The 57,671-nt window shown below is 41.7% G+C and carries 54 protein-coding genes, 6 tRNA genes and 3 pseudogenes (1 of these 63 running past the window's edge); 54 read left to right on the forward strand and 9 right to left on the reverse strand.

Going from position 1 to position 57,671, the window contains the following annotated elements:
* The first annotated feature begins 53 nt into the window (after window positions 1–53).
* The 6 genes from QM870_RS07630 (at window position 54) to QM870_RS07655 (ending at window position 569) form a co-directional block, all read left to right on the forward strand.
* Window positions 54–126, forward strand: a tRNA-Phe gene (locus tag QM870_RS07630).
* Between the two features lie 15 nt (window positions 127–141).
* Window positions 142–222 (forward strand) — tRNA-Tyr (locus QM870_RS07635).
* Between the two features lie 6 nt (window positions 223–228).
* Window positions 229–299, forward strand: a tRNA-Trp gene (locus QM870_RS07640).
* Between the two features lie 12 nt (window positions 300–311).
* Window positions 312–384 (forward strand) — tRNA-His (locus QM870_RS07645).
* A 19-nt stretch (window positions 385–403) separates the two neighbouring features.
* Window positions 404–475 (forward strand) — tRNA-Gln (locus QM870_RS07650).
* Window positions 476–485: 10 nt separating this feature from the next.
* Window positions 486–569 (forward strand) — tRNA-Leu (locus QM870_RS07655).
* 74 nt (window positions 570–643) lie between these two features.
* On the opposite strand, the gene QM870_RS07660 is transcribed toward QM870_RS07655, so the two are convergent.
* From QM870_RS07660 to QM870_RS07680, 5 genes and pseudogenes are all read right to left on the reverse strand, one after another.
* A complete protein-coding gene (locus QM870_RS07660; protein ID WP_414369253.1) occupies window positions 644–1,777 on the reverse strand; it encodes a tyrosine-type recombinase/integrase in 1,134 nt (377 codons plus the stop codon).
* A gap of 3 nt (window positions 1,778–1,780) precedes the next feature.
* Window positions 1,781–1,975, reverse strand: a complete 195-nt coding sequence (locus QM870_RS07665) for a DUF3173 domain-containing protein (RefSeq protein ID WP_000598356.1) — start codon at window positions 1,973–1,975, stop codon at window positions 1,781–1,783.
* Between the two features lie 59 nt (window positions 1,976–2,034).
* On the reverse strand, window positions 2,035–2,421 hold the full coding sequence (locus QM870_RS07670; RefSeq protein WP_001096844.1) for a hypothetical protein: 387 nt from the start codon (window positions 2,419–2,421) through the stop codon (window positions 2,035–2,037).
* Window positions 2,422–2,423: 2 nt separating this feature from the next.
* Complete coding sequence (locus tag QM870_RS07675) at window positions 2,424–3,620, reverse strand: replication initiation factor domain-containing protein (RefSeq protein ID WP_414369254.1); 1,197 nt, start codon at window positions 3,618–3,620, stop codon at window positions 2,424–2,426.
* A gap of 40 nt (window positions 3,621–3,660) precedes the next feature.
* Window positions 3,661–4,135, reverse strand: a pseudogene (locus QM870_RS07680) (hypothetical protein).
* Window positions 4,136–4,454: 319 nt separating this feature from the next.
* Between QM870_RS07680 and QM870_RS07685 the strand changes: the two are divergent.
* The 14 genes and pseudogenes from QM870_RS07685 (at window position 4,455) to QM870_RS07750 (ending at window position 13,555) form a co-directional block, all read left to right on the forward strand.
* Window positions 4,455–4,907 (forward strand): helix-turn-helix domain-containing protein, encoded by a 453-nt coding sequence (locus tag QM870_RS07685; RefSeq protein WP_123160771.1) that lies wholly within the window; start codon window positions 4,455–4,457, stop codon window positions 4,905–4,907.
* A 288-nt stretch (window positions 4,908–5,195) separates the two neighbouring features.
* Window positions 5,196–5,831, forward strand: coding sequence for a DJ-1/PfpI family protein (locus QM870_RS07690; protein WP_123160772.1), 636 nt, complete (start codon window positions 5,196–5,198; stop codon window positions 5,829–5,831).
* Window position 5,832: 1 nt separating this feature from the next.
* A complete protein-coding gene (locus tag QM870_RS07695) occupies window positions 5,833–6,357 on the forward strand; it encodes a DUF1697 domain-containing protein (protein WP_123160773.1) in 525 nt (174 codons plus the stop codon).
* A gap of 80 nt (window positions 6,358–6,437) precedes the next feature.
* Window positions 6,438–6,512 (forward strand): annotated as a pseudogene (locus QM870_RS07700) (HD domain-containing protein); the annotation flags it as partial.
* 74 nt (window positions 6,513–6,586) lie between these two features.
* A complete protein-coding gene (locus QM870_RS07705; protein ID WP_414369255.1) occupies window positions 6,587–7,207 on the forward strand; it encodes a tetratricopeptide repeat protein in 621 nt (206 codons plus the stop codon).
* A gap of 163 nt (window positions 7,208–7,370) precedes the next feature.
* Window positions 7,371–7,679 carry a DUF6442 family protein gene (locus QM870_RS07710; protein ID WP_070505303.1) on the forward strand — a complete coding sequence of 103 codons (309 nt, stop codon included), beginning with the start codon at window positions 7,371–7,373 and terminating at the stop codon, window positions 7,677–7,679.
* 6 nt (window positions 7,680–7,685) lie between these two features.
* Window positions 7,686–7,892 carry a helix-turn-helix transcriptional regulator gene (locus tag QM870_RS07715; protein WP_195311670.1) on the forward strand — a complete coding sequence of 69 codons (207 nt, stop codon included), beginning with the start codon at window positions 7,686–7,688 and terminating at the stop codon, window positions 7,890–7,892.
* A gap of 31 nt (window positions 7,893–7,923) precedes the next feature.
* The gene (locus tag QM870_RS07720) at window positions 7,924–8,079 is read left to right on the forward strand and encodes a DUF4177 domain-containing protein (RefSeq protein WP_186823059.1); all 156 of its coding nucleotides are present in this window, start codon (window positions 7,924–7,926) and stop codon (window positions 8,077–8,079) included.
* Window positions 8,080–8,952: 873 nt separating this feature from the next.
* Window positions 8,953–9,063: pseudogene (locus QM870_RS07725) on the forward strand (IS30 family transposase); the annotation flags it as partial.
* A 336-nt stretch (window positions 9,064–9,399) separates the two neighbouring features.
* Window positions 9,400–9,837: a zinc-dependent MarR family transcriptional regulator gene (locus tag QM870_RS07730; protein ID WP_003004547.1), complete on the forward strand. Its 438-nt coding sequence runs from the start codon at window positions 9,400–9,402 to the stop codon at window positions 9,835–9,837.
* 1 nt (window position 9,838) lies between these two features.
* Window positions 9,839–10,543 carry a metal ABC transporter ATP-binding protein gene (locus tag QM870_RS07735; protein ID WP_003013743.1) on the forward strand — a complete coding sequence of 235 codons (705 nt, stop codon included), beginning with the start codon at window positions 9,839–9,841 and terminating at the stop codon, window positions 10,541–10,543.
* Window positions 10,536–11,339 (forward strand): metal ABC transporter permease, encoded by an 804-nt coding sequence (locus QM870_RS07740; protein ID WP_003009676.1) that lies wholly within the window; start codon window positions 10,536–10,538, stop codon window positions 11,337–11,339. The genes QM870_RS07735 and QM870_RS07740 overlap by 8 nt, the downstream gene beginning before the upstream one ends.
* 2 nt (window positions 11,340–11,341) lie before the next feature.
* Window positions 11,342–12,847, forward strand: coding sequence for a zinc ABC transporter substrate-binding protein AdcA (locus tag QM870_RS07745; protein ID WP_118096029.1), 1,506 nt, complete (start codon window positions 11,342–11,344; stop codon window positions 12,845–12,847).
* A gap of 138 nt (window positions 12,848–12,985) precedes the next feature.
* Window positions 12,986–13,555 carry a DUF6287 domain-containing protein gene (locus QM870_RS07750; protein WP_023919723.1) on the forward strand — a complete coding sequence of 190 codons (570 nt, stop codon included), beginning with the start codon at window positions 12,986–12,988 and terminating at the stop codon, window positions 13,553–13,555.
* A gap of 190 nt (window positions 13,556–13,745) precedes the next feature.
* Here the strand turns inward: QM870_RS07750 and QM870_RS07755 are convergent, their stop codons facing one another.
* Window positions 13,746–15,821, reverse strand: a complete 2,076-nt coding sequence (locus QM870_RS07755) for a GH92 family glycosyl hydrolase (RefSeq protein WP_371608618.1) — start codon at window positions 15,819–15,821, stop codon at window positions 13,746–13,748.
* A 215-nt stretch (window positions 15,822–16,036) separates the two neighbouring features.
* Between QM870_RS07755 and QM870_RS07760 the strand changes: the two genes are divergently transcribed.
* From QM870_RS07760 to QM870_RS07815, 12 genes are all read left to right on the forward strand, one after another.
* Window positions 16,037–17,317, forward strand: coding sequence for a glycoside hydrolase family 125 protein (locus tag QM870_RS07760; RefSeq protein WP_023919687.1), 1,281 nt, complete (start codon window positions 16,037–16,039; stop codon window positions 17,315–17,317).
* A gap of 76 nt (window positions 17,318–17,393) precedes the next feature.
* Window positions 17,394–20,039 carry an alpha-mannosidase gene (locus QM870_RS07765; protein WP_023919685.1) on the forward strand — a complete coding sequence of 882 codons (2,646 nt, stop codon included), beginning with the start codon at window positions 17,394–17,396 and terminating at the stop codon, window positions 20,037–20,039.
* A 90-nt stretch (window positions 20,040–20,129) separates the two neighbouring features.
* Complete coding sequence (locus QM870_RS07770; RefSeq protein WP_023919683.1) at window positions 20,130–20,999, forward strand: ROK family protein; 870 nt, start codon at window positions 20,130–20,132, stop codon at window positions 20,997–20,999.
* Window positions 20,993–22,873, forward strand: coding sequence for a beta-N-acetylhexosaminidase (locus QM870_RS07775; RefSeq protein ID WP_269795854.1), 1,881 nt, complete (start codon window positions 20,993–20,995; stop codon window positions 22,871–22,873). The genes QM870_RS07770 and QM870_RS07775 overlap by 7 nt, the downstream gene beginning before the upstream one ends.
* A gap of 227 nt (window positions 22,874–23,100) precedes the next feature.
* A complete protein-coding gene (locus QM870_RS07780; RefSeq protein WP_003009701.1) occupies window positions 23,101–24,030 on the forward strand; it encodes an ABC transporter permease in 930 nt (309 codons plus the stop codon).
* A 13-nt stretch (window positions 24,031–24,043) separates the two neighbouring features.
* Complete coding sequence (locus tag QM870_RS07785) at window positions 24,044–24,976, forward strand: carbohydrate ABC transporter permease (protein ID WP_003004100.1); 933 nt, start codon at window positions 24,044–24,046, stop codon at window positions 24,974–24,976.
* A gap of 79 nt (window positions 24,977–25,055) precedes the next feature.
* Window positions 25,056–26,537 (forward strand): ABC transporter substrate-binding protein, encoded by a 1,482-nt coding sequence (locus tag QM870_RS07790; RefSeq protein WP_024055443.1) that lies wholly within the window; start codon window positions 25,056–25,058, stop codon window positions 26,535–26,537.
* 171 nt (window positions 26,538–26,708) lie between these two features.
* On the forward strand, window positions 26,709–27,320 hold the full coding sequence (locus QM870_RS07795; RefSeq protein ID WP_023919676.1) for a YesL family protein: 612 nt from the start codon (window positions 26,709–26,711) through the stop codon (window positions 27,318–27,320).
* A gap of 2 nt (window positions 27,321–27,322) precedes the next feature.
* A complete protein-coding gene (locus QM870_RS07800; RefSeq protein ID WP_414369256.1) occupies window positions 27,323–28,969 on the forward strand; it encodes a sensor histidine kinase in 1,647 nt (548 codons plus the stop codon).
* A 10-nt stretch (window positions 28,970–28,979) separates the two neighbouring features.
* On the forward strand, window positions 28,980–30,284 hold the full coding sequence (locus QM870_RS07805; protein ID WP_414325137.1) for a response regulator transcription factor: 1,305 nt from the start codon (window positions 28,980–28,982) through the stop codon (window positions 30,282–30,284).
* Between the two features lie 197 nt (window positions 30,285–30,481).
* Window positions 30,482–31,075 (forward strand): TetR/AcrR family transcriptional regulator, encoded by a 594-nt coding sequence (locus QM870_RS07810; RefSeq protein ID WP_414369257.1) that lies wholly within the window; start codon window positions 30,482–30,484, stop codon window positions 31,073–31,075.
* Complete coding sequence (locus tag QM870_RS07815) at window positions 31,075–31,638, forward strand: NAD(P)H-dependent oxidoreductase (RefSeq protein WP_155168041.1); 564 nt, start codon at window positions 31,075–31,077, stop codon at window positions 31,636–31,638. Before QM870_RS07810 ends, QM870_RS07815 begins: the two co-directional genes overlap by 1 nt.
* An 84-nt stretch (window positions 31,639–31,722) precedes the next feature.
* Here QM870_RS07815 and QM870_RS07820 read toward each other — a convergent pair whose 3' ends face one another.
* Window positions 31,723–32,577: a putative RNA methyltransferase gene (locus QM870_RS07820; protein WP_155199245.1), complete on the reverse strand. Its 855-nt coding sequence runs from the start codon at window positions 32,575–32,577 to the stop codon at window positions 31,723–31,725.
* A gap of 107 nt (window positions 32,578–32,684) precedes the next feature.
* Window positions 32,685–33,002 (reverse strand): YciI family protein, encoded by a 318-nt coding sequence (locus tag QM870_RS07825; protein ID WP_150905134.1) that lies wholly within the window; start codon window positions 33,000–33,002, stop codon window positions 32,685–32,687.
* 87 nt (window positions 33,003–33,089) lie between these two features.
* On the opposite strand from QM870_RS07825, the gene QM870_RS07830 reads away from it, so the two are divergent.
* The 5 genes from QM870_RS07830 to QM870_RS07850 all read left to right on the forward strand — a co-directional run bounded on the left by QM870_RS07830 (window position 33,090) and on the right by QM870_RS07850 (window position 36,137).
* The gene (locus QM870_RS07830) at window positions 33,090–33,407 is read left to right on the forward strand and encodes a winged helix-turn-helix transcriptional regulator (protein ID WP_150905136.1); all 318 of its coding nucleotides are present in this window, start codon (window positions 33,090–33,092) and stop codon (window positions 33,405–33,407) included.
* Window positions 33,408–33,531: 124 nt separating this feature from the next.
* Entirely contained in the window at window positions 33,532–34,398 is an 867-nt protein-coding gene (locus QM870_RS07835) for an ABC transporter ATP-binding protein (RefSeq protein ID WP_201088996.1), read from the forward strand.
* Window positions 34,398–35,240, forward strand: coding sequence for an ABC transporter permease (locus tag QM870_RS07840; protein ID WP_150905138.1), 843 nt, complete (start codon window positions 34,398–34,400; stop codon window positions 35,238–35,240). Before QM870_RS07835 ends, QM870_RS07840 begins: the two co-directional genes overlap by 1 nt.
* A gap of 18 nt (window positions 35,241–35,258) precedes the next feature.
* On the forward strand, window positions 35,259–35,714 hold the full coding sequence (locus tag QM870_RS07845) for a LytTR family DNA-binding domain-containing protein (RefSeq protein ID WP_049523750.1): 456 nt from the start codon (window positions 35,259–35,261) through the stop codon (window positions 35,712–35,714).
* Window positions 35,715–35,723: 9 nt separating this feature from the next.
* Window positions 35,724–36,137 carry a DUF3021 domain-containing protein gene (locus QM870_RS07850; protein ID WP_049472884.1) on the forward strand — a complete coding sequence of 138 codons (414 nt, stop codon included), beginning with the start codon at window positions 35,724–35,726 and terminating at the stop codon, window positions 36,135–36,137.
* Window positions 36,138–36,199: 62 nt separating this feature from the next.
* Here QM870_RS07850 and tyrS read toward each other — a convergent pair whose 3' ends face one another.
* Window positions 36,200–37,456 (reverse strand): tyrosine--tRNA ligase, encoded by a 1,257-nt coding sequence (gene tyrS, locus QM870_RS07855; RefSeq protein ID WP_003004779.1) that lies wholly within the window; start codon window positions 37,454–37,456, stop codon window positions 36,200–36,202.
* A gap of 182 nt (window positions 37,457–37,638) precedes the next feature.
* Here tyrS and pbp1b point away from each other — a divergent pair, with 182 nt between their 5' ends.
* The 17 genes from pbp1b to QM870_RS07940 form a co-directional block, all read left to right on the forward strand.
* Window positions 37,639–40,095, forward strand: coding sequence for a penicillin-binding protein PBP1B (gene pbp1b / locus QM870_RS07860; protein ID WP_414369258.1), 2,457 nt, complete (start codon window positions 37,639–37,641; stop codon window positions 40,093–40,095).
* A 351-nt stretch (window positions 40,096–40,446) separates the two neighbouring features.
* Complete coding sequence (gene rpoB / locus QM870_RS07865) at window positions 40,447–44,016, forward strand: DNA-directed RNA polymerase subunit beta (protein WP_023919659.1); 3,570 nt, start codon at window positions 40,447–40,449, stop codon at window positions 44,014–44,016.
* A gap of 159 nt (window positions 44,017–44,175) precedes the next feature.
* The gene (rpoC, locus tag QM870_RS07870; RefSeq protein ID WP_023919658.1) at window positions 44,176–47,829 is read left to right on the forward strand and encodes a DNA-directed RNA polymerase subunit beta'; all 3,654 of its coding nucleotides are present in this window, start codon (window positions 44,176–44,178) and stop codon (window positions 47,827–47,829) included.
* 322 nt (window positions 47,830–48,151) lie between these two features.
* The gene (wecB, locus tag QM870_RS07875) at window positions 48,152–49,306 is read left to right on the forward strand and encodes a non-hydrolyzing UDP-N-acetylglucosamine 2-epimerase (RefSeq protein WP_155168049.1); all 1,155 of its coding nucleotides are present in this window, start codon (window positions 48,152–48,154) and stop codon (window positions 49,304–49,306) included.
* On the forward strand, window positions 49,307–50,095 hold the full coding sequence (locus QM870_RS07880; RefSeq protein WP_155200263.1) for an MMPL family transporter: 789 nt from the start codon (window positions 49,307–49,309) through the stop codon (window positions 50,093–50,095). It begins immediately after the preceding gene.
* 9 nt (window positions 50,096–50,104) lie between these two features.
* Window positions 50,105–50,245, forward strand: a complete 141-nt coding sequence (locus tag QM870_RS07885) for a hypothetical protein (protein WP_003004308.1) — start codon at window positions 50,105–50,107, stop codon at window positions 50,243–50,245.
* A complete protein-coding gene (locus tag QM870_RS07890; protein ID WP_155200262.1) occupies window positions 50,238–51,548 on the forward strand; it encodes a glycosyltransferase family 2 protein in 1,311 nt (436 codons plus the stop codon). The genes QM870_RS07885 and QM870_RS07890 overlap by 8 nt, the downstream gene beginning before the upstream one ends.
* Window positions 51,549–51,556: 8 nt before the next feature.
* The gene (locus QM870_RS07895) at window positions 51,557–52,660 is read left to right on the forward strand and encodes a glycosyl hydrolase family 8 (RefSeq protein ID WP_049472876.1); all 1,104 of its coding nucleotides are present in this window, start codon (window positions 51,557–51,559) and stop codon (window positions 52,658–52,660) included.
* Window positions 52,661–52,881: 221 nt separating this feature from the next.
* Window positions 52,882–53,271, forward strand: a complete 390-nt coding sequence (locus QM870_RS07900) for a DUF1033 family protein (protein ID WP_247920117.1) — start codon at window positions 52,882–52,884, stop codon at window positions 53,269–53,271.
* Between the two features lie 87 nt (window positions 53,272–53,358).
* Window positions 53,359–54,300, forward strand: coding sequence for a competence type IV pilus ATPase ComGA (comGA, locus tag QM870_RS07905; RefSeq protein WP_195189955.1), 942 nt, complete (start codon window positions 53,359–53,361; stop codon window positions 54,298–54,300).
* On the forward strand, window positions 54,233–55,264 hold the full coding sequence (gene comGB, locus QM870_RS07910) for a competence type IV pilus assembly protein ComGB (RefSeq protein WP_195189961.1): 1,032 nt from the start codon (window positions 54,233–54,235) through the stop codon (window positions 55,262–55,264). Before comGA ends, comGB begins: the two co-directional genes overlap by 68 nt.
* Window positions 55,261–55,578: a competence type IV pilus major pilin ComGC gene (gene comGC, locus QM870_RS07915; protein WP_049489153.1), complete on the forward strand. Its 318-nt coding sequence runs from the start codon at window positions 55,261–55,263 to the stop codon at window positions 55,576–55,578. Before comGB ends, comGC begins: the two co-directional genes overlap by 4 nt.
* Entirely contained in the window at window positions 55,568–55,972 is a 405-nt protein-coding gene (gene comGD / locus QM870_RS07920; protein WP_049483607.1) for a competence type IV pilus minor pilin ComGD, read from the forward strand. Before comGC ends, comGD begins: the two co-directional genes overlap by 11 nt.
* Window positions 55,938–56,225, forward strand: a complete 288-nt coding sequence (gene comGE, locus QM870_RS07925; protein ID WP_003004353.1) for a competence type IV pilus minor pilin ComGE — start codon at window positions 55,938–55,940, stop codon at window positions 56,223–56,225. Before comGD ends, comGE begins: the two co-directional genes overlap by 35 nt.
* The gene (gene comGF / locus QM870_RS07930) at window positions 56,215–56,667 is read left to right on the forward strand and encodes a competence type IV pilus minor pilin ComGF (RefSeq protein ID WP_061455749.1); all 453 of its coding nucleotides are present in this window, start codon (window positions 56,215–56,217) and stop codon (window positions 56,665–56,667) included. Before comGE ends, comGF begins: the two co-directional genes overlap by 11 nt.
* Entirely contained in the window at window positions 56,654–57,091 is a 438-nt protein-coding gene (gene comGG, locus QM870_RS07935; RefSeq protein ID WP_303470668.1) for a competence type IV pilus minor pilin ComGG, read from the forward strand. The genes comGF and comGG overlap by 14 nt, the downstream gene beginning before the upstream one ends.
* A gap of 30 nt (window positions 57,092–57,121) precedes the next feature.
* Window positions 57,122–57,671, forward strand: partial view of a class I SAM-dependent methyltransferase gene (locus QM870_RS07940; RefSeq protein WP_302692103.1) — the 5' portion only. It continues 404 nt past the right edge of the window; the window shows 550 of its 954 coding nt (coding positions 1–550); the start codon lies at window positions 57,122–57,124; its stop codon lies off the right edge, out of view.

The following is a 57,671-nucleotide window of genomic DNA, read 5'->3' on the forward strand; positions in this document are numbered from 1 at the left end:
TCGTCGGGCTCATAACCCGAAGGTCGTAGGTTCAAATCCTGCTCCCGCAATTTGGCTCGGTAGCTCAGTTGGTAGAGCAATGGATTGAAGCTCCATGTGTCGGCGGTTCGATTCCGTCTCGCGCCATCAATTCAATAATCAGGAAGGGTAGCGAAGAGGCTAAACGCGGCGGACTGTAAATCCGCTCCTTCGGGTTCGGGGGTTCGAATCCCTCCCCTTCCATCCTTTACGGGCATAGTTTAAAGGTAGAACTAAGGTCTCCAAAACCTTCAGTGTGGGTTCAATTCCTACTGCCCGTGTTAATAATTATGGCGGGTGTGGTGAAGTGGTTAACACACCAGATTGTGGCTCTGGCATGCGTGGGTTCGATCCCCATCACTCGCCTATTTATTAATATTATTATTGGGGTATAGCCAAGCGGTAAGGCAAGGGACTTTGACTCCCTCATGCGTTGGTTCGAATCCAGCTACCCCAGTTAAATTTATGCCGGCGTGGCGGAATTGGCAGACGCGCTGGACTCAAAATCCAGTGTCCGCAAGGACGTGCCGGTTCGACCCCGGCCGCCGGTATAGTAATAAAGACAAGGTTTTCGGACCTTGTCTTTTTTTTATCTGTTTTTGTTGAGTTACCAATTTTTTCCATTTTAAAATAAATCGTCAAGTTTATTAGCCAATGTTTTCTGTTTGCTAGGGTACAAATGAGAATAAGTATCAATCGTTGTTGTAATAGATGCGTGTCCTAACCTTTCTTTGACAACAAGGTAATCTTCTCCTTGATTTATTAGTAACGATGCATGAGAGTGTCTCAGATCATGAATTCTTATTTTCTTTAAATCTTTATCTCTTTCTAGTATTTGCTTAAACTTTTTATCAATCATATTTTTTGTAATTGATATTGGTGTACTCTGTATTATTTGTAGTTCGTCTGTATTTTTCGTAAATTCCTCAAGTTTTTCTTTTTGTTTTACTTTCCAATCTTTTAGCATTACTGCTAATTTCTGATTTATTGTTATATTTCTAGTTCCTGATCGTGTTTTTGTTGTATTAATGTAGCTTGTATTATTTACAAAGTATACCGTTTTAGTAACGTAAATCGTATTTGTTAAAAGATTTATATCATTCCAGTTCAATGCGAGGATTTCTCCCATTCTCATTCCAGTAAAGAAAGCAATTACGAAAAACAGGTTATAGCTTATTTCATCATCTCGAATAAGTCCTCTAAATCTCGTGAATTCTTCTATACTCCAAAATTTAATATCAGGCTTCCTAATTGGTAATTTTCTCAGATTCTTAACTGGGTTTTTATCAATGAGAGATTTTCTTATACCAGTATCAAAAATTTTTTTGAGTAGAATTATAACCTTATTAATTGTATTATAGCTTAAAACTTCATTTTCATTTTGTTTTTTAGTTTTTGTTTTTAGGTATTCACGAAATTCGAATATATGGTCATACGTTAATTTATTTAAATTTGTATTTTTAAAATAAGGCTTAATATGACGCTCATAATTGTTTCTTTGTGTACTTGTATAGCTTATTTTTCTGCCATTTTTCAGATCATCTTCTTCAAGTAAGTCGAATAACATATCTGTTGTTACTACAAAGTCAAATTGTTTTTCTTTTAATTCTACAACTCTAATATGTTGTTCAAGTTCTAGGGCTTCCTTTTTAGATTTTAATCCTTTACGAATAATACGTATTCTTTTTTGTGTGACTGGGTGGAAACCGTTAGAAACATCAACGGTCCATTTACCACTTTTAGTTTTACGAATAGTCATTCATTATGCTTCTTTCTGGAGTTCAATTCCTAGTAGTTCTTCAGCAACACTAGCTGGAATTGTACCAATCCGTTTGTTATCGTAGATATTAAAACCACGATTTACTAATAGTAATTTGCCAGTATGGATAATCTTTCTTGCAGTTCCTGGAGCAAATCCAAGTTCGATAAGGTCATCTTTCGTTACGGTTTTAATCATGTGCTCTCCTTTTCTAATTAGATTTAGTAAGGGGAGGATTAACTCCCCTTGTCTAATACTTATTTTTGTTTTACATCTACTAAATGGATAGCATCCGCCTTGTAATACATTGTCGAACTAATCATAGTAGCTTGTAAATTGTCAAATGTAACTGGTACTTGATCCATTGCCTGAATATAGTCATTATCGACTAAAGCTTCTGGATTGTCTACTGAGACTTGGGTTGATTTCTTTTTGAATTGTCCATCCTTGATTGTTACATTGTATTTCCAACCAATGATTTTATCGGTATTAAAACGTCTTTCGCTACCATCTCGGTTTTTGATAATTTCTCCGTTTGCATCTGCTCGGACTTCCGTTTCAAATTTTGGAATAACTTCATCCAATTCAAATTTTGTTCCAATGTTATTAAAATTCCAGTCATTTTGTGAAAGCATTTTTGCCATAATTAATTTCTCCTTTTGATATTTTCTTTGATTATAGGGATCAAATCTTCTCTTTTAAAGAGAATTGCCCTTTCTATTAATCCACTTGCTAAATCTGGTGGATATTCCATATTGTTGAGAGCGAGATAGTTAACCTTCTCATACTCATGCAGTAAGTTATTGTCGTATAGAAACTTATATGCTTTTAGAATAGCTCCAGAACCTTTATAGGTAAACCATTCTAATTTTTGTTCTAGTTCTGTTTTTGGTTTTGAAATAATGATAGAGACAGGTTTTGAGTGACCTAAAAACTTTTCCCAAGATCTCAAAGGTTTTGAGAAATGACTATCACTATAGAACCTCACTTTTTCTTTGAGATATCCCTTGGTAAAGTTGAGAAGGTCTATTTCTGAATGCAACCATTCTTGAATGAAGTAGTGAGCTTTTTCTTTTCTAAGTTCTAACTCAGTTCTTATCCAATTTTCTATATACCGTTTGCTGATACCGAGCTTCTCAGCTCGTTCTAAGCGCTTATCGTAAATTCTAAGTCTTTCATCATCGTTTGGTTTTCTTAAATATAAGGTCTGACCGATCGTTTCATCTCCGTAGGTATTGTAGTAGGTGCTTTTTCCATATATAAAGCGTTTCTTCTGACAGATCTTTAGAAGTTGATTAGGAGTGAAATAGGGTGTTTCATTAAAATCATCTATTGCAATATCAATTCGTCTGATTGAGAAACGATTGTAATTGTAGTAGAGGTTGTCCAGAAACTGTCTTTCGGATAGACTATTTGGATCTAATACCATATCTCTATAGAATTCAAGTGCCTGTCCTGACATGACAAGCATGTAGGACGACTCTTTCGATCCATAGTAGATACGGATATTCCCATAATGAAGCTGGCTATCATAGTTATAGTATTTAAGGCTCCCCTTATTCTCAATAAATAGGTCAAAGTCAAGAAATAGGATATCTTCGATTATTTCTTTTGGCGAAAATTCAGTCTTATCAAACTGAATTTGAATCCAGTCAAATACAGAACGTAAATGCTCATTTTTTGCCATAGATTTTGATTCAACTTTTTGCCTAATTTTGCCACCCTTGAAATCTCCAAAACCCTTGGTAATACTGAATTCTTTCGATGGCACACCTAACTTGCAGAGGGTGGTGTTACTACACACCCTATCGGTCAAAAATGGTCCGTCCGCATATACGCTCATTTTCGGCTTTCTGCCTCATGGCTCAGCCGAAAACTCGCTATTAGCCGAACCTATTTTTTTGACCTCTTGTTAACAAACCCTAGTAAGCCGGTTTGCATCGACTCTTCAATATCTTGGATTTTCTTTTTTAGGTTGCTATTCTCAATTTTTATCAGTCGCATTTCTCGCTTAAATTCCTGTTTTAGGGCGCTCAGTTCATCGTAGAGCTCATCTATTACTTGGTTTAGGGATTCATGCTCATTGTCTGCTAGACTCCCAAATACGGCTTGTATCGCCTCTTTTAGACCTATTTCAAGTTTTAGTTTAGCTAACTTTTGAAATTGTCTAAGGTCTTCGTCTGTAAAGTCATAGGCAACTGTATAACTTAATTGATGAGTTCTGGGATTTCTACTGATAGGAACTTTAATTTTCTTAAATTCCTTGCCACTTATTTCTTTAATCAGTTGAATCCAATTTTTAAGAGTAGAGGTAGAGTTTAGGCCAGAAATTTGATTGACTAACTCTTTATTGGTCATCTTTTTGTGAAACCTCCGAAATTTTCTTGTGCAACTGAAGAGTTTTCTGTGGTATAATTGTTACATAATATGTTTTGATCTTGGAACGAACGGCACATTTGTTTCAAGATTTTTTATTTTGTCGAATCTTACCTCCTTTATTAAAATTTTTTAAATCGACTACTAGTTACATACGCTTTTACCTCCTTTTATGCTATAATATTCTCAATGGAATATTTAATCTTAAAATAAATATTCCTTATGGAATAATTCTATTTTATACCGTTTAGAATATTTTGTCAAGCTAAAATATACAGAATCGAATATTAAAGAGGATACAATGTTTAATAATATTTCTTTTGGAGATCGTCTTAAGGAACTGAGAAAGAGTAAGAAGTTAACACAGGTACAAGTTTCTGAGATGATTGATGTACAACAAGGTACTTATTCTCGTTGGGAAAACGGAACTCTAGAGCCTAATTTAGAAGCTGTTGTCAAATTAGCAAAGTTATTTGATACCACGACAGATTATTTATTAGGAAAAACGATTTACAGTACTCTAGATGTTGTTCCACATCCAATCACTAGAATTGATTTGAAGAAGTTAAAAGAGTTTAATAAAACTGAATTAGATGATCTGAAATTTGCAATTGTCATGAATGGGATTAAAAACCATTCTACTTTACCTAAGTATTTGGATGAGCTAGTCTCTGAAAATAATTTAGATGAAGAGGAGCAAGAAATATTGCATACCCTTTTTAAAGAGGTTTATGATTATTTTAATGCAGATTGATGATTTGTTTTTAGTTTCTAAATTCATTCTAGATGTTGCTACTATTTGTCATTGTCCTTCACTCTGCTTTTAAACGAGACACAGTGGTATTGAGGACAAATAGTTGAAATGTTGCAGAAGTTGATAACATAAATACAAACCTACGGTGAGCCTCCGTAGGTTGTTCAATGTCTAAAAATCGCTATTTTACTGATGAAGTAAAAAATATTGGTATTACAGCGAAACATAAAATATGATACAATAAAAACAATTAATAGTTTGAACATTTATCAAAGAGGAGTAAGTATTATGAAAAATATTTATATGTATGTTCAAGATACTATGGCCGATTGGGAACACGGCTATTTGATGCATGCACTAAGTTTACAGGCTATGTTAGGAGAACCTAAAGTAAAATTATTAACGGTTTCTAAAGGGAAAAAGTCTATAAAAACTGCTGGAGGAATGACAATTGTTCCAGATTTTAATCTATATGATATAGATACTGCAAATACAGATGCTCTATTGCTTATCGGAGGAGATAGTTGGTTGAACAATGAGCAAGATGACGTTTTAGAACTTGCCTCTAAACTATTACAAGAAAATATCTTAGTTGGAGCTATCTGTGGAGCTACTTTGGGATTAGCCGAAAAAGGAATTTTAGATAATCGATATCATACAAGTAATGCTTCATTCTTTTTAAGCCAGATGAGCCAACATTATCAAGGACATGGTTATTATAAAGATGAGATTGCAGTTCAAGACGGAAATCTTATTACTGCGAGTTCAGCCGGTTCTTTATTATGGGCTAAGTTTATTGTCGAGGAGTTGGGACTGTATTCAAAAACTACAGTCGAGGCATGGTTTAATTATTTTTCAACGGGAGATCCTCAATATTATGGCGAAATGATGAACTCTCTAGAAAAAGATGCATTGGAAAGTTAATATGAAAAAGATTATTTTCCTTCGTGGAGTAACACCAACTGGTACCAATAGAATTCCCAAAATGTCTTATTTAGTAGAAATCCTAACAGAAGTTGGTTTTTTAAATGTTCAAACATATATTCAGAGTGGGAATATACTGTTAGAATCAGAGTTATCTGACGAAGAAATCAGAAAGTTAGTTCATGATACGATTTTGGATAAAATTGGAGCTGATTTATCAATAATTATCAAAGAAATTAATCAATTAGAGATTGCTATTCAAGAAAACCCATTTGATAATACTTATGATAGTTCTCGTATTCATCTAGTTTTTACTAACGAAGAGATTCCCGAAAGTACTCTAACAGAACTTAGTAGAGAGAATTTTGGAGATGAAGAGTTCTATGGTGGTCACGAGTGTTGTTACCTATATTTACCACGTGATGCTCGAAAAAAACGTTTAAACACTAATTATCTTGAAAAGAAATTTGGAATTCGGATGACTATGCGAAAATTGAGTGTAGTTAACCGACTTTCAAAGTTTTAATCAGACAGAATCAGATAAAATTATATTATAAAAGTGGAAAAGCAAAAATTGATGACTATGAGATGATAAGGACAAGAACGATGATAGAAGAACGAATCCATGCTACAAAGCAGTATGTTAAAGCTTTATTTGCTGATCGAGCGGATGGCCATGATTAGGTAGAGATTAGTATATTCTTGTTGAATAATTTTATTTAATGAAGGTTGTTTATAGTTGAAAGGGGAAATAGATGGTCTCTAAAATTGATACAGCTTGGGACTTGTTTCTGGAGGGAAAAACATCAGAAGCTAAAAAGTTGGTTGAACAAGATTTTTCTATTGATACCTGTACAGATTTTAGCCTTTTAAATCTGATGGGATATTTATTGTTGGCAGAAAAAGACTATATTTCATGTACTCATATCTTTGAGAAATATATTTTATTAGCTCAACAAAATGAAAATAAAGAACATGAACATATTGGCTTACATCAATTAGCGATGATCTACAGAGATCAGGGGAATTTTCATAAGGCTTTAAAACTCATTGAAGATGAAAAGAAGATAGTTGAAGAGCATTTTCCAAATGATAATCTAAAGAAAGCTATAAATAACTACGAACAAGGCTATGTGAGATTTAAATTAAACAACCTTCATGAAGCTCTTACATTCATGAATCTGTCATTGGAACAATCTTTAGAGACTGATGACGTGATTTGTCAAGCTTGTGGCTATAGAGGGTTAGGTGAAATTTATTTAGCCTTGAAAGATACGGAATTATCCAATAGACATTTCAAACGAGCTATAGAACTTTTCGAAAGTGTTGGAGAGTTTGAAGGGATAAAGGAAATTGAGGAATTGATGAATGAATGATTGGACAGAGAAGGGAAATGACTCTGTGAGGTATGATGACCCAGCAACGCAGGAGGACTTAGATAAGTTCTAGAACTGCAAAGAAAATTTTGCAAATAGTATTGACAAGTAAACTTGGCAATGTTAGAATGTATGTAAAGAAAACTTGGCAGGAGGCTCAAAGATGAATAAAGAACAAATTCTGAAAATAGCTCGAGAAGAAAAAGAAGATGAAGGTAAAATTGCTGAAGCAAATAAGGGAAGAATTATAGGTGAAGTGACTTTTCTTGTTGTATTTGGTTTTATCTACATACTCAACTGGATCAAAGGGGTCGATAATGATTTATTGACAGCATTATTGTTTGCATATTTATCTGGCGAAAATATGTCAAGGTATTTTTTTCAAAAGAAGCGAATCTATATATTCTCGTATATTGCTACACTTTTAATCACGGTCATCTATTTATTTCTTTATATTAAAGGACTTAAGTGATTGCTTATGCAGGAAAAATTAGAATTAAAAAACAATATTAAGGAAGTACGAAAACAAAAGCAGCTGTCTCAAGCTGCATTAGCTGAAATGGTAGGTGTTTCTCGGAATACAATTAGTTCTATTGAAACGGGACAGTTTAATCCTACTGCTAAACTTGCACTTATCTTGTGCATTGCATTGGATAAGAAATTTGAAGAATTATTTTATTTTTAGTTAAAGGTAAATGATAAGGAGAAAAAACAGAATGTATGAATATAAGGTAGAAACATATATGGTGAAGGAAGCTGAAAGAAAAATAAACGATTTAGCTAAGGAAGGTTGGAGAGTTATTGCTGTTACACCAAATAATGGTGTAGGTGTAGGTCTTGTGGTAACCTATGAAAGATCATGCATTGAATAAAGGAAAACAAAACTGAAAATGTATTGCAATTAGTTATACATAGTGGCACAATATCCTTAGAAAGGAGGTGCTCACTATGGCAATTACAAAAAGTGCAAATGTTACAGCACGAATACAACCAGAAATTAAAGAACAGCAGAAGCAATTTTAAGCAAACTGGGTATTCCTGTATCAGTATTTATTGATATGACTTACAGACAGGTCATCATGCATGACGGAATTCCATTCTCGCTTGATATCCCTATGATAAGGTCCAAGTAATAGGCGTGATATATGGTCGAAGAGATCAGGTTGCACAACTTACAAAGTTAGACAGAGAATAATACAAATATAATATCTTAAGCATCAATCAGAAATGGTTGGTGCTTTCTTTATGCTCGGAGAAATCCGGGCTTTTATTTTGCACATTTTAGGAAGGTGACCGCTAGTGGCAAACAGAATAAAGGGCATCACTGTAGAAATTAGCGGTGATACCACCAAACTACAGAATGCCTTAAAAGGAGTCAATGGGCAGATTAGAAATACGCAGTCCGCCCATGGGACAATGTGAGACTAGAGGTCAAGAAGGTACCCTGGGGCATAGCTGTCGTAGAGTAAGGAGTTTACGACGAAATAATAAGGTAACAGCGAACCGCTGAGTGTGTAGCTTTGTTGGTAAAAACGTAAATATTTTTGAGCGAAAGGTATTATGAAGTCACTGGAAACAGTGGCTTTTTGATATTAGTAGGGATGTATTATAGTAACCAATCAAGTTGAGATAGTTGCTTTGATACTAATACATTTTATTTTAATAATGAAGTTTATTACTATAGACACTTGATAGATATGTAAACTAACTACGATACCTCTAATTTTTAACGGACTATAGTTTAATTTGTTTTTTCTGTACTTGATAAGCGAAATCGAATCCCAAGGAAGTCCTTGAACTACCAAACTCCGTATCAAGTTTTTCTGAGTCAGGTGAAATTGTCTAGCTTAATTTGACAAATGAGATAACTAAGAAATAAGATTATCGACTCACTATTTATGGAAGTAGTTATTTAAGAGAGAGATGAGTTACTAAAAAGGTACTAAATTCTGAAAAAAGTCCCCTTTTTGTGAAAACCAAAAGTTCCAAAAGTCTATTAAATCAATACCCTGCTACTTAAAAAATGCAAGAATGGAACTCAAAATCCAGTGTCCGCAAGGACGTGCCGGTTCGACCCCGGCCGCCGGTATAGATTATAAAGGAGTTTTACTCCTTTTTTTGTTTTAATTTTTTCTTTTTTGTGATATAATTAACCGGTAAAGTTTCATTTAGTGAATTAGAAGGAGTCAATTTTGTCTGAAGTTGCAAATAAAATCGATCGATTTTTAAATTCTATTTTATTGTTATCAGAAAATCAGCATGAGATTTTAGTTGGTTCTTGTACAAGTGGTGTTTCATTAACTAACACTCAGGAACATATTTTGATGCTGGTTGCTGATGAAGCTCTAACCAATTCTGTCTTAGCTAAGAAATTGAATGTCAGTCAGGCGGCTATCACGAAGGCCGTGAAGCCCTTATTAAGTCAGGGCATGCTGGAGACTTATCGAGATGAAAATGATGCTCGGGTTCTCTATTATCGCTTAACTGAGATTGGTAAGCCTATTGCATTAGAGCATCAGCACCACCATCAGCATACTCTTCACACTTATGAGGATGTTTTGTCGAAGTTTACAAAGAATGAGCAAGGGGTCATTTCGCGGTTTTTAGATCTATTGGAAGAGGAGTTATAGTTTGAGGTATATTACGGTTTCGAATTTATCGTTTTATTATGATCGGGAACCGGTTTTAGAAGGGATCAATTACTACTTAGATAGTGGGGAGTTTGTGACTTTGACCGGTGAAAATGGTGCTGCTAAGTCAACCTTGATTAAGGCTAGTCTTGGGATTTTACAGCCCAAGGTGGGGACAGTTGAGATTTCAAAGACGAATGTTAAGGGAAAGAAGTTAAGGATTGCTTATTTGCCACAACAGATTGCTAGTTTTAATGCTGGATTTCCAAGTACGGTCTATGAATTTGTGAAGTCAGGTCGGTATCCTCGTAAAGGCTGGTTTCGAAAGTTGAATGAGCACGATGAAAAACATATTCTGAAGAGTTTAGAATCTGTTGGGATGCTGGAGTTCAAGGATCGGGCGATTGGTTCTTTGTCTGGTGGTCAGAAACAGCGGGCCGTCATTGCTCGGATGTTTGCTTCTGATCCGGATATCTTTGTTTTAGATGAACCGACAACAGGGATGGATGCGACGACAAAGAGTGATTTTTATGAGTTGATGCATCACAGTGCGCATCACCATCAAAAATCTGTTTTGATGATTACGCACGATCCAGAAGAGGTTAACCAATTTGCGGATCGGAATATTCATTTGGTTCGTGACCAGAGCTCTCCTTGGAGATGTTTTAACGTCCATGATACAGAAGGGGAGGGTGACCATGCTTGATTTATTCCAGTATGATTTTATGCAGCGGGCCTTGTTGGCTATGGTTGCCATGAGTCTTTTTTCTCCTGTGTTAGGGATTTTCTTGATTTTGAGACGGCAGAGTCTGATGAGTGATACGCTGAGTCACGTCTCTCTTGCGGGTGTCGCTTTTGGACTTTTTCTTGGGATCTCTCCGACGCTCTCGACTATGATCATTGTCATTATTGCTGCGGTCTTTCTTGAGTATTTGCGGACCTTATTTAAGGACTTTATGGAGATCGGGACGGCAATTTTAATGTCCACTGGTCTTGCCCTAGCTTTAGTACTGATGCGTGGTGGTGGGAAAAGCTCGATGAGCTTGGATCAGTATTTGTTTGGTTCTACCCTAACCATTACGGATGAACAGGTGATCGCCTTGTTTGTGATTGCTTTCGTTGTATTAGTGTTGACGGCCTTATTCTTGCGTCCTATGTATATTTTGACTTTTGATGAAGATACGGCCTTCGTAGATGGCCTTCCGGTCCGGACCATGTCCATTTTATTTAATGTGGTGACAGGGGTTGCTATCGCCTTAATGATTCCTGCAGCAGGATCGTTATTGGTTTCAACTATCATGGTCTTACCGGCTAGTATTGCGCTGAAATTAGGGAAGAACTTCCGTGGGGTCATGCTGATTGCGGTCATCATTGGCTTTATCGGGATGTTTAGTGGGTTGATTTTGTCTTATATTGCAGATACACCGGCGAGTGCCAGCATCACGCTTTTGTTTGTGGCACTGTTCTTGCTTGTGAATCTTGGATCACGTTTGAGGAAGTAAATATGAAATTTAAAAAAATAGGTTTAATGTTGTTGGTGGCTTTTGCCCTTATCTTGACTGCTTGTGGTAAAAGTCAGAGTCAAAATGGAAAATTAAAAGTGATGACCACTTTTTATCCTGTTTATGATTTTACAAAAAATATTGTCGGAGATGAAGGAACGGTAGACCTGCTCATTGGAGCGGGATCAGAGCCTCATGAATATGAATTGTCTGCTAAGGGGCGGGCTATGATTCAAGATTCGGATGTTTTCGTCTATGAAAATGAAAATATGGAAACGTGGGTTCCAAATCTTTTGAAATCAATGAAGGATAAGAAAACCAAAGTGATCGATGCTACCAAGGGCATGGTCTTGCTTCCTGGATTGGAAGAGGAACATGAACACGAAGGTGGCGAAGAACACCATCATGAATATGATCCTCACCTTTGGCTCTCTCCACATCGTGCCATGAAGATGGTAGAGTCGATTCGTGATCAATTGGTGGCAGCTTATCCAGATAAGAAAAAGACGTTTGAGAAAAATGCCCAAGCCTATCTAAAGAAATTACAGGCCTTGGATCAAGCTTATCAGGATGGCTTGAAAGATGCGAAACAAAAGAATTTTGTAACCCAACACGCGGCTTTCCGTTACTTGGCCTTGGATTATGGCTTAAACCAGGTGGCCATTTCAGGGATTTCACCTGATAGCGAGCCTTCTGCTGCACGATTGCGTGAATTGACAGAGTATATCAAGAAAAATGAGATCAAGGTCATTTACTTTGAGGAAAATGCTTCTAAGTCCTTGGCGAAAACCTTGTCTTCTGAAGCTGGTGTTGAGTTGGCTGTCTTAAATCCTTTGGAAAGCCTGACGGATCAAGAAATGAAAGATGGCGAAGACTACGTGTCTGTTATGAAGGAGAATCTGAAGGCGCTAGAGAAAACAACGTCACAAGCTGGTAAGGATATTCAACCGGAACATGAGGAAGACGCTAAGACAGTTCAAAAGGGCTATTTCGAGGATAGTCAAGTGAAGGATCGTAGTTTGGCAAATTATGCGGGTGATTGGAAATCGGTTTATCCATACTTGCAAGATGGAACTTTGGATCAGGTATTTGATTATAAGGCAAAATTAAATCCAACTATGACGGCTGCTGAGTATAAGGAATATTATACCAAGGGTTACCAAACAGATATTGATCGGATTAAGATTGATAAGGATTCAATGGAGTTTTATCAAAAAGGATCTTCTAAGAAATATACCTATAAATACGTAGGTAAGCACATTTTGACTTATAAGAAGGGGAATCGTGGTGTTCGTTATCTCTTTGAAGCCAAGGAGAGCGATGCGGGAGACTTCAAATATGTTCAATTTAGTGACCATGAAATTACTCCGGTAAAGGCAGCCCACTTCCACATTTTCCATGGAGGAAAGAGTCAAGAAGCGCTTTATGATGAGTTGGAAAATTGGCCAACGTATTATCCTTCGAACTTATCTGGTTTAGAAGTAGCACAGGAAATGCTGGCTCATTGAGAGCTGTATCAAAAGAGAGACTAGGACTGATTATCCCGGTCTCTTTTTGATTAAAAATGGGGAGTGAAGCTTGTCAAATGCTTGAAAATACGTTACAATGAAAGGGCTTTAAATTAAAAAATGTATGGGGAATTTTAAATGAAAAAAGTTGGTGCAATTCTTGTGAGTCTTCTCAGCGTGGTCCTGTTGGTAGCTTGTTCGCAACAGGGAGCGAGTAAAAAATCAACCGCTTCTTCTAGTCAAACGAATGCCTCTTCTGAAGTCAAAAAGACGGCTGCTTCTAGTTCGGAAGTGAAGGAGAAAGAAAAAAAAGAAGAGAAAAAAGAAGAGAAAAAAGAAGTGAAGAAAATGGATCTTGAAGCTATTGCCAATGGAGACTACAGCAGTATTGCTGGTGTCTGGCAAGATGATAAAGGAAATAAGCTGGTCTTTAACGACAAAGGGTTGGTCTCACAAGAGTTAGAGGGCTATGGAGCTTCTTTGACAGATTATGGAACAGCATCAGAAGGCATTTATGGTGGTCGTGATGGAGGCTTCTTGTTGGAGTATATTCCTGCAGGAGTGACCATTGGTGATCAGGTCGATGATCAAGGACAAGTCGTCTTTAAAGATACATCAGATGCCTCTAAAAACCGCTTATGGTCTGGTGTTGGTATCGCTAGTTTTGGGGAACAAGGCTCGATCTACTATCATGTAGGAGATGAATAACAGAAAAAAGAGGCTGGGACAAAAGTCCTAGCCTCTCAATTATTTTTAGATTGTCGAGCAAGACGCAGTGGTTGAGTGGGCTCTACTACGCTGATTTCATCAGCTTTTACAGCCCTACTCAACTGTGCGGAGGTGGGACGACGAAATCGAATTCTAACGAATGACCGATTTCTGTCCCACTTTCTTTTTCTTATGCATGTGGGGGGAGCCATGAAAGGTCAAACTGGAGCAATTGGGCTTCAAGGAGATCTTGATGGGAAATCTCTTGTTTCTCTTTGCCATCTAATAGGGCTTTTTGGATGAAATAGGCGCCTGCAGTGTGTGAGTTGGCGCAAATCTTGAGCTCTTGCTTGGGAAGATGGAGAAGGACTTCTTTAAAGAGAGGGAGTCCCAGATCATAGATTGGTTTTCCTGGACAGGTTGGATAGAGTCCAAGGGCTGACCAGATGTACCAAGCAGATAGGCTACCATTGTCCTCATCACCTGGATAGGCTTGGAAATCTTGATGGAAAGCTTGGGAGCGGATCTGGTGGATCAGGAGATTAGTGTATTCGGGATGAAGACTGTAACGGAAGAGGTAGGGAATGTGAAAGCTGGGTTGATTGGAGATGGCGATCTGCCCAAATGGAGCTTGGGCCATTTCACTCATTTCATGGATTTCATAGCCATATCCTCTTACATCAAATTGAGGTCTTTGATTGGCCAGATCCAGCAGTCGTTGGGTGAAGGCTTTTTTACCGCCCATTAGCTCTATCAGGCCGGAGAGGTCGTGTAAGGCTCCAAAAGTAGCCTGGGTGGCAGAGCATTCTGCATAATCTCCTCCCCAGCTAGTAGGAGAGAAGGGTTCTTTAAAGTTTCCATTGGTGGATCGTGCTCTCATAAAGCCTGTTTGGGTATCATACAATGTTCGGTAGGAGAGGCTGGAAGTAGCATACTGAGTAGCCGTTTCTGTCTGACCCAATTGCTTGGCAACGGTAGCAATGCAAAAATCACTATAGGCATAATCGAGGCTATGGCTCACACTTTCGTGAAAATCATCGGGTAGGTAGCCAAGGGCCTTGTAGCTTTCATTACCATGGCGACCAAAATGTTGAGTGGGGTCTGTTTTTTGAGCCGTCTGGAGCATGGCTGTCAGGATGTTTTCATGTAGGTCTGGTGCGATCCCTTTTGTGACAGCATCCGCAAAGACGCCATCGATGAGGGTGCCTGGCATCATCCCTCGTTCATCTGGGGCCAACCATTTTGGTAGAAAACCAGTATCCTTGTAAGTGTTTAAAAATCCTTCGAGAAAGTGACGGTAGTAATCGGGGTAGCCAAGGCTAAAGAGCGGAAAAGAGGTCCGAAAGAGGTCCCAAAATCCGATATTCGTATAAGCTTTTCCTGATTTGATTTCATTATGGGTGACATCCAGGTGCCAGTCATTTCCCTCAGTATCCGTTTCATAAAAAGTTTGAGGGAAAAGGAGGAGTCTGTAAAGGCAATGGTCGAAAAAGGCTTGGTCACGCCCTCCGGTATCCTTCACTTCAATTCGTTTTAGCAGCTGATTCCATTGATCGGTTGCTTCTTTTTTAGCTTCCTCTAGGGAAGGGTTGGGAAGATGGCTGTGAGCCATGTCTTGGGACAGATAAGAAGTTCCTAATTGGACGGTCACTTCATTGCTAGAAAAGGTGAGAAAAAGATCTTGATCGATATGAGTGACGTTCTCGATCGGCTGGCTAAATTGCCACTGGAGAAAGAAAGAGTAGAAAGTATCTGCGGTATGGGCCTGATCCAGAATGTGGAAGTGGCAGGTTTGGTCTGTCAGAGTCAAGTCCTCTAGTTCCTTTGCTGCATGAAAGCAGAGTGTTAGCTTTTCTGGTGCTCGAAAGCGCATGACAGCCCCGTAGCGACTTGGAACCAGCTCGCTTTGAATCTGATAACGTTCCGAAAAAATACGAAGGTAGTGGGGCTGGAAAAGAGCTTCTTTCATTGAATAACTGCTTTGGCGACGGAAGAGGTCGGAACTTGTAACTTCTCCTGTGATGGGCGTGATGAGGCACCAAGCGTAGTCTCCTATCCAAGGACTAGGCTGGTGGGTGAGGCGAAAACCCTGAAAAATAGGAAGATTGGGGTTGAAAAACCAAGCCCCTTGTTCGTGTGTCGTCTGGGGAAGGAAGTAGTTCATTCCAAAAGGGACTCCAGTATAAGGGAGGGTATTTCCGTGGGAATAGTGGGGATGATTCTCGCTTCCCCAGCGGGTATCGATGGTCTGGCAAGTTGTGCGCATCTTGTCTCCTTTTTCTTCATCAACCTTAAATGATCTGTGTTTTTCTTGGAACACGCGGTGGTATTTTCTTCATTGTATCAAAGTGTTGTCAAATATGATAGCGTTTTTATCAAATGGAAAATTTTGTAGAAAAAGGGCTATAGTTTGCGTATGTATTTCCCCTTTGAAATCTTTTATACTGAATAGGAAAGAATCGATACGTGTGAGGAAAATAAATGACCTATTCAAAAGAAATTGTGCGAGAATGGTTGGATCAAGTGGCTGAGCGAGCTAAGGAGTACCCGGAGTGGGTGGATGTCTTTGAACGTTGTTATACAGACACTTTGGACAACACAGTTGAAATTTTAGAAGATGGTTCAACCTTTGTGTTAACAGGGGACATCCCAGCTATGTGGCTGCGTGACTCAACGGCTCAATTGAGACCCTATCTTCATGTGGCAAAAAGAGACCCTCGTTTGCGCCAGACCATTGCTGGTTTGGTCAAACGCCAGATGACCTTGATCCTCAAGGATCCCTATGCTAACTCTTTTAATATTGAGGAGAACTGGAAAGGCCACCACGAGACCGACCACACCGATTTGAATGGCTGGATTTGGGAGCGCAAGTATGAAGTGGATTCGCTTTGCTATCCCTTGCAATTGGCTTATCTCCTGTGGAAGGAAACAGGTGAGACTAGCCAATTTGATGAGACTTTTGTTACAGCGACCAAGGAAATCCTTCATCTTTGGACAGTGGAACAAGACCACAAGAATTCCCCTTATCGCTTTGTTCGGGATACAGATCGTAAGGAAGACACGCTGGTGAATGATGGCTTTGGGCCAGATTTCGCTGTGACAGGGATGACCTGGTCAGCCTTTCGTCCAAGTGATGACTGCTGTCAGTATAGTTACTTGATTCCGTCCAATATGTTTGCAGTGGTTGTCTTGGGTTATGTGCAAGAAATCTTCGCAACATTGAATCTAGCCGATAGCGAGAGCATCATTGCAGATGCCAAACGCCTGCAGGCGGAGATTCAAGAAGGGATCGAAAACTACGCCTACACCACTAACAGCAAGGGTGAGAAAATCTATGCCTTTGAGGTAGACGGTTTGGGAAATGCTAGCATCATGGATGATCCGAACGTACCAAGCTTGTTGGCGGCTCCTTATCTTGGTTATTGTGCGATCGAAGATGAAGTCTACCAAGCCACTCGTCGGACGATTTTGAGCCCTGAAAATCCTTACTTCTATGAAGGGAAGTATGCTAGTGGGCTCGGAAGTTCTCATACCTTTTATCGCTATATCTGGCCGATTGCTTTATCCATTCAAGGATTGACAACAAATGATAAAGCTGAGAAAAAACATTTGCTGGACCAGTTGGTTGCCTGCGATGGAGGCACGGGCGTCATGCACGAAAGTTTCCATGTAGATGATCCAACCAAATACTCGCGTGAATGGTTCTCTTGGGCCAACATGATGTTCTGTGAATTGGTCTTGGATTACTTGGATATTCGCTAATGAGCTGTCGCTTAACAGATTCTGGGAAAGAATCAAAAATATATTTTTAAATTTAAGTTAGAATGAGGTTTTACTCATGGAAAATGTTGTTGTACATATCATCTCTCACAGCCACTGGGATCGTGAGTGGTATTTACCTTTTGAAAGTCACCGCATGCAATTGGTGGAACTCTTTGACAATCTCTTTGATCTTTTTGAAAATGACCCTGAATTCAAAAGTTTCCACTTGGATGGACAAACCATTGTCCTTGACGACTATTTAGAAATTCGCCCTGAAAACCGTGACAAGGTGCAGCGCTATATCGACGAGGGCAAGCTCAAGATTGGTCCCTTCTATATTTTGCAGGATGATTACCTGATCTCTAGTGAAGCCAATGTCCGCAATACCTTGATTGGACAGGCTGAATGCGCTAAATGGGGCAAATCTACTCAGATTGGTTATTTCCCAGATACCTTTGGAAATATGGGGCAAGCCCCTCAAATCCTTCAAAAATCAGGGATTCACGTAGCAGCCTTTGGTCGTGGTGTTAAACCAATCGGATTTGATAACCAAGTCCTCGAAGATGAGCAATTCACCTCTCAATTTTCTGAAATGTACTGGCAAGGGGCGGATGGTAGCCGTGTGCTAGGTATTCTCTTTGCCAACTGGTACAGTAATGGGAACGAAATTCCAGTGGATAAAGATGAAGCTTTGGCTTTTTGGAAACAAAAATTGGCAGATGTTCGTGACTATGCCTCCACCAACCAATGGTTGATGATGAACGGCTGCGACCACCAACCAGTTCAACGAAACTTGAGTGAAGCAATTCGCGTGGCTAACGAACTATTTCCTGACGTGACCTTTATCCATAGCTCTTTTGATGAATATGTGCAAGCAGTGGAAAGTGCGCTTCCTGAGCAATTATCAACAGTTACAGGAGAATTGACCAGTCAGGAAACCGATGGTTGGTACACACTGGCAAATACGTCTTCCTCTCGGATTTATCTCAAGCAAGCCTTCCAAGAAAACAGCAACTTGCTCGAGCAAGTGGTGGAACCTTTGACCATCATTACTGGTGGGCACAACCACAAGGATCAATTGACCTATGCCTGGAAGACACTCTTACAAAATGCGCCACACGATAGTATTTGTGGATGTAGCGTAGATGATGTTCACCGTGAAATGGAAGTTCGTTTTGCCAAGGTCAACCAAGTTGGAAACTTCGTCAAGACCAACCTTCTGAACGAATGGAAGGGTAAGCTAGCAACTCAAAAAGCCCAGAGTGAGCACCTCTTTACGGTCATCAATACTGGCTTGCATAATAAGGTGGATACCGTCAGCACGATTGTCGATGTAGCAGTTTGTCCGTTTAAGGAATTGCATCCGACAGAAGGCTTCAAGAAAATGGCCGCTTTGACCTTGCCAGACTACCACGTAGAAGATTTAGATGGGCATCTTGTAGAAGCAGAGATTGAGGACTTGGGAGCAAGCTTTGGCTATACCCTGCCTAAGGATAAATTCCGTCAACCTTATATCGCGCGTCAAGTGCGCGTGACGGTTCCGGTTCACCTAGCGCCTCTTTCTTGGACCACCTTCCAGCTCTTGGAAGGCAAAGCACCTCATCATGATGGTCTTTTCCAAAATGGGGTGATTGATACGCCATTTGTAACCCTTAGTATCGATGATGGCTTGACCCTCTATGATAAAACGACCAATGAGGCTTATGAGGATTTCCTTCGTTTTGAAGATCGTGGTGATATCGGTAATGAATATATCTACTTCCAACCAAAAGGAACCGAGCCGATCTATGCGGAGTTAACAGCTTATGAGGTCTTGGAAAACAATGCTCGCTATGCCAAAATCTTGCTCAAGCATGACTTGACGATCCCGGTTAGCGCGGATGAACAATTGGATGCGGAGCAAAGAGGCATTATCGAGTTTATGAACCGCAAGGCAAGTCGCTCAGAAGAGATGACAACCATCCCTCTTGAAACGGAGATGACCATCTTTGTGGATGACCCGCAAATTCGCTTCAAGACACGCTTTACCAATACTGCTAAGGATCACCGCATTCGTCTCTTGGTCAAAACTCATAACACTCGTCCAAGCAATGACTCGGAAAGCATTTATGAGGTGGTCACACGGCCAAATAAACCGGCTGCTTCTTGGGAAAATCCTGAAAATCCTCAACACCAGCAAGCTTTCGTCAGCTTGTATGATGACGTCAAAGGGGTAACAGTGGCCAATAAAGGATTGCATGAATACGAAATCCTTGGAGACGATATGATAGCTGTAACACTTCTCCGTGCTTCCGGTGAACTTGGTGACTGGGGCTATTTCCCAACACCAGAAGCACAATGCTTACGGGACTTTGAGGTTGAATATGCAGTAGAATGCCATCAAGCTCAGGGACGCTTCTCTGCTTATCGCCGAGCTAAAGCTTTGCAGACACCGATGACCAGCCTTCAAGTTGAAAAACAAGAAGGAAGTGTAGCAGCATCTGGTAGCTTACTCAAGCATACAGCCTTGACACATCCTCAGGTTTGTCCAACAGCCTTTAAGGTAGCAGAAAATGAAGAAGGTTACATCCTTCGCTATTACAATATGAGCCAAGAAAATGTGCGCGTGTCAGAAGGACAACAAACGGTTGTCGATCTTCTTGAACAACCGTATCCGGTCCATACAGGTTTATTGGCACCGCAAGAAATCCGGACAGAATGGATTAAAAAAGAAGAAGTCTAGCTGGTTGCAGCTGAAGAAACAATAAAAGGAAAGGAGGAGCGAAAAAGTAAGAACCAACTGCTGACTCGCTCCTTTTTACAGGTAAAAGCAATGACCATTGCAACGATTGATATCGGAGGGACTGGGATTAAGTTTGCTAGTCTCACTCCGGATGGAAAGATTTTAGATAAGGCCAGCACCCCAACGCCAAAAACTCTAGAAGATTTGTTGGCTTGGTTGGACCAGCGATTGTCAGAACGTGACTACCGTGGGATTGCTATGAGTGTGCCAGGGGCTGTTAACCAAGAAACAGGGGTAATTGAAGGGATCAGTGCCATTCCTTACATCCATGGTTTTTCATGGTATGAGGCCCTTTCTCATCACAAGCTACCTGTCCATCTAGAAAATGATGCCAACTGTGTTGGACTGAGTGAATTGCTGGCGCATCCTGAGATTGAAAATGCAGCCTGTGTCGTGATTGGTACAGGGATCGGTGGCGCCATGATCATCAATGGCAAGCTTCACCGTGGTCGTCATGGCTTGGGCGGTGAGTTTGGCTACATGACAACCATCGAACCTGCAGAAAAGCTCAATAACTGGTCACAACTAGCATCAACAGGAAATATGGTGCGCTATGTCATTGAAAAATCTGGTCAGTCTGACTGGGATGGCCGTAAGGTGTACCAAGAGGCGGCAGCAGGCAATGCCCTTTGCCAAGAAGCTATTGAGCGGATGAATCGCAACCTAGCCCAAGGACTGCTCAATATCCAGTATCTCATCGACCCAGATGTCATTAGCCTGGGTGGCTCTATTAGTCAGAATCCAGATTTTATCAGAGGGGTTCAAAAAGCAGTAGATACTTTTGTGGACAGATATGAAGAATATACAATTGCTCCAGTGATTCAAGCTTGCACCTATCAGGCAGATGCCAATCTCTACGGTGCCCTTGTCAACTGGTTACAGGAGGAAAACCAATGGTAACTTTTACCGGAATCAGCAGTAAACAAGCGCAAGCTTTAGAGTTGCTCCAAAATCACATTTCTCTACCAGATGTAGAAGTGGCGGTTGGTCAGTCTGACCATGCTTCTATCTCTATCAAGGGTGAGAGTGGACAGTATCAATTGACCTACCGCAAACCGCATCAACTTTACCGCGCCTTATCCGTTCTAGCAACAGCTTTAGCAGAAGGGGACAAGGTAGAGATTGAAGAACAAGCGGCTTACGAAGATTTGGCCTATATGGCGGACTGTTCGCGCAACGCCGTGATCAATGTCGCATCTGCCAAACAGATGATTGAAGTCTTGGCTCTCATGGGTTATTCAACCTTTGAGCTCTACATGGAAGACACCTATCAGATTGAGGGGCAACCTTATTTTGGTTATTTCCGTGGAGCATACTCAGCTGAAGAGTTACAGGAAATTGAAGCCTATGCCCAGCGGTTTGACATGACCTTTGTCCCATGCATCCAAACCTTGGCCCACTTGTCAGCCTTTGTCAAATGGGGTGTCAAAGAAGTGCAGGAACTCCGCGATGTAGAGGACATTCTCCTTATCGGTGAAGAAAAAGTTTATGACCTGATTGATGGCATGTTTGCGACGCTATCTAAACTACAAACGCGCAAGGTCAATATCGGGATGGACGAAGCCCACCTGGTTGGTTTGGGTCGTTATCTTATCTTGAACGGTATTGTGGACCGGAGTCTCCTTATGTGCCAACACTTGGAGCGCGTGCTGGATATTGCAGATAAGTATGGTTTCCACTGCCAGATGTGGAGCGATATGTTCTTCAAGCTTATGTCAGCAGATGGCCAGTACGATCGTGAGGTGGACATTCCAGAAGAAACACGAGTTTATCTAGACCGTCTCAAAGACCGTGTGACCTTGGTTTACTGGGATTATTATCAGGATAGCGAGGAAAAATACAATCGTAACTTCCGTAATCACCACAAGATTAGCCAAGATATCGCCTTTGCTGGTGGGGCTTGGAAGTGGATTGGCTTCACACCCCACAACCATTTCAGTCGTCTCATCGCTCTTGAAGCCAATAAAGCTTGCCGTGCCAACCAGATCAAGGAAGTCATTGTGACGGGCTGGGGGGACAATGGTGGTGAAACAGCCCAGTTCTCGATCCTACCGAGCTTACAAATCTGGGCGGAGCTCAGCTATCGCAATAATTTAGAGTGTCTATCTGCTCACTTTAAGACTAATACTGGTCTATCCGTTGAGGACTTTATGCAGCTGGATCTGGCCAACCTCTTGCCAGACCTACCAGACAATCTCAGTGGCATTAACCCCAATCGCTATGTCTTTTATCAGGATGTTCTCTGCCCAATTCTTGACAAACACATGACACCTGAACAGGATAAGCCACACTTTGCCCAAGCAGCTGAGACTCTTGCTGCTATCAAAGAAAAAGCAGGCATCTACGCCTATCTCTTTGAAACCCAGGCTCAGTTGAATGCCATTTTAAGTAGTAAAGTGGATGTAGGTCGACGCATCCGTGAGGCCTATCACGCAGGTGATAAAGAGAGCTTGCAACAAATTGCTCGGGAAGAATTACCAAAACTCAGAAGCCAGATTGAACACTTACATGCTCTCTTTAGCCACCAATGGTTGAAAGAAAACAAGGTCTTTGGTTTGGATACCGTAGATATTCGTATGGGTGGACTCTTGCAGCGGATCAAGCGAGCTGAAAGCCGTATTGAAAACTACCTAGCAGGCGAAATCCCTCGTATCGATGAACTAGAAGTAGAGATCTTGCCATTCAACGATTTCTACGGGGATCAGGACTTCGCAGCCACAACGGCTAACCAGTGGCATACTATTGCGACGGCTTCAACCATTTATACAACGTAAAAAATGCCAAGTTGGATGACAGAAGTCTCATCCACAGTGGCTAGGAGTAGAAGAGGAGCTGTCTTTACGACCACCCTTTTCTACTCTTTTTTAAAGCTATGTCATAAATTTGTAGAATTTTTTCTATAATTAGGAGTTTGAAAATGTAAATGGGCTATCTTATAATAGGTGATGTAAACGCTACCAAAGCAAATAAACACGCTCAAGGCTCAAAGGGGGGGAGTTAAATGAAAAAGTTTGTAAGGACTCTGAGAGAAAATTTCATTTTTCTTTTAATGGTCTTACCTGGTGCAGCGTGGTTAATCTTATTCTTCTATATTCCGGTTTTTGGGAATATCGTAGCATTTAAGGACTATCATATTACGGGAGAGGGCTTCATTGACAGTGTCATGAAGAGTAAGTGGGTTGGCTTTGACAATTTCAAGTTCCTCTTTAGTTCCAAAGATGCCTACATTATTACAAGAAACACGGTATTGTACAACTTAGGATTCATCTTCTTAGGATTGATTGTTTCCGTTGGGATCGCCATCATCTTTAGTGAGTTGAGATCAAAAAGAGTGGTCAAGGTGCTTCAAACCTCCATGCTCTTCCCATACTTCCTATCATGGGTTATCATCAGCTTCTTCACCGATGCCTTCCTTAACGTGGACAAAGGATTGGTCAACCACATCTTAACTTCATTTGGTATGAAAGCCATCAATTTCTACTCGGAATTGTGGATCTGGCCAGCGCTTCTCCTCTTCTTAGGAATCTGGAAAGGCTTTGGTTATAGTAGTGTCATGTACTATGCAACCATCATGGGAATTGACCCAACTTACTATGAAGCAGCGACTGTGGATGGTGCGTCTAAGTGGCAACGCATTCGCAACATCACCATTCCTCAGTTGTCTTCCTTGATTACGGTTTTGACTATTCTTGCAGTCGGAAATATCTTCCGCGCAGATTTCGGTCTTTTCTACCAAATCCCGCATAATGCTGGAGCGCTCTATAGTGTGACCAACGTTATTGATGTTTATGTCTACAACGGTTTGACCAAGTCAGGGGATATCGGGATGACAGCAGCAGCCGGTCTTTACCAATCGGTAGTCGGTTTGGTTCTTGTTTTAATCTCAAATATCATTGCCCGTCGCATTGATAAGAATGCCGCTCTCTTCTAGAAAGGAGGATCGTATGAAAAAATCAACCATTCAAAAAGAAAAAATTGATAATGTCGGGATCCATTCTTTCAGTAAGAAGAGCAACTTCTTCTTTACCTTGTTGTTGACCTTGGTCGGCTTGACCTGTGTGCTTCCCTTCATCTTCGTTGTCATGATCTCTTTGACAGACGAACAAAGTTTGGCAGTCCATGGTTTCCAATTCTGGCCAGCAAAATTTGGATTTGATGGTTACCTCTTCTTGGTACAGTTCAAAGACAAAATCTTGCAAGCCCTCTTCATTACCTTGTTTGTGACCATTGTGGGAACAGCATGTAATGTCTTTATCACCACAACTTATGCTTACGCAATCTCACGGAGTACCTTTAAATACCGCAAGTTCTTTACCGTATTTTCACTCCTTAGTATGCTCTTTAGTGCAGGGTTGGTTCCAAGCTACATTGTGACCACTCAACTCTTGCAGTTAGGTGATACCATCGGGGCTTTGATTATCCCAATGTTGCTCAGTCCATTTAACATCATATTGATGCGGACCTTCTTTAAACGGACCATTCCAGAAGCTATCCTTGAATCCGCTCGGATCGATGGGGCAAGTGAAACACGGATCTTCTTCCAAATCTGCTTGCCATTGTCTCTACCAGGGATTGCGACCATCAGTTTGTTCACCGCTTTAGGGTTCTGGAATGACTGGTTCAATGCCCTCCTCTATATTAAGAGTGACAACCTTTACCCATTGCAATACCTCTTGATGCAAATCCAAAACAATATGGATTACATCGCTAAAAATGTCGGGGTATCCGGCCAATTGGCAGGAGCTGTACAATCCATCCCACGGGAAACAGGACGTATGGCCATGGTGGTTGTGGCAACAGTGCCAATCGCCATTCTCTATCCATTCTTCCAACGCTACTTTGTAAAAGGCTTGACCATCGGTGGTGTGAAAGAATAACATCGTTCATTGAAAATCAACAGGATTTTCAACTCATAACTTAGTCTAAAAAGAAAATAACATAAAGGAGATTTTTCTTATGAAAAATTGGAAAAAATATGCGTTAGCATCTGCTAGTGTCATCGCTCTTGGAGCTACTCTTGCTGCTTGTGGAAGCCTTACAGGTAACAACAAGAAATCTGCAACAACTGAAGACGGTAAACCAATCATCAAGATGTACCAAATCGGTGATAAACCAGATAACTTGGATGTTCTTCTTAAAAATGCCAACAAGATCATTGAAAAGAAAGTTGGCGCAAAATTGGATATCCAATATCTTGGTTGGGGTGACTACGCACAAAAAATGAACGTTATCATCTCATCTGGTGAAAACTATGATATTGCCTTTGCTAATAACTATGTCATTAACGCTCAAAAAGGTGCTTATGCTGACTTGACAGAATTGTACAAGAAAGAAGGGAAAGACCTTTACAAAGCACTTGACCCAGCTTATATCAAAGGGAACACTGTAAATGGCAAGATCTATGCTGTTCCAGTAGCAGCTAACGTTGCATCTTCTCAAAACTTTGCTTTCAACGGACCACTTCTTGAAAAATATGGTATCGACGTTTCAAACGTGAAAGACTATGCTTCTCTTGAACCAGTCTTGAAAGCCATCAAAGAAAAAGATCCAAACGTTGTTCCATTTGCAATGAACAAGAGCTACGGTGGACCTTCAGATGACTTCGACTACGTAGCTGTTGATGGACTTCCATTCGTGGTTGACTTGAAAGGTGACACTACGAAGATCGTTGACCGTTACACCATTCCTCGTTATGTAGAAAACTTGAAGACTCTTCACAAATATTACGAAGCAGGATACATTCCAAAAGACGTAGCAACAAGCGATACTGGTTATGACCTTTCTCAAGATACTTGGTTGGTTCGTGAAGAAACAGTAGGACCAGCTGACTACGGCAATAGCTTGCTTTCTCGTGTAGCAAACCGTAAGATCGACATCAAACCATTTACTGAACTTTACAAGAAGAACAATACTACTCAAGTAGCTAACTTTGTTATCTCAAACAACTCTAAGAACAAAGAAAAAGCAATGGAAGTATTGAACCTCTTGAATACAAACCCAGAACTCTTGAACGGTCTTGTTTACGGACCAGAAGGCAAGAACTGGGAAAAAGTTGAAGGTAAAGAAAACCGTGTCAAAGTCTTGGATGGCTACAACGGAAACACTCACATGTCTGGATGGAACACTGGTAACAACTGGATCCTTTACATCAACGAAAACGTAACAGATGAACAAATTGCACAATCTAAGAAAGACTTGGAAACTGCAAAAGAATCTCCAGCACTTGGTTTCATCTTTAACACAGATAAAGTGAAATCAGAAATCACTGCTCTTACAAATACTTTGAACCAATTCGCAGGTGCGATCAATACTGGTACTGTGGATCCTGAAGTAGAAGTTCCTAAGATGCTTGAAAAATTGAAATCAGAAGGTGCTTACCAAAAAGTGCTTGACGAAATGCAAAAACAATACGACGAATTCCTTGCTTCTAAAAAATAAGAAACAGGTCGTGTGAAAAGGCTTTGGGGCTGTCTCCAAGGCCTTTTTAAGTTTTTATGAAAATGAATCCTGGAAATGAAAATCAATATTTCAATTCACTAATGCAAATATGAGGAAAGCGTTTTATTTTTATGATATAATAGAATAACTAATTGGGAAAGAGGCTGAATGATGGGAAAAATCATCGAGTTCATTTTTACGAGAGTCTATGTTGCTATGCTGGTAACAGGGATTTTTTGGGTCTTGACGATCTGTGGGGGTGTTCTGCTAGGAGTAGGACCGGCTAGTGCCACTATCATGAGCCTCTATGCGGAAAATGGCATGACCTACAAGGACTATCATTGGTCACGCGCTTGGGAACTCTTCAAAGAAAATCTACGCCCGGCTAATCAAGTCTTTTACACCTTCTTTGCCATTGAAGGGGTTCTCCTTTATGGCATGTACCTCATGATCCAGATCCCTCACTTGAATTTCTTCCAAATTTTGGTTCTCTTGTTTAATCTGGTTTTCCTCTTGGTTGCGCCTCTAGCTTACGCCGTTTATTTGAAATTGCAAGTTCATTTCGATCTCTCTTATGCCAACAGTATCAAGCTCAGTTTGATCGGAATGTTGCTGGACATTCGTCCGGTTTTGAAGCTCATCCTTGGAACCGCGCTACTTGGCGTCATTAGCTATTATATGCCAGCACTTCTCTTTTTCGTCTTGATCGGCGTCTGGCATTTCTTTGTCAATGATATCTTTGACCCTGTTTATCAAAACATCCACGAAAAATTGGTATCCTAACGATGAAAAAAATCTGGTTAAGTACGCTTTTAAAATTCTACGCCTATGTCATGGTGGTCATTTTGACCATTATGGGTCTCGTCGTAGCGGGGATCTCTTGGAAAAACCAGCAAGCTGAAGCCGACCGGATCGCCCAACGGGTCTTGACCGAAGTGGTGACGGATCTCGAGACTTCTTATCAACGGGTCACACAAGAAGGCCGTAGCCTCGTTGAAAACCCTGCAAAATTAGAAGGAGTTTATCGCTATTTTACCTTGTCACCATCGGAGTATGAGACTTGGAGATTGAATGCCCAATTCCCTTCCTATATCCAATTGTCCCTACATAAGAATATTGACAGCCTCTATTTGAGCAATAAAAACATCGAGGGTATCGATGTCACCTTGTCTGATTACAAGACGGTATTTGTCTCTACCCGGCAATCACAGGGAGGCAAGCAAGTCTCAGCGGACCATTACAAGGCTCCTGCGACAGCCATTCCGGTTCCTTTGACAGATCCGACTACGGGTGCTGGAGTTGGGATCGCTTATATGACACTGGACCAAGAAATTTTAACGGCAGCGATTGATAATGCCAGAGGCGATCTTCCAGTCGCTGTGCAAATCTTCACTCCCTTTGGGAAAGAGATGTACCATGAAGGGGATAAGGGGCAATCAAAAGATGTTAAATGGCAAACCCGTAGCACGATTTATGGCTACAAGGTGGATGTAGCTGTCTCTGAAAGTTATCTGGTCAAAAAGGGTCTAGCTAATCTGACCACTTTTCTCTCCATTGCTTTCCTGATTTTCTTGATCCTTTACTTGTTATTACGGCAGATTTTCAAAAATTACCGGCGTCAAGTCCTCGATTTGGTCGATACCATGAATTTGATCAGTCAAGGTGAGAGTGAACGACGGATCGATACCTCGACCAAGGACCAAGAACTGCTGGTTATTGGTAATATGATTAATACCATGTTAGACAATATGGATAAGAATATTCGGGATATCTACCAGCTGCAGCTCAGCCAAAAAGATGCCAATATGCGGGCCCTACAAGCCCAGATCAATCCCCACTTCATGTACAATACACTGGAATTTATCCGGATGTATGCCGTCATGCAAGAGCAGGATGAATTGGGTGATATTATCTATGAGTTTAGTAGTCTCTTGCGCAACAATATCTCAGATGAGCGAGTGACGACAGTTGAAAATGAGCTCGAATTTTGCCGCAAATACAGCTACCTCTGTATGGTGCGTTATCCAAAATCGATTGCCTATGGCTTTAAGATCGATCCAGGCTTGGAAAAGATGAAAATTCCAAAATTCACCATCCAGCCTTTGGTCGAGAACTATTTTGCCCATGGAGTGGATCACAAACGCAAGGACAATGTGATTAGTGTCAAAGTCTTGCAAGGAGAAGGGCAAGTCATGATCCTGATCAGTGATAATGGGCGCGGGATGGAAGAAGAACAGTTAGAAAAAATTCAAGAGATACTAGCCAATCGCAATCCACGCTCAGAAATCGAAGAAAAGAGTGGCCGGCAGTCCATCGGAATTGTCAATGTCCATGAACGCATGTTGCTCTATTTTGGAGATCGCTACCATATCCAAGTCTTCTCCCAACCTCACCATGGAGTGACCTATACGATAACCATTCAAGATGAATAAAGGAGACAGAATGTACAAAGTCTTATTAGTAGACGATGAGTATATGATTACAGAAGGGTTAAAAAAATTAATCCCCTTTGACCACTGGAATATGGAAGTGGTCGCAACTGCAGAAGATGCCGACCAGGCCCTTGATTATGTGCGAGAACATCCGGTGGATGTGGTGATCACGGATGTCAATATGCCTGGAAAGACCGGACTTCAGATGATTGCAGAGATGAAGGATTTGATGCCAGATGCTGCTTTTATCATTATGTCAGGCTATCAGGATTTTGAATATGTCAAGACAGCTCTCAATTTGCGTGTGGCAGACTACCTGCTTAAACCTGTCAATAAGGTGGAGATGGGCAATATTCTAGAAAAAATTCAGCACCAAATCCAGCAACCAAGCCAAGAGTTGGCCAACCGCTTGATTCACGATGATATCTCTGAGGAAGAGTTTTGTCGGTATATCGCAGGACGAAATTCATTGTGGATTGGGGTTGCTAAGGAGAAAAAAGGCTTTATCAGCTCATCTTACCAAGTTCTCGAGCAAAATCTTCAACTCTTTATCTCAGATCAAGAAGAAGAAGCTATGATTGAGAAGGCCTTTGAGCCTCCTTATAAAGAGCACTTTCGTCAATTTAAGGACCTAGTGGAGCGGAGTCTCTTTTATGGAGCGACCCCTCTCAATCAAGACGAAGAGGTCTTCCATTACTACGAGCCAGCCTACCGGGTGATCATGCAAGGAAATATCCAACAGATCTTAGAAGAACTGGATTGGTTGGAAAAAATGATCCTTGAGAAGACACCCAAGGTTTCGCTGACCAAGCAACTCTTTATCCAATTTTTGATGGATGTCTTTCATTTGTTTGAATACCTGCAAGGAGATGATTTGGCCGATGTGGTCAAGAAAGTCCAAGAAGCTGCTACCTTTAGCGAGATGATTAGCTTCATCCAGGAAGAGTTGTCCCGTTTCTTATCCCACTATCGGATGAACGAAAATGTAGCGAGTGTCCTCCAAGTGATTAGCCGTGATTACCAAAAAGAGCTGTCACTCAAGGACATTAGTCAGGCTCTCTTTATTAATCCAGTTTATTTAGGCCAATTGATTAAACGAGAAACCAATGCAACGTTCGCAGAACTCCTCAATAAACAGCGGATTAAGGCTGCCCAGCAGCTCCTCTTATCGACCAATGACAGCATTGAAGATATCTGCTATAAAGTCGGTTACAGTAATGTAGGCTATTTCTACAAGGTTTTCCGTAAACTCTGTGGAAAATCGCCTAAAACCTATCGCTTACAAGTTATGACAGAGCAAGCAGAAGATGAGTAAAAGGCTGAGACGATTTGTCTCAGCCTTTTGATTGAAGACAACGTCTTCTTAGAAACTTTCCTTAGGTGAGTACATAACAGAAGGTCAGAGACTATGAAGCTAACTTTTGAGTATTTTTTTATTTGACAAATATAAGTAGACAGTGTATACTTTATAAAAAGTAGACGACGTATACTTTGATAAGAAAAGGTGGTCAAATGAAACGGAATACGGAAGAACTGAAAGAAAAGTTAATTTCGGTCGGCATTGAAGAAATCAGAACTAACGGGATTGACCGGATGTCTATGCGTACAATAGCTCAAAAATGTGGGGTGACTCATGGAGCTCCCTATAAGCATTTTGGAAGTAAAGATAGATATATTCAAGTTGTTATGGAACACTTATCAATGTTCTTTTTGAAAAATATGATACTTGGAATTGATACTTCCATAGATGCAAGAACTCAACTAACTCTGATGGGCTGTAACTTTGTAAGGTTTGCCCAAGAGGAAACCTATCTATTTGAAGCATTATTTATCAAATTTCCATATAACTATATGGAGTTATCCCAGGAAACTATTTCAGTCAACTCCTCTTTACCAGGATTTGAACATTTTAAGTCGGTAGCGTTAAGACTTAAAAATGAGGAAAATCTTTCTAGTGGTGACGCAGAAATTTTGATCCATTTTTGGAGTTTTATTGCTGGTTTGGCTCTATTGGTAAGGAGTCCTGTTGGAGAAAGCTTTAAAGAAAATGATGTTCAAAAGACCGTCAGAACGATGCTTGATATTTATATAAAAGGAGACAGCTGATGAATGTTTTAATAATCTATTCACATCCGAATGAAACAAGTTATAATGCATCAATCCTACAAACTGTGCAAAAACATTTAGCACCATATCATAGAGTTAAAATAGTAGACTTATATAAAGAAAACTTTGATCCGGTTTTACGTTTTGATGAAAGGCATAAAAGGAGAGATTTACAGCATAATGAAGACATGAAACCGTATAGAGATTTATTGAGTTGGGCGGATCAGTTGATTTTTATTTTCCCTACTTGGTGGAGTGGAATGCCAGCTATTTTAAAAGGTTTTATTGATCGTGTTTTTGTTGCAGGTTTTGCTTATCAGAATGGACCTCGAGGTCCGGTGGGGCAACTAGATGGAAAAGCGTGGATCATTACGACGCATAATACGCCAAAAATTTTTCTTCCTTTTTCTCAAGACTACGCAAAGGTTCTAAAATCCCAAATCTTGAAACCCTGTGGTATTAAACCGGTTAAAGTGACACAAGTTACACGAGTGGAATATATGAGTGATCGTCAACGGAAAGAAGAACTCGAAAAAATCGCACAAATAGCAAAAAGAATTTAAAAAGTGCTTTACAAGTCATGACAGAGCATGCAGAAGATGAGTAAAAGGCTGAGACGATTTGTCTCAGCCTTTTTACTTTTCATTTTACGTTCTTTGTATCTTGATTTTCCCAACCAATATTTGGGCCTCAATGGTGATTTCTGTGAGTTGGGTCCAGTCGATTTTTTCTTGGTCTACGTGAAATAGAAGAGGGGTCATGGCGAGGAGCGCCTGGCGTTCTTCAGGAGTTAAACTCTTGGTGAGGCTGACCGTTTCGGATGAGAGGATCTGGCAGTGGTCTTCAAAATGCTCCAAAATTTCCTGGTTGGAGTAAGATTGCTTGGTCAATTGATCTTGGGCCAACTGACGAATTTCTTTTAGATGAGAAGAGGTTGGGACGACCTTAATGATCACCCCTTCTGTCTTTAAGACACGTTCAAATTCAGCGTAATTAGCCGGGGAGAAGATGTCCAAAATGACCTCCATACTCTTAGATTGAATGGGTAAATGAGCCAAATCTCCTACAAACCAATTGACCTTCCAGCTAGCATCACTCTTGGCAGCTAGTTGTACGGATTCCTTTGAAAGATCAAATGCATAGAAAGTAGCCTTGGGATAGGCTTCTTGTAGCTTTCGGGAGTAATAACCTTCTCCGCAACCGATATCTAGAATTCTGGCATCACTGGTCGGAATTTTTTGTCCGATCGCTGTTAGAATCGGCTCATAAAACCCTGCTTCTAAGATCAGCTGGCGATTCTGAAAATTTTCTTTGTCATAGTCCTTTGATTGCTTGATCTGGGGAGCCAGGTTGACATAGCCAAATTTCGCCAAATCAAAAGAATGGCCCTTGGGACATTTAAAACTGGTCCCCACAAGTTCTAGGTCCAATTGACAGATGGGACAGGCAAAGGCAGTGGCTGTTTGAAATCGTTGTAATTTTGGTTTGATCGGTGTATTCATATTAGTAGTGTAACAAAAGAGCCTCTAGATAGCAACCGATGCTGTAATGGGACTAAGTCACACTTTTTTAACGGTTCTACGCGGTATTGAATGGACCTTGAGTCTCTTTATTTAATTTCCTCATTTTCGTCCAATGGATCGCTGAGGAGGGTTTTCAATTCTAGACAATACTTACTTGCTTCAAATTCAATGATCTCATATTGAGCAATCTCATTTTGATAGAATGGATCGTGTGCAATGATTTCTTGGACAGCATCTTTATTTTTTGCTCTCATGAGAATGATACCGCCAGTTCTTGGATTTTTTCTTCCAGATGCGATAAAAAGACCTTTTGTATAATACTGATTTAAAAAATCTATGTGTTTTTCTAAGTGTTTTTCAACTTCATCAAGGGGCTTGATATAGGTAAGGTTTACAATAAACATAAGTGACTCCTTTAAAATAAATGATAAATAGATTATAATACTTTACAAACTACCTGAATAGTAGGCACATTTTTGTAAGGAGAAAAAATGTTAACAAATAAAAATTGGAACTGTAGTATGTCTCGAGTCTTAGATGTGGTTGGTGGGAAATGGAGGATGAATATATTATGGGTTATAAACAAGCATAAGAGAGTTCGTTTCAATCAATTGAGAAGAGAAGTTGAAGGGATAACAACTATCAGTTTGACACGTGGCTTAGACGTTTTAATAGAGAACCAATTGGTTGAGAAATATGATTTTGAAACGATGCCACTCCATACAGAATATGAGCTGACAGAAAAAGGCAAATCACTGATGCCGATTTTAAAGGACTTGAATCAATGGGGAAAAGAATGGTTGCAATGAATTTTTCCCTCATTTTAATCTCTTCTATCTCGCCACTCATCTCTTCATTTTAACCACTTATCCCCAAAAGCCGTTTTTTAAACGGCTTTTTTGCTAGACTGGTTCTATCAAAAGGAGAGAGAACATGATATTACAAGCTAAAAACATCAGTAAACGATATGGAAATCATTTAGCCGTAAACAATATTCATTTACAGTTTGAAAAGGGAACCTTTAATGCGATTCTAGGACCAAATGGGGCGGGGAAATCAACAACGATTTCCATGTTGATTGGTTTGAAACAACCAACGCAAGGTGAAATCATCTATGAACCAGGTACGAAAATTGGTGTGGTCTTCCAGACTAGTGTCTTAGATGAGATGCTAACGGTTAGGGAAAATCTGACCATTCGTGCGAAACAGTATAAAGGCTTAAAACCTGATCGTGTGTCTGATCTTATTGATCGGCTAGGCCTATCAGCTTTCCAAAAGCAGAAATACGGGACGCTTTCAGGTGGTCAAAAGCGTCGGGTTGACATTGCGCGTGCTCTACTACACAGTCCAGACCTTTTGTTCTTAGATGAGCCAACGACAGGTTTAGACATTCAAACCCGGAAGTCCATTTGGGATTTGCTCTATCAATTGCAGAGAGAAGAGGGAATGACCGTTGTATTGACCACGCATTATCTTGACGAAGCAGATGAAGCTGATCAAATTTATATTGTAGACCATGGGGAAGTGATTGCTCAAGGATCGGCACTAGATATTAAGAGCCAGTATGCAAAAAATATCTTGAAGATTCGTTTCAAGGAGATGCAGCAGATAGAAAGTCTCAAATCTTCGGGAATGTCAGTAGAGCAACAAAGTCAATTGGAGTATATTTTTCAACCCAAGAGTGAAAGGGAAGCCATTGATTATCTGGCGCAAGTTAGAGATAATCTAGCCCATTTTGAGTTTCGTCCAGGGACCATGGATGATGCCTTTATTGCACTTACAGGAAGGGAGGTCCGCTAATGCTAGCCGTACTAAAGCGAAATTTTTTATTGTATTTTAGGAATCGTTCAGGAGTTTTCTTCTCCCTGTTGGGAGCCTTGATTTCCTTTGTTCTCTATATTATTTTTCTTCAAAAAAATCTGACAGATGCTTGGGCTCAGCTCCCAAATAGTGGTCCTGTGTTAAATAATTGGTTAATGAGTGGGACGCTGGCTGTGACAGGGATTACGACAAGTCTGGCTGCCCTGACTCAGTTAGTAAAGGACCGTGAACATCAAGTAGATCAGGATCTTTATTTATCGGATCAAGGAAAGTGGCGGTTACCATTTTCGTATCTAACGAGCGCAATCATCATCTCTTTTTTCATGCAAGTCCTTATGTATGTGCTGATGTGTGGCTATTTTAGAGAAGCTCCAGCACTATCTTTATTACCTGAAGTACTCCTCATCATGCTGTTTAGTAGCCTGCTTTCTAGTTTAGTGAATGCCATTTTTGTTTATTTTTTCCAATCCGTAGACAGTCTTGGAAAGTTTGCGACCATAGTGGGTACAGCTTCCGGTTTTTTGGTAGGGACTTATGTACCTTTAGGTGTTCTACCTGATTTTGCACAACTACTAATGAAATGTACTCCAGCAACTTATATTGCTGCACTTTATCGACAAGTACTCATGAAAGAAGCAGTGAGCGAAACCTTTAAGGGGCGAGATGATCTTCTTCGAGATTTTCAAGAAAAAATGGGCGTTCAGCTCAAATGGCAAGCTTTATTGACAAAGGAACAAACATACCTTATAGTGTTAGGAGGTATTCTTCTAGCTTTGGGGATTTGGATTTCCTTGGCAAAAAGATCGAGTAAAAGAAAGTAAGTGAGAATTGGAGTAGGAATGAAGATTCGTTTTGAGGAAAAACAGGATATCGCAGAAAGCAACCCCTGTGTGGTCATTCAAGCCAAGCAATTATCTGATCAAGCACGAGAGGTGATGGACTATCTCGAACAATTTTCGACAGTGAATCAAGTAGTGATTCCTATCAAAACAGATGATCATTTGATTATGGTGAAAATTGATGACATTATTCTAGCCGAGATTGATAAGAATCAGCTAACCATTTATACGACAGACAAAACGTTCACCGTCAGAGATACTTTGACAAATTTTCAACATCGGATTAATCGTCGTAATTTTTTACAGATATCACGCCACGCGGTGATGAATATCGACCATTTAGAATCGCTATCGGATAGTTTTTCAGGCAATATGATGGCTAAACTGACACGCGGAGTGAAATCAAGTGTCAGTCGGAAATATGTCAAATCCTTGATGGATTATTTAGGGGTATAGGAGAAAGTGATGAAACGAGTTATAGCTTATTTTGTATCTGGTATGAGGACAGGATCCTTCTTTTATTTGTGTTTGGTGTTATTATCCCATATCTATCCCAACATCGTCTATCCCGCTGTGAATGTACGCAACATCCTAGCGATCTTTTTAATGAGTGGAACAATGGGAGTTTTGACGTTCATTCTTGAGGAAGAAGAGTTTTTGACCTATAGTTTGCGTGTGGTCCTGCATTTAGTTGTGACAGCTACCATCTTAGCATTGACCTACTTATTTTTTGGCTGGGGGGCAGCCTTACGGAGCCCGATTCCTTGGTTGATCTTTCTAGCCATTTACGGCCTGATCTGGCTTTACCAGATTTGGCAACTCCATAAAAAAACTCAACGAATCAACCAAGCATTGTTGTATCGCAGAAAAGGGAAATAGTCCCAGAAAAAAGTGTATAAGAAAACCACGAAGTTTCGTATTAACTTCGTGGTTTTACTTTCTTAATAAGTCAAAACAAAGTATTTTTTCTTACCGCGGCGGATAACGGTCAATTCATTTTCTAATTTATCGCTATCGCTCAAGACATAGTCAAGGTCTTGAATGCGTTCGCCGTTGACGTAGATAGCTCCGTTTTGAACATCTTCGCGGGCTTGGCGTTTAGAATTTACCACACCAGCTGTGACCAAGAGTTCAACAATGTTGAGGTTGTCTTCTGCTTGGACCTGGTAGTTTGGCACACCACGAAGGCCTTGTTTGAGTTCTTTTACAGAAAGGTTTTTGATGTTTCCTGCAAAGAGTTGTTCGGTGATGTTGAGGGCTTCCTTGTAGGCTTCTTCGCCGTGGACGAGGGTAACCACTTCACGCGCCAAGATCTTTTGAGCCAAGCGTTCATGAGGAGCGGCCTCAAACTGTTTGCGGATCTCTTCAATCTCATCAAGTGACAAGAAAGTGAAGATCTTCAAGAAACGCACAGCATCCGCATCCATCACATTCATCCAGAATTGATACATTTCGTATGGAGATGTTTTGTCTGCATTGAGCCAGACCGCATTACCTTCTGATTTACCGAATTTCTTACCAGTTGCATCTGTGATCAAAGGCACAGTCATAACATGACCAGTTTTATCTGCTTTACGACGCATCAACTCAGTACCGGCTGTCATGTTTCCCCATTGGTCAGATCCACCGATTTGAAGGGTTACATTGTGTTCTTGGTTGAGGACGTAGAAGTCATAGCCTTGCATGATTTGGTAGGCAAACTCTGTGTAAGAAATCCCTGTTTCAATCCGTTTTTTAACAGATTCTTTACTCATCATAGCATTGACCGTAAAGTATTTTCCGACATCACGAAGGAAGTCAATAAAGCTAATGCTTCCAAACCAATCGTAGTTGTTGACCATTTCGGCTTTATTGTCACCATTTTCAAAATCGAGGAAACGAGACAATTGCCCTTGAATGGAGCGAACCCATTCTTGTACAGTTTCTTTTGTTTGGAGACTACGTTCAGCATCTTTGAAGGACGGATCACCAATGAGACCAGTCGCACCGCCAACGAGCGCATAAGGTTTGTGGCCTGCTAGTTGAAGGCGACGGCTCGTCAAGATGGCAACCAAGTGACCAAGGTGAAGGCTGTCAGCAGTTGGATCATAACCAGTATAATAAGAAACCTGACCTTCTTCCAGTGCTTTGCGTAAGGCTTCTTCATCCGTCGTTTGAAATACCAAACCACGCTCTTTTAGCTCATCAAAAATGTGCATGTGTCTTTTCTCCTTTATAAGTTTATTCATTTCTCTATTCTACCATAAACCAGGGAAATGGCAATGGTTTCCATCATTTTCTTGTCCTTACCCAGGAAGAATGAGTGACGATTTCTACGCTCTTGTGATTGAAAACAAAGGGCCTAATCTGCTATAATATAGGGAACAAGGAGAAAGAATCAGTGAATCAATTAAAAGAGAAGCTGCAAGAGTTTTGGAAGAAAGTCCAAAAATTCTTTGCAAAGATGTATACAGAAACTCCGAATAAGGAAAAAAATGAGGAAAGTAGCTGGTCTGTCGGCGATATTTTTGCGACATTTTTGAGGACCCTCAAACTCTTGTGGGATGTCATGATCGCCCTGTTCGTGTGCCTCTTTTTATTTGGTGCAGGGATCGGGATTGGTTATGCGGCGAGCCTCTTTAGCAATGTCAAGGTTCCAAAGACAGAAGAATTGGTCCAGCAGGTCCGCAACGTCAGCAGTGTTTCAAAACTGACTTATTCCGATAAGAGCTTGATTGCAGAAGTGGACAGTGATTTGATCCGCACACCAGTAACAGGAGACGCCATTTCAGACAATGTCAAGAAGGCTGTGATCGCTACTGAGGATGAGAATTTTGAAAGCCACAAGGGGGTTGTGCCTAAAGCCGTTCTTCGGGCAACACTCGGATCTGTAGCCGGTGTGGGCTCCTCTAGTGGGGGATCAACCCTGACCCAGCAGTTGATCAAACAGCAAGTCGTGGGAGACGCTCCAACCTTTACTCGTAAGGCGACAGAGATTGTCGATGCCCTGGCTTTAGAGCGGGGAATGGATAAAAATGAAATCCTAACCACCTACTTAAATGTTTCGCCTTTTGGACGAAACAATCGGGGACAAAATATTGCGGGTGTGGAAGCTGCAGCTCAAGGGATCTTTGGCGTCTCTGCCAAAGACTTGTCTGTTCCACAAGCGGCCTTTATCGCTGGCTTGCCACAGAGTCCGATTGTCTACTCTCCTTATGCTGCAGACGGTAGCCTAAAGAGTAAGGAGAACCTCGAGTTAGGTCTGGCCCGTGCCAAAGACGTTTTGTTCAATATGTACCGGACGGGAGCCTTGTCGAAAAAAGACTACGAGACCTATGCTCAGTACGACTTGACCAAAGACTTCATGGCTCCAGATGGTATCGAGAAAACACCGCATGACTACCTCTACTTCCAAGCCATGGAAGAAGCAAAAGAAGCCATGTATGATTACTTGATCAAGCGAGACAATGTCACCAAGCAAGACTTGAAAAATAATGAAACCGTCAAGGCTTACCAAGAATTAGCTGAGAGCGAGTTGCGCGAAGGTGGCTACACCATTCAAACCACGATTAACAAACCAGTTCACAATGCGATGCAGGCCGCGGTAGCGAATTTTGGAAGCGTCTTGGATGATGGGACGGGTCTTGTAGAAGTTGGGAATGTCCTTATGGACAACCGAACGGGTGCCGTTTTAGGATTTATCGGTGGACGGAATTTTGACGGCAACCAAAACAACCATGCCTTTGATACAGAGCGTTCCCCAGGGTCTACAATCAAACCACTGTTGGCCTATGGGATTGCCATCGACCAAGGCTTGATGGGAAGCAATAGCATCCTTTCTAACTACCCGACTAATTTCTCAAGTGGGGAGCCGATCATGCACGTGGATAGCCGAGGGACAGCCATGATGGATCTCCGTGAGGCCCTCAATACCTCATGGAATATTCCAGCTTACTGGACTTACCGGACTCTTCGTGAAAAAGGTGTGGATGTCCCATCCTACATGAAGAAAATGGGCTATGATATCCCTGAATATGGCATTGAGAGTCTGCCGATGGGGGGAGGAATTGAGGTCACTGTTGCCCAACATACCAATGGTTTCCAAACCATTGCTAACAATGGGAACTACCTCAAACGCTACATGGTAGAGCAAATCATTGATCGAGATGGAGATGTGGTATACAAGCACGAGGCAGATCCTGTTCGTGTTTACTCTCCAGCAACGGCAACGATTATGCAGGATCTCTTGCGCGGGGTTATTACGTCTGGTGCAACAACGACCTTTAAGTCACGGATTAGCCAAGTCAACCCAACGCTGGCAGGTGCAGACTGGATTGGAAAAACCGGTACCACTAACTCAAATGGAGATATGTGGTTGATGCTGTCCACCCCTAATGTTTCTTTAGGAGGTTGGATCGGTCATGACAACAATGCTTCCATGCAGACCTTGACTGGATACAACAACAATGCCCAATACATGGCGCAGTTGGCGAATGCAATCTACCAAGCAGATCCAAGTCTCTTTGGGATTCAGGATAAATTCACTCTCGATAAGAGTGTGATCCGCTCTGAAGTGCTCAAATCGACTGGTGAAAGACCGGGCCGCGTCAATGTCAATGGTCGGGATATCGATGTGAGCGGTCAAATGGTGACGAGCCTTTGGGCCAAAAACGGAGCGCCAACCACTCAATACCGCTTTGCCATCGGGGGATCGGATAGCGATTATCAAAGTGCTTGGGCAGCCATTCTCGGTAATACCAGTGGCAATCAGTCGAATAATAAGAACAATTCGACAACCAATAGTTCGTCAAGCAATAGTTCAAATCGAAATAGTTCCAATCGCGGCAATCGACGCTAGTCTGATCCAGTAGAAAACCTAGAGAAAGCCTTGATTTTTGGAGCAAAAAACGATATAATAGTGATAACTAATTTGTCGTGTGCTTTATTTGAAATATTGTCCAAATAAGAGCTTACAGCAGTTAAATCTTACTTGAATAAGTCGATTTAGCTGCTCTTTTTGTGCCTATTTTTCAGAAAAATCCTAGTTTGTTACACAAATTTAATTTTTCTAAAAATTACAAAAAGCGACGAATGAGGTGAAGAGATAGCTCTTCACGTGATGCAAATCACACAATTGTAGTTAAAACCGGATAGGTGGTGAAAGTCATTTTACCAAGCTATCCTAGTATGGAAAAAGGAGCTAAAAACTTTGGCAGGACATGACGTTCAATACGGGAAACATCGGACCCGTCGTAGTTTTTCAAGAATCAAAGAGGTTCTTGATTTACCAAACTTGATTGAAATCCAGACAGACTCATTCAAAGATTTCTTGGATCATGGCTTGAAGGAAGTATTTGAAGATGTGCTTCCCATCTCAAACTTCACGGATACAATGGAATTGGAATTTGTGGGTTATGAAATCCGCGAACCTAAGTATTCGCTTGAAGAAGCGCGCATCCACGATGCTAGCTACTCAGCACCAATCTTTGTGACCTTCCGTTTGGTCAACAAAGAAACAGGTGAAATCAAGACCCAAGAAGTTTTCTTTGGTGATTTCCCAATCATGACTGAAATGGGAACCTTCATCATCAATGGTGGAGAACGGATTATCGTATCTCAGTTGGTCCGCTCACCAGGTGTCTACTTCAATGATAAGGTGGACAAGAATGGTAAAGTTGGTTATGGATCAACTGTTATCCCTAACCGTGGGGCTTGGTTAGAGCTTGAAACCGACTCAAAAGACATTGCTTACACACGTATCGACCGCACACGTAAGATTCCATTTACAACTCTTGTGCGTGCTCTTGGATTCTCTGGAGATGATGAAATCATCGATATCTTTGGGGATAGCGAATTGGTTCGTAATACCATTGAAAAAGATATCCACAAAAATCCAATGGATTCACGGACAGATGAAGCCCTCAAAGAAATCTACGAGCGTCTTCGTCCGGGTGAACCAAAAACAGCGGAAAGCTCACGCAGCTTGTTGGTAGCTCGTTTCTTTGATCCACGTCGTTATGACTTGGCTCCTGTCGGTCGCTACAAGATCAACAAGAAACTCAATATCAAGAACCGCTTGTTGAACCAAACAATCGCAGAACCATTGGTAGATGCTGAAACAGGGGAAATCCTTGTAGAAGCTGGTACTGTCATGACGCGCGATGTGATCGACAGCATCTCAGAACAATTGGATAACGGTTTGAACAAAATCACCTACATTCCAAATGATGCTGCTGTTTTGACAGAACCAGTAGAATTGCAAAAATTCAAAGTTGTCGCTCCAACAGATCCAGACCGCGTTGTCACCATCATCGGAAATGCCAACCCATCTGACAAAGTACGGATTGTAACTCCAGCAGATATCTTGGCAGAAATGAGCTATTTCTTGAACCTGGCAGAAGGTATTGGTCGCGTGGATGATATCGACCACCTTGGAAACCGTCGGATTCGTGCCGTTGGTGAATTGCTTGCCAACCAAGTGCGTCTTGGACTTTCACGGATGGAACGAAACGTTCGGGAACGGATGTCTGTACAAGATAACGATGTCTTGACACCACAACAAATCATCAACATCCGCCCAGTAACTGCAGCAATTAAAGAATTCTTTGGATCTTCACAGTTGTCACAGTTCATGGACCAACACAACCCACTTTCTGAGTTGTCTCACAAACGTCGTTTGTCTGCCTTAGGGCCTGGTGGTTTGACACGTGACCGTGCCGGATATGAAGTGCGTGACGTGCACTATACCCACTATGGTCGTATGTGTCCAATCGAAACACCTGAAGGACCAAACATCGGTTTGATCAACAACTTGTCATCTTACGGACACTTGAACAAATATGGCTTCATCCAAACGCCATACCGTAAAGTGGACCGGGAAAAAGGTGTAGTCACCAACGAAATCGTTTGGTTGACAGCCGATGAAGAAGATGAGTACATCGTCGCTCAGGCTAACTCTAAGTTGAACGAAAAAGGTGGCTTTGCTGAGCCAATCGTTATGGGACGTCACCGTGGTAACAACCAAGAGTTCCCATCTGATCAAGTCGACTACATGGACGTATCTCCAAAACAAGTAGTTGCCGTTGCGACAGCATGTATTCCTTTCTTGGAAAACGATGACTCCAACCGTGCCCTCATGGGTGCCAACATGCAACGTCAGGCTGTGCCATTGATTGATCCAAAAGCCCCTTACGTGGGTACTGGTATGGAATACCAAGCAGCCCATGACTCAGGAGCTGCGGTCATTGCTCAACACGATGGTAAAGTTACTTATGCAGATGCAGACAAGGTAGAAGTTCGTCGGGAAGACGGTTCGCTTGATGTTTACCATATCCAAAAATTCCGTCGTTCAAACTCAGGTACGGCTTACAACCAACGTACCCTTGTAAAAGTTGGCGATGTCGTTGAAAAAGGCGACTTTATCGCTGACGGTCCATCGATGGAAAAAGGGGAAATGGCCCTTGGTCAAAACCCAATCGTCGCTTACATGACTTGGGAAGGGTATAACTTCGAGGATGCCGTTATCATGAGCGAACGCTTGGTGAAAGAAGATGTCTACACATCTGTTCACTTGGAAGAATTCGAATCAGAAACACGCGATACCAAATTAGGCCCTGAAGAAATTACCCGTGAAATTCCAAACGTTGGGGAAGATGCTCTTCGTGACTTAGATGAAACAGGTATTATCCGTATTGGTGCGGAAGTAAAAGAAGGCGATATCCTTGTCGGTAAGGTAACACCGAAGGGTGAAAAAGACCTTTCTGCTGAAGAACGTCTCCTTCACGCGATCTTTGGAGATAAATCTCGTGAAGTACGTGATACTTCTCTTCGTGTACCTCACGGTGGAGATGGAGTCGTTCGTGATGTTAAGATCTTTACGCGTGCAAACGGAGATGAATTGCAATCTGGTGTGAACATGTTGGTTCGTGTTTACATCGCACAAAAACGCAAGATCCGCGTCGGAGATAAGATGGCCGGTCGTCACGGAAACAAAGGGGTTGTGTCTCGTATTGTTCCAGTTGAAGATATGCCTTACCTTCCAGACGGTACACCGGTTGATATCATGTTGAACCCTCTTGGGGTGCCATCACGTATGAATATCGGTCAGGTTATGGAACTTCACCTTGGTATGGCCGCTCGTAACTTGGGTATTCACATCGCAACACCAGTCTTTGACGGAGCAAGCTCAGAAGACCTCTGGGATACTGTGAAAGAAGCTGGTATGGATAGCGATGCTAAGACCATTCTTTACGATGGACGTACAGGTGAGCCATTTGACAACCGTGTCTCTGTCGGTGTCATGTACATGATCAAGCTTCACCACATGGTTGATGATAAACTCCATGCCCGTTCAGTCGGACCATACTCAATGGTTACCCAACAACCACTCGGAGGGAAAGCTCAGTTTGGTGGACAACGTTTCGGGGAAATGGAAGTGTGGGCCCTTGAGGCTTATGGTGCATCAAATGTCCTTCAAGAAATCTTGACTTACAAGTCAGATGATGTCAACGGACGTTTGAAAGCTTATGAAGCAATTACCAAAGGTAAACCAATTCCAAAACCAGGTGTACCAGAATCCTTCCGCGTTCTTGTCAAAGAATTGCAATCTCTTGGTCTTGACATGCGTGTCTTGGACGAAGATGATCAAGAAGTGGAACTTCGTGACCTCGATGAAGGGGAAGACGATGATGTGATTCATGTGGATGACCTTGAAAAAGCACGTGAAAAAGCAGCCAAGGAAGCAAAAGCAGCCTTCGATGCTGAAGAATCAGAAAAATAATCAGTAAAAATGATTGTCTTGTGAGAAACCAATGCTTCTGACAGGATGATTCGATAACAAGATACAGACACAAGGAGGTGGCAAGAAAGTTTTCTTTCTTTCCCCACCTAAGCTGTATCCAAATGAAACAAGTATGAAAACAAGGAAAGGTAAGAAATAGTGGTTGATGTAAATCGTTTTAAAAGTATGCAAATCACCCTAGCTTCTCCAAGCAAGGTCCGTTCATGGTCTTATGGAGAGGTCAAGAAACCTGAAACAATCAACTACCGTACATTGAAACCAGAACGTGAAGGTCTCTTTGATGAAGTCATCTTTGGACCTACAAAAGACTGGGAATGTGCGTGTGGGAAATACAAACGGATCCGTTACAAAGGGATCGTTTGTGACCGCTGTGGGGTTGAAGTAACACGTGCCAAGGTTCGTCGTGAACGCATGGGGCACATCGAGTTGAAAGCGCCTGTATCACACATCTGGTACTTCAAAGGCATCCCTTCTCGTATGGGATTGACTTTGGATATGAGTCCTCGTGCCCTTGAAGAAGTTATTTACTTCGCAGCTTACGTGGTGATCGATCCAAAAGATACACCACTTGAGCACAAATCCATCATGACAGAACGTGAATACCGTGAACGCTTGCGTGAATACGGACCAGGTTCCTTTGTCGCTAAGATGGGTGCAGAAGCGATCCAAGACCTCTTGAAACAAGTGGATCTGGAAGCTGAAATTGCTCTCTTGAAAGAAGAATTGAAGACTGCAACTGGTCAAAAACGTGTGAAGGCTGTGCGTCGTTTGGATGTCTTGGATGCCTTCTACAAATCTGGCAACAAGCCAGAATGGATGGTCCTCAACATCCTTCCGGTTATTCCACCAGATCTTCGTCCGATGGTCCAATTGGATGGTGGCCGTTTTGCTGCCTCTGACTTGAACGACCTTTACCGTCGGGTTATTAACCGGAACAACCGTTTGGCACGTTTGCTTGAGTTGAATGCCCCTGGTATCATCGTGCAAAACGAAAAACGGATGCTCCAAGAAGCCGTTGATGCTTTGATCGATAACGGTCGTCGTGGTCGTCCGATCACAGGACCAGGTAGCCGTCCATTAAAATCATTGAGCCACATGCTCAAAGGGAAACAAGGACGCTTCCGTCAAAACTTGCTCGGTAAACGGGTTGACTTCTCAGGACGTTCCGTTATCGCCGTTGGTCCAACTCTTAAGATGTACCAATGTGGTGTACCGCGTGAAATGGCGATCGAGCTCTTTAAACCATTCGTGATGCGTGAAATCGTTGCGCGTGATATCGTGCAAAACGTCAAAGCTGCAAAACGCTTGGTCGAACGTGGAGATGAACGCATCTGGGATATCCTAGAAGAAGTGATCAAAGAACACCCAGTTCTCTTGAACCGCGCACCGACCCTTCACCGTTTGGGGATCCAAGCTTTTGAACCTGTATTGATTGACGGGAAAGCCCTTCGCTTGCACCCACTTGTCTGTGAAGCCTACAATGCCGACTTTGACGGGGACCAAATGGCCATCCACGTACCGCTTTCAGAAGAAGCCCAAGCAGAAGCTCGTATCTTGATGTTGGCTGCTGAGCACATCTTGAATCCAAAAGACGGTAAACCAGTTGTTACCCCATCTCAGGATATGGTATTGGGGAACTACTACCTCACTATGGAAGAAGCTGGTCGTGAAGGCGAAGGCATGGTCTTTAAAGACCGTGATGAAGCGGTCATGGCCCTTCGCAATGGCTATGTTCACTTGCATACCCGTGTCGGAATTGCGACCGATAGCTTGAACAAACCATGGACAGAAGCGCAACAACACAAGATTCTCTTGACAACTGTTGGTAAGATCCTCTTTAACGATATCATGCCTGCAGAGCTTCCATATCTTCAAGAACCAAATAATGCCAACTTGACAGAAGGCGTTCCAGCTAAGTACTTCTTGGAACCTGGTCAAGATGTCAAAGCAGCGATTGAGAAGTTGGAATTAAACGTTCCATTCAAGAAGAAAAATCTTGGAAATATCATCGCAGAAATCTTCAAACGCTTCCGTACAACCGAAACATCTGCTTTCTTGGACCGCTTGAAAGACTTGGGTTACCATCACTCAACCCTTGCCGGTTTGACAGTGGGGATTGCCGATATTCCGGTCGTTGAAGATAAGGCAGAAATCATTGAAGAATCTCACAAACGTGTGGAACAAATCACCAAACAATTCCGTCGTGGTTTGATCACGGATGACGAACGCTACAATGCCGTTACAGCTGAATGGCGTGCAGCCCGTGAGAAATTGGAAAAACGCTTGGTGGATAACCAAGATCCGAAGAACCCAATCGTTATGATGATGGACTCTGGAGCCCGTGGTAACATCTCAAACTTCTCGCAACTTGCCGGTATGCGTGGTTTGATGGCCGCTCCAAATGGACGGATCATGGAATTGCCAATCCTGTCAAACTTCCGCGAAGGTTTGTCAGTACTCGAAATGTTCTTCTCAACTCACGGTGCCCGTAAAGGGATGACCGATACGGCCCTCAAGACAGCCGACTCAGGTTACTTGACTCGTCGTTTGGTTGACGTGGCCCAAGACGTCATTATCCGTGAAGATGACTGTGGAACAGACCGTGGACTTGTGATCCGTGCCATTACTGATGGTAAGGAAATGATCGAGCCACTCGAAGAACGCTTGACTGGTCGTTATACCAAGAAATCTGTTAAACATCCTGAAACAGGTGAAGTCATCGTTGGTCCAGATACCTTGATTTCAGAAGACCTAGCACGTGAAATTGTCAAAGCTGGTGTTGAAGAAGTCACTATCCGCTCTGTCTTTACATGTAACACCCGCCATGGTGTCTGCCGTCACTGTTATGGTATCAACTTGGCGACTGGTGATGCGGTTGAAGTGGGTGAAGCAGTCGGAACTATCGCTGCCCAATCTATCGGGGAACCTGGTACACAGTTGACCATGCGTACCTTCCACACGGGTGGGGTTGCCTCAAATACCGATATCACTCAGGGTCTTCCTCGTGTCCAAGAAATCTTTGAAGCCCGCAATCCAAAAGGGGAAGCGGTCATCACTGAGGTCAAAGGGGAAGTCACAGCCATCGAAGAAGATGCTTCTACACGGACCAAGAAAGTCTTTGTTAGCGGAGCAACTGGTGAGGGCGAATACGTTGTCCCTTACACTGCCCGCATGAAAGTCGAAGTGGGAGATCAAGTCTCTCGTGGTGATGCTCTGACAGAAGGATCTATTCAACCAAAACGTCTCCTTGCCGTTCGTGATGTCTTGTCAGTTGAAACATACCTTCTTGCGGAAGTACAAAAAGTATACCGTAGCCAAGGGGTAGAAATCGGCGACAAACACATCGAGGTAATGGTGCGTCAAATGATCCGTAAAGTACGTGTCATGGATCCAGGAGATACAGACCTTCTCATGGGTACTCTGATGGACATTACAGACTTTACAGATGCCAATAAGGATGTCCTTATCTCTGGTGGAGTTCCTGCAACTGCTCGTCCAGTCCTTATGGGAATTACCAAAGCCTCTCTTGAAACCAACAGTTTCTTGTCAGCGGCTTCCTTCCAGGAAACAACTCGTGTCCTTACTGACGCAGCGATCCGCGGTAAGAAAGACCATCTCCTTGGACTTAAGGAAAATGTTATCATTGGTAAGATTATTCCTGCAGGTACAGGTATGGCTCGTTACCGTAACTTGGAACCACAAGCAGTTAATGAAGTTGAAATTATCGAAGAAGTGCCATTAACAGATGGAACAGTCGATGAAGTTCAAACAGCTGAAGTCGTAGAAGAATAAGAAAATAAGTCGGAACTACAAGTTCCGGCTTTTTTTTGCAAAAATAATAAAAATTTATTATTTGAAAAATAATTGTATAATTATTGAATTGTTTTTTTACCAAAAATATTAGCCCGGTAAAAGTCGTGCTGTAAATACTTACAATTAGTGATTATATGGATATGTATTCTAAACACCAAAATAATAAAATGACTAACTATTAGTAATTTCTTTATAAAACCCAAAATCGGTTTGACATTTAAAGTCATTGGCGGTAGAATGAAAAAAGATGTACACAAATTAAAAAAATGTCGAATTACATGCATGTCGACGGGGGAAGTTTATGGGAAAATTGAAAATTATGGTTGTGTTTGGGACGCGACCGGAGGCCATTAAAATGGCCCCTTTGGTGTTGGAGTTGCAAAAACAAAAGGAGGTTATTGAGACCATTACGGTGGTCACTGCCCAGCACCGTCAAATGCTGGACCAAGTCTTAGAAACCTTTAACATCGTACCTGATTACGATTTGGATATTATGGGGAAAAGCCAGACCTTATTGGACATTACCTCTAAAATTCTGAATCAATTAGATCCAGTTATCAAAAAAGAAAAGCCGGATATGGTGCTCGTCCATGGAGATACGACAACCACCTTTGCGGCGAGTCTGGTTGCCTTTTACAATCAAGTCCGCATTGGTCACGTCGAAGCTGGTTTGAGAACCTTTGATAAATATTCACCGTATCCAGAAGAGATGAACCGTCAAATGACGGATGATTTAGCGGATCTGTATTTTGCGCCGACAGGCGAAAGTAAGGCCAATCTCTTAAAAGAAAATCATCCGGAATCCTCTATTGTAGTGACGGGAAATACTGCCATTGATGCGCTGAAACTCACGGTTCAAGAGGACTATCACCACGAAGTGTTAGATCAATTGGATCCAGATAAAAAAGTCATCCTGGTCACCATGCATCGAAGAGAAAATCAAGGCCAACCCATGCGAGCGGTCTTTGGGGCTCTGAGAGAAATGGTGGATCAAGAACCGACTATTGAAGTGGTTTACCCAGTGCATCTTAGTCCAGCGGTCCAAGAGGCGGCAAACGATCTATTAGGAGAACATGATCGGATCCACCTCATTGAGCCTCTAGATGTGCTGGATTTCCACAACTTAGCTTCGAGAAGTTACTTTATCATGTCGGATTCAGGTGGGGTGCAAGAGGAGGCGCCATCATTAGGAAAACCGGTATTGGTATTGCGCGATACAACGGAACGCCCAGAAGGGGTTAAAGCGGGGACTTTGAAATTAGTTGGTACGGATCCTGCCGTCGTAAAATCCACGATGACAGAGCTCTTAACCAACGAAAGCCTGTATCTTCAAATGGCAAATGCCCGGAATCCTTATGGGGATGGAAAAGCTTCTGAGCGAATCGTACAAGCCATTAAACATTACTTTGGCCAGGGAGAGGCTGCCGAAGAATTTCATGAGGGAGAGAAAGAATAAATGAAAAAAACGGAAAAGTTAAGTAGATGGTTGCTGATTTTGATTGTTTTCGAAGTACTTCTTTTACTTTACTGCTTGTTTTTTGCAAGAGAGATTCTGATTGAAGAAGGATTGTTCTTTGTTTTAGGATTATTTTCTGCTATTGTTTTATCGGATTTATTGTTGACATGGACCATCCTGTTGTCATTTGCCCTTGGGATTGTCTTTTTGGTGGCAGGTGTCGTCTATATCCCATTTCATCAAGCCTTGCTCTTGCTCTTTAGTTTTCCGATCTTGATTGGAATTTTGACCCGAATTCGCTATCACCTCTTTAAAGAGATTGCAAAAGTGAAGGATCAAGAGCCAGAAGCTTACGCAGATTACCGCAACCGCATTGCTTCTTATGGTGGGGAAACCAATGATACGATTCAGGCCTTACTCATTCACTGGTCGCACGAGGAATTGTTTTTCCAATTGCAACCGAGAGAGTACAATCGGACCTTGAACCAAATCAACTATTTGTTAACGCATCATCTGAAGCCAAATGAAAGCTTGTATTATGTATCAGACGGTAATTTCTTGATCTTATCTTCTGATAGCGAGCGGGATCTGAAGAGCGATTATATGACGGTCTTAAAACCACAGTTGGAAGGACTGGTGTTCCAAGGAGAAGATGGGGTTCAGGGCATCCAATTTCAGTCAGGATTTCTTGTAGTGGATCAATCCAATCGAACCAAATACCATCGCTATAAAGAAATGATTCGTTACTTAAAACGTCAACTTGAAACAGATATTATTGTGGAATATTAGGAGGAAAACATGTCTCTTACAAATATATTTTTTAATATAGCTGTAGGCATCAGTGTATTTTTTGCCTTGTGCTTTATTGTATTATTTGTAGCTTATACGGTGATTTACCGCCGTGTCAATAAAAACTTTAAGGCGGTGGACCATGATTAGTCAAATTGTGATGATTATTGCCTTGATTTCGATTTGGTTATCCTTAGCCTGGGGCTTAGTAATCCTCTTTTCAGCCGTTCATTTTTGGTTTAAACACAGTGATTTTCGTGTCAATACGGATCCGCTTCCTTATTATCCAAAAGTGACGATCGTTGTGCCCGCCCATAATGAGGATGTGGTCATTGCACAAACAGCCAAAGCGATCCTTGATATGAACTACCCACATGATCGTGTTGAATTACTGCTCTTTGCGGATAATTGTTCCGATCACACCTATGAGGAGTGTTTGACGGTTAAAGCATTGCCAGAGTATGCAGGACGTGATTTGACCATTATCAATCGAAGTGGGACAGGTGGGAAAGCCGGTGTGCTAAATGACGCTTTGGCGATGGCAACCGGAGACTATATCTGTGTTTATGATGCAGATGCCATGCCTGAAAAGAACGCCCTTTATTTCCTTGTGAAAGAAGTCCTCAAAGATCCAGAACGTCATGTGGCTTCTTTCGGCCGCAATAAAACGCGGAATGCCAATCAAAACTTTTTGACCCGCTGTATCAACCAAGAGATTGTTGTCACCCAACGGGTTCATCATGTGGGCATGTGGCATCTCTTTAAGATTGGACGGATTCCAGGAACTAACTTCATTATTCAAACCGAATTTGTCAAGAGTATTGGAGGATGGAAAAACGGTGCCTTGACTGAGGATACGGATATTTCCTTCAAGATTATGCAAAGTGGGAAGTTGATTGCGCTAGCCTATAATTCAGAAGCTTTCCAACAAGAGCCAGAGACTCTGAAGAGTTACTATATGCAACGGAAACGTTGGGCCAAAGGGAATTATGAAGTGGTTCTTTCCAACTTCAAGCATTTATTTGGTAAGGGAAATTGGCGCGTGAAGTTGGAAGTGACCAACTATTCCTGTGTCTTCTTCTGGTTTAATGCGGCCATCGTCTTATCGGACTTGATCTTTTTTGCCAATATTCTGGCCATGTGTATCCATACAGTGGTGCCAGGTGTGCAAATTCCATTTGCCTTTGATTCTGAAAATATCTACATTGCGCAATTGATGCTCTTCAATTGGATCTTGATGATTGGGCTTTATCTGCTTCAGATTAATGTGGCTCTTGCCTCACAATTTGGTCAAGCCACTACCAAGCAAATTTGGTTGGCCTTGGCTGCCTATTTCACCTATTCTCAACTGTTTATCATTGTGTCGATTGATGCCATCTCTTCGATTGTGATGGATAAACTATTGCACCGGAAAGAAACCAAATGGGTTAAAACAAAACGATTCGCAGGATAGGAGAAATTATGAAAACGAAAAAGATGAGATATGTATGGTTTCTAGTCATCCTTTGCATTTTCTGTTTGACCTTGTTTTTAGCGAGAACGAGAAGTAAAGTGGAGATGCGAAATCGAATTTATCATCAGTGGAATGAGCATTTTGTTGTTTCAAAAGGGAAAGAATCCTATGTTCGAACCACCAATGATAGCAATCAAACAGTAGTGTTATCCGAGGCACAAAGTTATGGAATGCTCATTACTGTTGCAGCTGCCGAAAAAGGACAAGCCCAACAAGCAGACTTTGACCGACTCTATCACTATTATCTAAATCATCGCTTGGAAGGTACCCAATTGATGTCTTGGAAACAAACCATCAGCAATGGAAAAGCAAAGGATGAGGATCATAACGCTACAGATGGAGATCTCTACATCGCCTATGCTCTTCTAAAAGCCGCTCAGAAATGGCCAAAGCAAGCCAAAGACTACCAGGCTCAAGCCAAAGCGATTTTAGAAGATATTCTCGCACACAACTACAATGAAGAAACTGGTGTGTTAACGGTGGGGAATTGGGCTAATCAGGACTCGGAGTTTTATCATTTGATGCGGACGTCTGATACATTGCCAGCGCAATTCCAGATCTTTTATGAAGTGACAAAAGATTCGAAGTGGTTGGATATCAAAGAAAAGATGTTGCAGCAGCTCCAAACGATCAGCTCCCAAACCAAAACAGGTTTACTACCTGATTTCATCTGGGTAGATGAGCAAGGAACGCGCGTAGCGGATCCCAAGACGATTGAATCCAAGTATGATGGTGCCTACTCGTATAACGCTTGTCGCCTTCCATACAACCTTGTTCAAAGTAAGGACAAAACCAGTCAACAATTGGTGAAAAAGATGCTTAACTTTTTCAAGAGTCAAAGAAACCTGTATGCAGGTTATGACTTGAAAGGGAAGGCCTTGAACAATCATCAGGCAGCAAGCTTTTTGGCACCGATTGTCTATGCCTCTGAACATGAAAAAGGCTATTTGAAGTTGGTGCAACAGAACAAGTATATCTTTACACAAGATCTACCTCTAAATAACTATTACGATGCAACCATGACAACTATGATTGCACTAGAATTGTTCTAAATACTTGAGAAAAGAGAGTTCCCCAAGATGGCTCGCCATTTTGTTGGGACTCTCTTCTTTTGATTCTCGAAAAAAGGACCCAAGAGAAATCAAGTAGTCTATTTTTGAAAAATAACTGTGAAAATCGCCTGAAAATACTTGAAAAATCATGTCCTGAGCAGAAAACTTTTATTCTCAAAGGATTTTCTATATAATAGAGGATACAAAGGATGGAAGAGTTTATGTATCGAGTGATTGAAATGTATGGGGACTGTGAACCCTGGTGGTTTCTAGATGGTTGGGAAGAAGATATCGTCAGTAGCCGGAAGTTTGAAGACTATTACCAGGCTTTGAAATACTACAAGCAGAAATGGTTGGAGTTAAATGAGCATTTTCCAAGTTATAAGAGTCGGAGTGACCTCATGACGATCTTTTGGGATACCAAGGAGAAAGAGTGGTGTGAGGACTGCAGTGAAGATGTGCAGTTTTTCCATTCGATTGTCCTTCTAGAAGACGAGCACAAGATCCCTAAAAGCAAGCTCCGCCCAGGCTACGAAAAGGAAAGAGGCAGTCGCAAACACCGTTCTTGTCAATATACACTCGATTCAAAAAAGGGGACAACCCTGTCATAAGAGACATTCGGAAGATTTTCTAGAGCGATCTAGAAAGTCTTCTTTTTTTGTCTTCTTTTTCGAATAGTATAAGTGAGAGGAGGAACTATGGTTCAAGAAATTGCAAAAAAACTAATCCGTATGGGGAAAAAGGAAGAAGCTCAGGATCTTTACTTCATTCCTCGGAAGGAGGAGTACCAAGTTTTTATGAGGGTGGGAGACGAGAGGCGCTTTGTGCAGTCCTTCCCTTTTGAGGAGATGACAGCTATTATCAGCCACTTTAAGTTCGTAGCAGGGATGAATGTGGGAGAAAAAAGGCGCAGCCAGCTAGGATCGTGTGATTACCCTTTGGAGAATGGAGTGGTTTCGATTCGCTTGTCAACGGTGGGGGATTATCGTGGCTATGAAAGCTTGGTTATTCGGCTCTTGCATGATGAGGAGCGAGAATTACGGTTTTGGTTTGATCAGTTGCCAGACTTGCAGAAGAAATTGGCTGGTCGTGGCCTCTATCTCTTTGCAGGTCCTGTTGGTTCGGGAAAGACCACTCTCATGCATGCGTTGGCGCAAGAGCGCTTTGCGGACCAGCAAGTCATGTCTATTGAAGACCCTGTCGAGATCAAGCAGGACAATATGCTTCAACTTCAGCTGAATGACCAGATCGGCATGACCTATGACAACCTGATCAAACTCTCCTTACGCCATCGGCCGGACCTTCTCATTATTGGAGAAATCCGAGATAGGGAAACAGCTCGTGCGGTCGTACGAGCTAGTTTGACAGGAGTCACCGTCTTCTCTACGATCCATGCCAAGAGCGTTCGAGGTGTTTATGAGAGGCTCTTAGAACTTGGAGTGAGTGAGGAAGAGCTCAAGATTGTTTTACAAGGTATTTGCTACCAACGATTAATTGCAGGAGGAGGTGTGGTCGATTTTGCGACGGAAAACTACCAAGAGCACTCAGCCAGCCGCTGGAACCAACAAATGGATCTCTTGGCTCAATCGGGATATATCCAGCTGGCTCAAGCCCAAGCCGAAAAAATTATCTACCGCTAAACAAAAGCAAATCATCGAATTGTTTTTGAATCTTTATTCGAGTGGTTTTCATCTGTCTGAGATTGTCGATTTTCTGGATCGCTCTCACCTAGTGGAGAGTCGTTTGGTTTCCCAGATGCGAGAGGATCTCTCGCGGGGCCGGAGTTTTTCAGAGATGATGGCGGGGATCGGTTTTTCAGATGCGGTGACGACACAGCTGTCTCTTGCTGAGCTCCATGGCAATCTTGCATTGAGCTTGGAGAAAATCAGTGCTTACCTTGAAAACATGCGCAAGGTCAAGAAAAAGCTGATTGAGGTAAGCACCTATCCTCTTATCTTACTTGGGTTTTTAGTTCTGATTATGCTAGGCCTCCGCAATTATTTGCTTCCTCAAATGGATGCTCAAAATATTGGGACGCAATTGATTAGTTCCTTCCCCCAACTCTTTTTGGCCTTAGGAGCAGGACTGGTAACCTTCTTCTTACTCGGCTTTCTCTATTATCGAAAGTCAGGCAAGATCAAGGTTTTTAGAACCTTGTCTCATCTGCCTTTCGGAAAAGGCATGATTCAAGCTTATTTGACAGCCTATTATGCCAGAGAATGGGGCAATCTGATTGGGCAAGGATTGGAGTTGTCTCAGATTTTTTCCATGATGCAGGACCAAAAATCCCAGCTTTTTCAAGAGATTGGAAGGGACTTAGCTCTTTCTTTAGATCGTGGCCAGTCCTTTTCAGAGACGGTCAGGGGGTATCCTTTTTTCAAAAAAGAATTGCCCCTTATGATTGAATATGGTGAAGTCAAATCAAAGCTCGGAAGTGAGCTAGAGATCTACGCAGAAAAAACATGGGAAGATTTCTTTCGTCGGGTTCACAAGGCCATGAATGTGATACAACCCTTGGTGTTTGTCTTTGTGGCTCTTGTGATTGTCTTACTCTATGCAGCCATGTTGCTGCCGATTTATCAAAATATGGAGGTTCATTTATGAAAACATTAAAAACCTATAAGGTTAAAGCCTTTACACTGATTGAAATGTTGGTGGTCTTATTGATCATCAGTGTGCTCTTATTGCTCTTTGTGCCGAATTTGACCAAGCAAAAAGACTCCGTGAAAGAGACAGGAAATGCAGCGGTTGTGAAGGTAGTCGAAAGTCAGGCTGAATTGTACGAGCTCAATCATACCAATGACCAAGCCACTCTATCAAAGCTAATTGCTGATGGAAATATTACCAACAAACAAGCAGAATCTTATCGTGCCTATTATGCGAAAAATAGTGGAGAAACTCGTGCGGTTGCAGATTAAGGCCTTCACCTTGGTGGAGACCCTTCTGACCTTGATGATCGTTAGTTTTATTTATCTGGGCTTATCGGGATCGATCAAGACGAGCTTTCAGCAGGTGGAAGAAAAAGTATTTTTTGCAGAGTTTGAACACCTCTATCAAGAAAGCCAAAAGATAGCCTTGGCAAGGCAAACGGAATTGGATGTTGAAGTGACTGCAAGGAAGATTCAAACGCCCTACCAGACGGTGGAGATTCCTGATTCTATCATTTTGCAAGATCCTAAAACTATTCGTTTAGACCGTGCAGGTGGCAATTCATCCCTGGCCAATGTTCACTTTCAGACACAGAGAGGAGTGGTGACCTATCAACTGTCGCTTGGAAATGGGAAAATTAAAAAAAGCATCCGTTCCCGCTAGTATTCTCATAGAATCTTTGGTAGCCTTGGGTTTATTTGCCATGATTACGACCTTATTGTTAGGGGAGATCCGGCGTTCGCGCAAGGAGCGACTAGCGGATTTCAAAGAGGTAGAGGTCTTATCTGTCGCTCAAATGGCGCTTCAGACAGGGCAAAATCATCTAGAGGCCAATGGTATTCAGGTTCAAGTCGAAAAAGATGCCGATCAACTCACGGTCTATCATCAAGGAAAGGTGGTGCTGCATGTGGAATAAAGGAAAGGTCAAGGCCTTTACCCTGCTCGAAGCCTTGGTCGCTCTCTTGGTGCTTAGTGGGGGAGTGTTGGTCTTTCAAGGCTTGACCAAGCTCCTGCATGCTGAATTGGACTACCAGGCGCATCAAAAGCAGGAAGAATGGATACTTTTTCAGCAACAATTGCAGGTGGAATTGGATCGGAGCCATTTTGAAAAAGTAGCGGACAATCATATCTACTTGGTTCAGGATCAAAAACCAATTGCCATTGGTCAATCTAAAGGGGATGATATCCGAAAAACAGATGATAAGGGCAGGGGCTATCAGCCTATGATTTCAGGAGTTCGCTCTAGCCAAATTTGGCAGGAGGGAGAGTTGATTCATCTACGGTTGAATTTCGAAGAAGGTCTAGAAAGGGAGTATGTCTACCATGTGGTACCAGCGATGCAAAATGAAAAAAGTTAAGGCTGGTGTCTTGCTCTACGCCCTCTTGATGGCAGCGATTTTTAGTCTCTTGCTTCAGTTTTACCTGCACCGTCAGGTTGCGGAGAGACGGATCTTAAAGACGAGTCAAGATCGCCTTCGGGCCTATGCTTTGGTACAATTGGCTCTTGAAAAGAGAAAGAGTGATGAGAAGACATCAGAGATTCATTTAAAGTCTGGAGATGTTCAGCTACAGCAGGACACTGGTTTTCTTCATGCTCAGGCTAAGATGAATGGCGAAAGCTATGAGTTTGTCCTTCCTGTAAGGGAAGAAAAGGAAAACAAGAAGAGTCAAAAAGAAAAGAAGAAGACGCAGAAAGATAAGGAGAAGGCAGGGACCGAAACGCCTTCTGAAAAGACGCCAAACGAGACCAAGGAACCATCAGAAAATAGCGAAAAAGACTAATTTTTGGTATGATAGTGTGCGGAGGAAATCATGAATTTCGAAAAAATTGAACAAGCCTATACCTATCTATTAGAAAACACTCAAAGTATTCAAAATGAATTGTCGACCAGCTTTTATGACGCCTTGATTGAACAGAATGCCATGTATTTGGATGGTAAGACGGATCTAGACATTGTTAAAAACAATAGCAAAAAATTAAAAGAACTAGGTTTAAGTAAGGAAGAATGGCGTAGAGCCTACCAATTCCTTTTTATGAAAGCCGCTCAGACAGAACCTTTACAAGCGAATCACCAGTTCACACCAGATGCGATTGGTTTTATCATTACATTTTTGATCGATCAGTTGGCTAAAAGCGACCAACTGGATGTCTTAGAAGTGGGAAGTGGAACCGGAAATCTCGCTGAGACTATTGTCAACAATAGCCACCTCACGATTGATTACTTAGGATTGGAAGTGGATGATCTTTTGATTGACCTATCTGCTAGTATCGCAGACGTGATGGAATCCAGTGTTGTCTTTGCACAAGGAGACGCGGTTCGTCCACAAGTGTTGAAAGAAAGTGACTTGATCGTTAGCGACT

It is taken from the genome of Streptococcus parasanguinis, assembly GCF_047463195.1.
Taxonomy (GTDB): domain Bacteria; phylum Bacillota; class Bacilli; order Lactobacillales; family Streptococcaceae; genus Streptococcus; species Streptococcus parasanguinis_R.

Coding starts and splice junctions, on each gene's coding strand:
- QM870_RS07660 (WP_414369253.1), bottom strand. CDS start 1,777: ATGACTATTCGTAAAACTAAAAGTGGTAAATGGACCGTTGATGTTTCT.
- QM870_RS07665 (WP_000598356.1), bottom strand. CDS start 1,975: ATGATTAAAACCGTAACGAAAGATGACCTTATCGAACTTGGATTTGCT.
- QM870_RS07670 (WP_001096844.1), bottom strand. CDS start 2,421: ATGGCAAAAATGCTTTCACAAAATGACTGGAATTTTAATAACATTGGA.
- QM870_RS07675 (WP_414369254.1), bottom strand. CDS start 3,620: ATGAGCGTATATGCGGACGGACCATTTTTGACCGATAGGGTGTGTAGT.
- QM870_RS07685 (WP_123160771.1), top strand. CDS start 4,455: ATGTTTAATAATATTTCTTTTGGAGATCGTCTTAAGGAACTGAGAAAG.
- QM870_RS07690 (WP_123160772.1), top strand. CDS start 5,196: ATGAAAAATATTTATATGTATGTTCAAGATACTATGGCCGATTGGGAA.
- QM870_RS07695 (WP_123160773.1), top strand. CDS start 5,833: ATGAAAAAGATTATTTTCCTTCGTGGAGTAACACCAACTGGTACCAAT.
- QM870_RS07705 (WP_414369255.1), top strand. CDS start 6,587: ATGGTCTCTAAAATTGATACAGCTTGGGACTTGTTTCTGGAGGGAAAA.
- QM870_RS07710 (WP_070505303.1), top strand. CDS start 7,371: ATGAATAAAGAACAAATTCTGAAAATAGCTCGAGAAGAAAAAGAAGAT.
- QM870_RS07715 (WP_195311670.1), top strand. CDS start 7,686: ATGCAGGAAAAATTAGAATTAAAAAACAATATTAAGGAAGTACGAAAA.
- QM870_RS07720 (WP_186823059.1), top strand. CDS start 7,924: ATGTATGAATATAAGGTAGAAACATATATGGTGAAGGAAGCTGAAAGA.
- QM870_RS07740 (WP_003009676.1), top strand. CDS start 10,536: ATGCTTGATTTATTCCAGTATGATTTTATGCAGCGGGCCTTGTTGGCT.
- QM870_RS07745 (WP_118096029.1), top strand. CDS start 11,342: ATGAAATTTAAAAAAATAGGTTTAATGTTGTTGGTGGCTTTTGCCCTT.
- QM870_RS07750 (WP_023919723.1), top strand. CDS start 12,986: ATGAAAAAAGTTGGTGCAATTCTTGTGAGTCTTCTCAGCGTGGTCCTG.
- QM870_RS07755 (WP_371608618.1), bottom strand. CDS start 15,821: ATGCGCACAACTTGCCAGACCATCGATACCCGCTGGGGAAGCGAGAAT.
- QM870_RS07760 (WP_023919687.1), top strand. CDS start 16,037: ATGACCTATTCAAAAGAAATTGTGCGAGAATGGTTGGATCAAGTGGCT.
- QM870_RS07765 (WP_023919685.1), top strand. CDS start 17,394: ATGGAAAATGTTGTTGTACATATCATCTCTCACAGCCACTGGGATCGT.
- QM870_RS07770 (WP_023919683.1), top strand. CDS start 20,130: ATGACCATTGCAACGATTGATATCGGAGGGACTGGGATTAAGTTTGCT.
- QM870_RS07775 (WP_269795854.1), top strand. CDS start 20,993: ATGGTAACTTTTACCGGAATCAGCAGTAAACAAGCGCAAGCTTTAGAG.
- QM870_RS07780 (WP_003009701.1), top strand. CDS start 23,101: ATGAAAAAGTTTGTAAGGACTCTGAGAGAAAATTTCATTTTTCTTTTA.
- QM870_RS07785 (WP_003004100.1), top strand. CDS start 24,044: ATGAAAAAATCAACCATTCAAAAAGAAAAAATTGATAATGTCGGGATC.
- QM870_RS07790 (WP_024055443.1), top strand. CDS start 25,056: ATGAAAAATTGGAAAAAATATGCGTTAGCATCTGCTAGTGTCATCGCT.
- QM870_RS07795 (WP_023919676.1), top strand. CDS start 26,709: ATGGGAAAAATCATCGAGTTCATTTTTACGAGAGTCTATGTTGCTATG.
- QM870_RS07800 (WP_414369256.1), top strand. CDS start 27,323: ATGAAAAAAATCTGGTTAAGTACGCTTTTAAAATTCTACGCCTATGTC.
- QM870_RS07805 (WP_414325137.1), top strand. CDS start 28,980: ATGTACAAAGTCTTATTAGTAGACGATGAGTATATGATTACAGAAGGG.
- QM870_RS07810 (WP_414369257.1), top strand. CDS start 30,482: ATGAAACGGAATACGGAAGAACTGAAAGAAAAGTTAATTTCGGTCGGC.
- QM870_RS07815 (WP_155168041.1), top strand. CDS start 31,075: ATGAATGTTTTAATAATCTATTCACATCCGAATGAAACAAGTTATAAT.
- QM870_RS07820 (WP_155199245.1), bottom strand. CDS start 32,577: ATGAATACACCGATCAAACCAAAATTACAACGATTTCAAACAGCCACT.
- QM870_RS07825 (WP_150905134.1), bottom strand. CDS start 33,002: ATGTTTATTGTAAACCTTACCTATATCAAGCCCCTTGATGAAGTTGAA.
- QM870_RS07830 (WP_150905136.1), top strand. CDS start 33,090: ATGTTAACAAATAAAAATTGGAACTGTAGTATGTCTCGAGTCTTAGAT.
- QM870_RS07835 (WP_201088996.1), top strand. CDS start 33,532: ATGATATTACAAGCTAAAAACATCAGTAAACGATATGGAAATCATTTA.
- QM870_RS07840 (WP_150905138.1), top strand. CDS start 34,398: ATGCTAGCCGTACTAAAGCGAAATTTTTTATTGTATTTTAGGAATCGT.
- QM870_RS07845 (WP_049523750.1), top strand. CDS start 35,259: ATGAAGATTCGTTTTGAGGAAAAACAGGATATCGCAGAAAGCAACCCC.
- QM870_RS07850 (WP_049472884.1), top strand. CDS start 35,724: ATGAAACGAGTTATAGCTTATTTTGTATCTGGTATGAGGACAGGATCC.
- tyrS (WP_003004779.1), bottom strand. CDS start 37,456: ATGCACATTTTTGATGAGCTAAAAGAGCGTGGTTTGGTATTTCAAACG.
- wecB (WP_155168049.1), top strand. CDS start 48,152: ATGGGAAAATTGAAAATTATGGTTGTGTTTGGGACGCGACCGGAGGCC.
- QM870_RS07880 (WP_155200263.1), top strand. CDS start 49,307: ATGAAAAAAACGGAAAAGTTAAGTAGATGGTTGCTGATTTTGATTGTT.
- QM870_RS07885 (WP_003004308.1), top strand. CDS start 50,105: ATGTCTCTTACAAATATATTTTTTAATATAGCTGTAGGCATCAGTGTA.
- QM870_RS07890 (WP_155200262.1), top strand. CDS start 50,238: ATGATTAGTCAAATTGTGATGATTATTGCCTTGATTTCGATTTGGTTA.
- QM870_RS07895 (WP_049472876.1), top strand. CDS start 51,557: ATGAAAACGAAAAAGATGAGATATGTATGGTTTCTAGTCATCCTTTGC.
- QM870_RS07900 (WP_247920117.1), top strand. CDS start 52,882: ATGTATCGAGTGATTGAAATGTATGGGGACTGTGAACCCTGGTGGTTT.
- comGA (WP_195189955.1), top strand. CDS start 53,359: ATGGTTCAAGAAATTGCAAAAAAACTAATCCGTATGGGGAAAAAGGAA.
- comGC (WP_049489153.1), top strand. CDS start 55,261: ATGAAAACATTAAAAACCTATAAGGTTAAAGCCTTTACACTGATTGAA.
- comGE (WP_003004353.1), top strand. CDS start 55,938: ATGGGAAAATTAAAAAAAGCATCCGTTCCCGCTAGTATTCTCATAGAA.
- comGF (WP_061455749.1), top strand. CDS start 56,215: ATGTGGAATAAAGGAAAGGTCAAGGCCTTTACCCTGCTCGAAGCCTTG.
- comGG (WP_303470668.1), top strand. CDS start 56,654: ATGAAAAAAGTTAAGGCTGGTGTCTTGCTCTACGCCCTCTTGATGGCA.